The organism is Vreelandella hamiltonii (assembly GCF_014651795.1).
In the GTDB taxonomy this organism is placed as follows: Bacteria; Pseudomonadota; Gammaproteobacteria; order Pseudomonadales; family Halomonadaceae; genus Vreelandella; species Vreelandella hamiltonii.
In genome coordinates, this window is the sequence record NZ_BMXO01000007.1 from 113,971 (window position 1) to 169,366 (window position 55,396).

Below are 55,396 nucleotides of genomic sequence, written 5' to 3' on the forward strand. Positions count from 1 at the left end.
CACCTTCGGCGATCCGGTCTATTTCAGCTGGGCTGGGCGTAACGACGAAGAAAGCGCTTCGCTGAATGCGTTTATGGATGAGCAAATTCAACGCCTCAATGAAGACGGCACACTCAATGAGCTACAGGAAAAATGGTTCGGTGGCCCGATGGATCTGCCTTTGGAACTGCCAGCGACCGAGTAAGACGGCACGCAGTTCGTATAGCCGATTCGTTTCTCTTTAAGGGTGCACCATGTTTGAGATTCTACTCAACCACTACCCTGTGCTGCTCAAAGGCTTGACCACCACTCTGGTGGTCTCGCTTTCCGCCATCGCGCTGGGGTTGGTACTTGGCGTTTTGCTGGCCTTTGGCTTGACCAGCCGTTACCGCTTGGTACGTTGGCCTTGCGGGCTTTACCGCAGTTTTTGGCGTGGCACCCCCATTTTGTTGCAACTGTTGTTGGTCTATTACTTGCTGCCCGACATCGGTATTGAGATCGCACCCATTTCAGCCGCTATTTTGACGTTAACGCTCAATACAACGGCCTTTCAGGCGGAAATCTTCCGCAGTGGTATCAGCCATATTCCCATAGGGCAGATAGAAGCGGCACGTATGGCAGGCATCTCCATTTGGCAAATACGGCGGCGCATCATCATGCCCCAGGTGTTTCGCCTGACCTTGCCGCCCTTGACCAACGAGATCATCACGATTCTCAAAAACTCGTCGCTGATTTCAGTGATTGCGGTGACGGAGCTCATGCGTGTCAGCGAACAGATCGTGTCGCGTACTTTTCAGCCGCTAGAGACCTACCTTGCTGCGGCCATGCTGTATCTCGCCGTCAATCTTGTACTGGCACGCATCAGTGCTTACCTGGAACGCCGTATGAACGGCGGCCTAGCCACCGAATAGGGGAGTGTCCGTCATGTTCGATATTGCCCTGCTTTGGGAAATGCGCGGCCTGATTCTGCAAGGACTGTGGAATACGCTATGGATATGTTTTTTAGGCTGCTTACTCGCCCTTTCTTGGGGGCTGGTATTAGCGGCGCTACGGCTGGCTAACCCACGCCTTTTCGGATATCCAGTAGCTTGCTACGTGGAGATATGCCGTGGCACACCGTTACTTATTCTGCTGTTTTTGCTCTATTACGGCGGCCCCAGTGTTGGTCTGAGGCTTGATGCCGAAGTTGCCGGTGTCTTCGGTATTGGGCTGTATGGCGCAGGCTACTTCGCGGAAATTTACCGTGGTGGCTTCAAATCCATTCCCAAAGGCCAACTGGAGGCAGCGCGAATGCTCGGCATCTCCCCTTGGCACGCGCTAATACGCATTCAGATTCCTCAAATGGCCCGCCTGATCGTACCGCCAAGCACCAACCAGCTGATCATCCTGGTGAAAGAGTCTGCTCTGATTTCGATCATTTCAGTGGATGATCTGACCAAAAACGCTACCACGATCGTCAATCAGACGTTCCAGGTCATCGAACCCTACTTGGCGGTTGCATTGCTTTACTGGCTAATGATTGAACTGGTCGCCCGAGGTGGCTATGCGCTGGAAAAACGCTTGGCCAATCGTCGACCACGCCACACCTTTCACAAGAGCTCTCACAAGAACGCCCACAAGGACCCTGCCCATGCCAACGGCTGAGACCCTCTCGATACCTTCGCCTAGCCCTCGCAAAGCTATTGTCGAGGCTCACGGTATCAGTAAGCAGTTTGGCGAGCTGGAAGTGCTGTCCAACATCGACTTCAGCCTTGCGCCTTCCGAAGTGGTCTGTGTGATAGGCCCTTCCGGTTCTGGTAAATCCACCCTGCTGCGCTGTCTGGCTTTTTTGGAGCCCTACGATCACGGCAGCGTCTATATCGACGGCCAATTATTGGGCTATGAGGATCGTAGCGGCAAGCGTGTGCGCACCAGCGAAAGGCGCGTGGACGAAGTGCGCGCCCCAGTGGGCATGGTGTTCCAGCACTTTCATCTATGGCCCCACCGCACGGCACTTGAGAACGTCACCGAAGCGTTGCGTCTGGTCAATGGGCTGTCTCGCAGCGATGCTGATGTAGCTGGCATGACCATGCTCGAACAGGTGGGCCTTGCTGACCGCGCAGGGCACTTTCCAGAAAGTCTCTCCGGTGGCCAGAAGCAGCGCGTGGCCATTGCCCGAGCCCTGGCCATGAAGCCCCGCGTCATGTTCTTCGATGAACCCACGTCGGCGCTTGACCCTGAATTGGTCGGCGAAGTGCTGGATGTCATGAAAGCGCTTGCCGCAGACGGCATGACCATGGTGATTGTTACCCACGAAATGGGCTTTGCCGCCAAAGTTGCTGATCGCGTGATTTTTATGGATCAAGGTCGCGTAGTAGAGAGCGGCCCTCCCAACACGCTATTCCGTCAACCCAAAAGCGAACGCCTTCAACAGTTTCTCAACACCTGGCGCGAGCGCCATATCGACTGATTCTGCCACCGAAACATCGTTCACTCCCCTGGAGCATCACATGAACTCTGATACACGCTTTGACCACGCCCGCATCGAGCAACTGCCGCGCAGTAACAGCGAACCTTGCGGCCATAACCACAGCCTTGAAAACCCCATCTCCCCTGATGGTACGCCAGTGTTAGGCAAACGTTACGAAGTCGCCGCCCGTGGCGGGCGAGCGGTACGTTTAAAGGCTGGGCAAACCATCCGTATCATCAATACGCACGGCACCCAAGTGTGTGATACCTGGGCGTTCAGCACCGATAACATCAACGAGTTCATGTCCTGGGAGCACGGCCGTGCCTGGCTGAGCGCGCTTATTCCCCAGGTAGGCGACCCACTGATCAGCAATCGTCGCCGTCCGATCATGACCCTTACCGCCGACACCTCACCAGGCATTCACGATACGCTGATGGCCGCCTGCGACCTGTTCCGCTATATGACTCTGGGTGTCGAGGGCTATCACGACAGCTGCGCCGATAACCTGAGGTTAGCCATGAAAGCCATCGGCGTAGATGTCCCCGAGGTGCCCCAGCCGCTCAATTTATGGATGAACATTCCCGTGAATGCGCAGATGAAGGTCGACTGGTGCCCACCCGTTTCAAAAGCTGGCGACTATGTCGAGCTGCGCGCTGAGATGGACTGTATTGTCGCAATGTCCGCCTGCCCGCAAGACATCATTCCCATCAACGGTGCAGACTGTGTGCCTGTCGAGGTACATTTCGAAGTCTACGAATAACAAATCCGTCAGGAGAGCCCCATGCAAAGCCATACCCCGTATCCAGCTGACCGCGCATTGGTCGACATCAAGGCGATAGCAGGCGCAGTCGACCCAGAGCGTTTAGCCAATGACTTGGCAACGGTGGCCAAATTTGGTGCTCGTTCAGATGGTGGTGTGGCGCGCCTTGCGCTCGACGATAACGATACCAGGGCCAGGCTTTGGCTCATTGAGCAGGCCAGTGCACTGGGGGCAACGGCAAGCGTGGACGCCATCGGCAACGTGTTTCTCGACGTACCCGGTAGCGACCCTACGCTCGATCCCGTCGTCACGGGAAGTCACTTGGACAGCCAGCCGACCGGCGGCAAGTACGATGGGGCGCTGGGCGTGCTGTCCGGGCTGGAGGCGCTTCGCGCGCTAAAACGAGCGGGGTTTGCTCCACGCCGCCCGCTATCACTGGTGAGCTGGACCAATGAAGAAGGCGCGCGCTTCTCACCAGGCACCTCCGGTTCCGCAGTCTTTTGTGGTGTACGTAGCCTGGAGGAAACGCGCTCAGTCAAAGACAGTGAAGGCGTAAGCCTTGGGCATGCTTTGGATACTTGCCTGGCAGAACTGGACGCCGCCGGTGTACCGCGCCGCCCTTTGGCAACGCCCATGCACTCCTTTCTGGAATTGCATATTGAGCAAGGCCCCATTCTGGAGCGCAGCGGTGCTGCAGTGGGCGTTGTCGAAGGTATTCAAGGCGTCAGTTGGTTTGAAGTCACGGTCATTGGAAACGCTAACCACGCAGGCACCACCCCGCGTGCCATGCGCCGCGATGCGCTAGAGGGCGCCTGCGCACTGGCCACGGCATTACGAGAAAGCGCGAAAGACAGCGAAGACCGAGTACGCTTTACCATTGGCAAGTTCGCCGTTGGCCCTGGTTCGGTGAATACCATTCCCGACCAAGTGACCTTCAGTATCGACTTACGCCACCCAGAAGCGGCCACGCTAAAAGCACTGGAAGCCGAATTCAATCAGCTCGCTCAGCAAACCTGGGCGGGTTGCCAAGCCACTCTGACACCGATATCGCGCGTCGAGCCCGTCGCCTTTCCCACGACACTCACCGCCTTGCTTGATAACACAGCAAACGCACTGGGCATGGCTGCGCCACGTTTGGTATCAGGAGCCTTTCACGACGCCATTCATCTCGCCAGGCACTGCCAGACGGCCATGCTGTTTGTACCCTGCCGCGATGGCCTGAGCCATCACCCCGATGAGCACACCAACCTCGACGACGCTGTCGCAGGCACTCAGTTACTGGCCGCCAGCCTGGCGAGCTTGAGCCAATAAGGAGAGCGACATGGCAAAAGGCACCCGTGGCACTCGCCGCAATGCCGCCACCGGCGAAAGCTACCTACCACACCAGGAGCCACGCTATCGTGAAATAGCCAGCTTCTTACGTGCGCCGCTAGCCGACTCATTGGCTGAACTTGATATTGCACTGGTAGGCATTCCTTTTGATGGCGGCGTCAGCAATCGTCCCGGCACCCGCCATGGACCTCGTGAAATTCGCAATCAATCAAGCATGATGCGAAGCTTGCACCATATTACCCGCCAGGATCCCATGGCTCAGGCGCGAATTGCTGACATCGGCGACGTTCGCTTTTCATCGATTTACGACCTTGAGCAGGTCTCTAACGATATTGCCGATCATTATTCCGCTATTCGTCGTGCGGGCGTTATGCCGCTCAGTATTGGTGGCGACCACTCGATCACCTATCCCATTCTGCGGGGCTTAGCGGCCGATGGCCCAGTAGGACTGATCCATATCGATGCCCATACCGACACCTGGGATGAATTTCAGGGCTCCAAATTTCACCACGGAGGCCCCTTCCGGCTCGCCTGTGAGCACGGTTTGATTGACCCTAAACGCACGGTGCAGATCGGTATTCGCGGCGCACAAAACACCACCCAAGGCTGGGACTACTCCGATGCAACTGGCATGCGGGTGATGTTTATGGAGGAAGTGGATGCACTGGGTATTGAAGCGGTTATCAGCGAGGCTAAGCGCGTGGTGGGAGGTGGCCCGGTCTACCTCTCCTTCGATATCGACAGCATCGACCCCGCGTTCGCGCCTGGCACCGGTACACCAGAAGTCGGCGGACTTACCAGCCTGCAGGCACTCAAACTGGTGCGAGGTTTTCGCGGCCTACCACTGATCGGTGCCGATGTGGTGGAAGTCTCTCCACCGTTTGATCACACGGGAAATACAGCACTGCTGGGAGCGACCATCATGTATGAGCTGCTGTGCTTGATGGCTGAGCAGGTGGCAACTGGTGAAGGGCACACACGATGACGCTTTAGCCATCGGCAACTTGGCGAAGCGTCATTACGCGGGTGCTACAAACAAGGTGGATTACCACCATTAATCGCCGGCACAATCTCAAGAACGCCTAATAAGTCGCTGCCTTCCACCCCGCGCGGCGCCAACACCATCACGCCCGCTTCCGGCAGGCTGGTGCCGGAGAGGACACTTCCGAAAATCATTTGAGCCGGAGTACGGTGGCCCACGAGTACACGATTTTTTCCCGGCGCCATTGGCTCACTAAACAGACGCCGATGTTCAGACAGAACCCAGTCAAGACGACCGCGGGAATAATCATCCGCGAGCAGGCTATCGGTCACGCTCACTCTCTCGACACCGAACGCCAGTTCAGCGGTATCACGCGCACGGTACACCGGGCCAGACAGAATAGGTTCCTCGACCGGAATGCCCAGCTCCTCGATCCGTTTACCTAGCTCAACCGCCTGTTCGCGGCCCATTGATGAGATATTGCGCTGCCCCTCTCGCCCGGCGCTATCGTTATAGGTATCGCACTGCTGACCAGAGGTATCGGCATGGCGGATATACATCACCAGCCCGCCTTCACGAAGGCGTTCCAACAGTGCTGTGCCCTCGTCGGATTCAATGCTGAATGCCCGAACGGCTGGCTGAGCATAAGCACCTTGAGCACCGACACTGCTCACAGCCAGTATCGCGAGAAGCCCAAGCAGAATTCTTGCCATTGGAACATGCCCCCTTGTTTTGGGATCACGGTACGTCACACCCGAACATCGTGACGTACTCCTCAAGCCGTCAGCCCAATTCCTCTCAAAATCACCGAGGTCACCGACTGCACGGCTTTTTCGAACTGCAGGTCGTCCAGCGGTTTATCGTCGTTGAGCAGGTAGATCTGGTAGTCGAAGTCGGCGTAGTGCTGGGTAGAGGCCCAGATCATGTAGAGCAGGTACGAAGGCTCGACGGGGTTTATTTGGCCGGAGTCGATCCACTCGCGGATTTTCGACTCTTTCAGCTTGGCCCATTCATAGAGGTTGTCGCGCAGCCGCTCCTTGAGAATTGGGGCGCCCTGCATCACTTCGGCCGCCCATATCTTGGAACCGTGGGCGCGGTAGCGGGAATGATTCATTTTGGCGCGAATGTAGGTGGAGAGAACCACCCGTGGGTCGTCGTACAGCTCGAAGCAGAGCGCGTCCTGCTTCCACACCTCCAGCAGCGCCAGCAGCACCTCCTGGTAGAGCGCCTTCTTGGTCGAGAAATAGTAGTGCACGTTGGACTTTGGCAGGTCGGCCAACTGGGCAATGTCGCCCATGGAGGCACCGGCGTAGCCTTTTTCGGCAAACAGCTGCTCCGCCGCTTGAAGGATTTTCTTGACGTTGGTTTGCCGTATTTCGTCCTGTGTTCTCGCCACGCTGATGTCCCTTTGCAACCGTCCGCTCAGAGAGTGTTTACAAACTACTGCGCTAGGCCATGCGGCGTTGAAACCAACCTCAAAATGCTCATTTACACCTCGTAAACTGCGCTTTTTCGGCTGATTTCGCCTTGCCTGGCCGTCCCTCGTGACATTTGTAAACACCCTCTCACAATACGCACCAAAAACTGCACCACCGCCCCACGAGGATGCAAGGCGGTGGTGCAGAGAAGATGGCGTAGTTAGCGCATCGCGTCAACGCTGGTTGGTGGGAAACGAGAACTCCGCCCGAGTGGCTTCGCTGACGGAGGGCCAGCGTTGGGAAACCGCTTTGCGGCGGGTGTAGAAGCGCACCGAGTCTGGGCCGTAGGCGTGGAGGTCGCCAAACAGAGAGCGCTTCCAGCCGCCAAAGCTGTGGTAGGCCACCGGCACGGGCAGCGGTACGTTGACCCCTACCATGCCCACTTCGATACCGTCGGTGAAGCGGCGGGCGGCTTCGCCATCGCGGGTGAACAGGCAGGTGCCGTTGCCGTATTCGTGGTCGTTGATCAGCTGCATGGCGTCGTCCAGGCTGCCGACCCGCACCACGCAGAGTACCGGCCCGAAGATCTCTTCCTGGTAAATGCGCATCTCCGCAGTGACGTGATCGAACAGACAGCCACCGACGAAATAGCCCTCCTCATGGCCAGCCACGCTCAGGCCGCGCCCATCCGCCACGAGCGAAGCGCCAGCGTTAACGCCGTCTTCGATAAACCCAAGCACTTTATCGCGATGTTCAGCGGTGACCAGCGGGCCCATATCGAGGCCTTTATCGGTACCGGGGCCCACCTTCAACTGGGCGATCTTGGGCAGCATGGTGTCGACCAGACGGTCGGCGGTTTCATCCCCCACGCACACCGCCACCGAAATCGCCATGCAGCGCTCGCCGCAGCTGCCGTAGGCGGCACCCATCAGTGTGTTGGCGGCGTTTTCCAGGTCGGCGTCCGGCAGAATCACCGCGTGGTTTTTAGCGCCACCCAGCGCCTGAACGCGCTTACCTGCCGCCGAGCCACGGGAGTAGATCGCCTCTGCCACGGGGGTAGAGCCCACGAACGAAATGGCTTTCACGGCCTTGGCATCCAGCAGGGTTTCCACCGCTTCGCGACCGCCATGCACCACGTTCATCACGCCTTTGGGCAGCCCGGCCTCCTGCAACAGCTCGGCCACGGCCATGGCGGCCGACGGGTCTTTTTCGGAGGGCTTGAGGATAAAGGTATTACCGCAGGCAATCGCCATGGGGTACATCCACAGCGGCACCATGGCGGGAAAGTTGAACGGCGTAATGCCCGCCACCACGCCCAGCGGCTGGAAGTTGGACCAGGCATCGATTCCCGGCCCCACGTTGTGGGAGTACTCGCCTTTCAGCAGCTCCGGCACGCCACAGGCGTATTCGACGTTTTCAATGCCACGCTTCAACTCGCCCATGGCATCTTCCACCGTCTTGCCATGCTCTTCGCTGACCAGCTGCACCAGGCGGTCGGCGTGCTCTTCCAGCAGTTGCTTGAAGCGGTACATGACCTGGGCACGCTTGGCGGGCGGCGTATCACGCCAGGCAGGAAACGCCGCCTGAGCCGCAGCAATGGCTCGCTCCACATCCGCTGCGCTGGCATCCGCCACTTGGCGAACCACCTTGCCCGTGGAAGGGTTGGTCACGTCCAGCGTACGCTGGCTTTCCACCAGCTCACCATTAATCAGGTGGGAAACAACACTCATCATGAAACTCCGAAACAGGGTGGGCCTGGGTTATGCCAGGGAATCCAGGGTACTGGCGACGGCATCGAACAAACGCTCAAGCTCGGCTTCCGTGGTGCCAAAGGGAGGGCCGAACTGCAGGGTGTCGCCGCCGTAGCGCACGTAAAAACCGGCTTCCCACAACGCCATATGGGCATCGCGGGGGCGAATCGTCGGGTCGCCGTTACGCGGCGCAAGCTGCAGGGCACCGGCCAGGCCGTAGTTGCGAATATCGACGATATGTTGGCGGCCTTTCAGGGCGTGCAACTTCTGCTCGAACACCGGGGCAATCGCACTGACCTGCGCGGGGAAGTCCTCACGCTCGAACAGTTCCAGCGCCGCCAGGCCAGCGGCACAGGCCACGGGGTGAGCGCTGTAGGTGTAACCATGGGGAAACTCGATGGCATGCTGCGGGCCACCGGCGTGCATGAAGGTGTCGAAAATCTCCCGAGAGGCGATCACGGCCCCCATGGGCACCGCCCCATTGGTGATCTGTTTGGCCACGTTCATGATATCCGGCGTGACGCCAAACGCTTCGGCACCGGTGGTGGCGCCGCTGCGGCCAAAGGCGGTAATGACTTCATCGAAAATCAGCAGAATATCGTGGGCGGTGCAGATTTCCCGCAGCCGGTTCAAGTAGCCCTTGGGCGGCACGATCACCCCCGCCGAGCCCGACATGGGCTCCACGATCACCGCCGCAATGGTAGAAGCATCGTGCAGGGCGATTTGATCCAGCAGCGCATCGGCCAGCTCAGCGCCGGTTTCCGCTTGGCCACGGGTATAGGCATGGCCCGCTTGCAGCGTATGGGGCAGGTGCGTCACGTCCATCAACTGGCCGTAGTGCTTGCGGTTACCGCCAATGCCCCCCAGGCTGGTGCCGCCGATATTCACCCCGTGGTAGCCCTTGGCGCGGCCGATCATGCGGGTTTTTTCCGGCTTACCTTTTAACCGCCAATACGCCTTGGCCATCTTGACCGAGGTATCGGCGGCTTCTGAGCCGGAGTTGGTGAAAAACACGTGATCCAGCCCAGCAGGCGTTAAGCTGGCGACCTTTTCCGCTAATTTGAACGCCAGCGGATGGCCTATCTGAAAGCCGGGGGCAAAATCCAGCGTGCCCAACTGCGCCGCTACCGCTTTTTGAATCTCTTCCCGGTTATGGCCCGCCCCGCAGGTCCACAGGCCAGAAAGCGAATCGAACAGCTTGCGCCCCTGGTCATCGATGTAATAACGCCCTTCGGCGCCCGCAATCATGCGCGGGTTGGCGCGGAAATCGCGGTTCGCGCTGAACGGCATCCAGAAATGCTGGTTGAGGGCGGTGCCTGATCCAGGCTGCTCAGCCGTCTTTTCCGCTGACTGGGCGGTTGTTTTACTTTTTAAACCAAACATAGTGTCCAGCTCCGTCGCTATGAGACATGCCCTCAGCATGCGCCACCCACTACGTTTATAAAATCATGCTTTTCTTTCGCTCACGTTAGAAAACTCATACGTAATAGAGTATCAAACAGCGCCTACCCATCTTGACGGGACGATTCAAAGCGCCTAATTCTTATATTTATACGAATAAATACAACAAATCAGTGGAACACGCCTCAGTTGCACTCACTTAGCGAATGCGCTCACTAGCGCTGTCGCTGGCTGCGTGCACTGCCATCAATGCTCACAATTTCAATATAAACAAAGGGCTACCTTGCTATGAAATACTTAACTCCCTTAAAGCTGTCTCTATATGGCGGCATGCTCTTCAGCTTTATCATGCTGGAAAGCCCCCTCATTATGCTGGCCAACCGTATAGAGCCCACGGTGATGGGTCTCCCCTTTCTGCTGGTGTGGAACTTGTTCTGGTGGTTCGTATTAACGGCGCTGTTTTTGGTGGCTTATTTCACCAACTGGGGCAGCCCCGAGCCTTCCACTATCCACGCCACTCAGCAGCGGTAAGAAAAGGGGGTCACCATGACCGGCAGCTTAATCATCATTGCAGCGTTTATGATCATTCCCTTGATGGTGGGGGTTTTATCCGCTCGTCAATCACAAGAAACCAGCGAGGATTTTTTCGTTCAGGGCCGTGCCATGGGCAGTATCGCGGTCTTCTTCACCGTCGCGGCCACCTGGTGGAGCGCGTTTGCGTTCCTCGGCTCTAATGCCACCTTCTATACCAACGGGCCGGTATTTCTGACGGCATTAGCCTGGAACCTCCTATTTGGTTTCATGTATTACTGGATAGGCAAACGGGTGTGGTTTTTAGGCAAACGATTCAACTATTTAACGCCTTCAGACTTGATCGGTGATTTTTATAACAGCGAAGCGCTGCGTATTACCGTGGCGGCGATTACGCTGATTTTCACCGTACCTTATTTGCAGATCCAGCTAACCGGCGGCGCATACTTAATCGAAGTCGCCTCCGGCGGGCTGATTCCTTTCTGGCTAGCGGCCCTGCTTTTCTACTTCATCATCATTATCTATGTGTGGATTGGCGGCATTCGCGCCATTGCCTGGACCGACGTGATCTATGGCGCGCTGCTGTTCTTCGGCATGCTCTATGCAGGCTATTACATCTCGACCCAGGTGGGTGGCCCAACGGCGCTGTTCGGCCAGCTTCAACAAAGCTCCCCCGAGCATCTCACCATGCCAGGGCCGAACGGCACGATGGGCTACCCCATGTGGTTCTCTCTGTTTGCCATTACCGCTATCGGGGCCTTCATGGGCCCACAAATCTGGCTGCGCATGTACTCGGTCAAACACGGCAAGCTGTTCAACTTGATGCCGTTCTTGCTGGGATTGGCGGCCTTTGCCTATGTCGGCTCGGTTCTCTCCGGCTATTCGGGCGTACTGCTCGAGCCCAACATCGCCAATCCTGACCAGATTCTGCCCATCATGCTCATGGAGTATGCGCCTTACCTGCTCGCGTCGCTGATCATGGCGGCGGGCGCTTCGGCAGCCATGTCCACGGCCAACTCGCAGATTCACGCGGTATCCACCGTGGTAACGATGGATATCTACAAACGCTACGTGAACCGCGATGCCACCCAGGCACACATCGTCTACATCGGCCGTCTCTCGTTGGTGGGCTTCTCTTTGGCCGCTTACGTCATGGCGCTGACCGTGCCGGGCGTACTGGTCACCATTGGCATTGCAGCACTGGCGGGCACAGCCCAGTTGATCATTCCCACCCTCGGTGCCATCACCTGGAAAAAAGCCCATCCCACGGCCGCACTGGTGGGCTTGTGGGCGGGGGTGGCGTGTGTCCTGCTCATGACCTTTGGCCCGCTAAGCGCCCCCTTTGGCTACCACGCCGGGGTCTGGGGCTTGCTGCTGAATGCAGCGCTGTTCGTAGGGCTCAGCCACGTGCTGAACCGCCGCGATACCGCCGTCGTGGAACGCTTTACCCAAGCACGCCATGACTACGATGCCGAGTATCACCCAGAGCGCTTGCCCGCCTACACCCAGGCAGTATCTACCAGCGCTCATCGCAAATAAGGAGTGGGTCGATGACTCAAGCCCCTGCTGCCGCGCCGCGCAGACCCAAGCTCGCCGAGCTGATCAGTGACGACATCAAGCGCTGGATAGCCGCAGAGTCGCTGGGGGAAGGCGACCGGCTACCCAACGAAAAAGCGCTGATGGAGCTTTACGGAAGCGCCAAGGGCACCGTGCGCGAAGCGCTCAAGATTCTCGAAGTCGAGGGGCTCATCACGTTGAAGACCGGGCCCAAAGGGGGCGCGGTCATCAATCAGCCGAGCATGGAGCCTGCCAGCCGCATGCTGCGTAACTTCCTGCACTTCCAGCAGTTGGATGGCAAGCAGGTGTACCAGCTACGCAAACTGCTGGAAGTCGAGCTGGCCGCTTCGGTCGTGGGACGACTCACCGAACATGACTTCCAGCAGCTGGAAGCCAACATGGCGGCCTGCGCCTGCTGCGCCAGTGATGAAGACGACCACCGGCACCAGCGTTTTCTGGAGCTGGAGTTTCATCAACGGTTGGCCCATGCCTGCCCAAACCCCCTGCTCGCCTTCATGTGCCAGTTTCTGAACGACATGTTGCGCGATCTCGTGGTGATCAAAAAAGCCTACGTGCCCGAACGCAAGCAGTTCGATCACGCCAACCAGGATTACCACCGCCAACTGGTGGACGCCTACCGCGCGGAAGATACCCCGCGTGTGCGACGCATCATGGCCGAGCACATGGCCGATGCCGAGCACCACATGAGCGCACTGGAAACGGAAATGGCCGCCCAGATGCTGGTCAGCACCGCACTAACGAATAACTCGCACCATCGATCCAAGCTGCACGATCTGCCAACGGAATATACCGCCGTTTGATTCGGCGAGGAGACATGAGATGAACACCTACGTTACCCCCAACCACCGCACCGACCTACGTACCGACAGCGACCGCCTTTGGGCGTCGCTCATGGAGATGGCCAAACTAGGGGCCACGCCCAAGGGCGGCGTGAACCGTCAGGCGTTGACCGACCTGGAGCGCCAGGGCCGCGACCTGTTCATTCAGTGGTGCCGTGCCGAGGGCTGCACGATCCGCATTGATAATATCGGCAACATCTTTGCCCGCCGGGAAGGCAGCGACCCCAGTGCCAAGACAGTCATGGCGGGCAGCCATCTGGATACCCAACCCACCGGCGGCAAATACGACGGCTGCTTCGGTGTCATGTCGGGCCTTGAAGTCATTCGCACGCTCAACCAGCACAACATCACCACGCGCTCGCCCATCGAAGTGGTCGCCTGGACCAATGAAGAGGGCTGCCGCTTTCCTCCCTGCATGATGGGCTCTGGCGTCTTTACCGGCGAGCTGGCGTTCGATGCCATGATGGCGCGCACCGACGCCGAAGGCATCACGGTGAGCGACGCTCTGGATGCCATTCACTATCGTGGCCAGGATGAGGTGTCGCCGGACGAGATCAAGGCGTATTTCGAGCCTCATATCGAACAAGGCCCCATTCTCGAAGATACCGAGACCACCATTGGCGTGGTCATCGGCGGGCTTGGGCAGAAGTGGTTCGACTTGACCCTGACCGGGCTCGAAGCCCATGCAGGCCCCACGCCCATGAACCTGCGCCGGGATGCCATGATGGGCGCGGCAGAAGTCACCCAGGCACTCAACCGGATTGCCCATGAGCATCAACCCCACGGGCGCGGCACGGTGGGCTGCATGACGCTGCACCCGGGCTCACGCAACGTGATTCCCGGCCAGGTCAAGATGACCCTGGACATGCGCCACTGGGAACCCGAGGCCCTCATTACCATGGGGCAGGCCGTGGCCAGCGCCGTGGAAGAGATCTGCCAACGTCACGGGCTGGAGTACGAACTGACCCCGACGGCCGATTTTGCCCCTGAGCATTTCGATCAGGCATGCGTGAATAGCGTACGCCAGGCCGCTGAAAAGCTGCAGCTATCACACATGGATATCATCAGCGGCGCAGGCCACGACGCGATGTTCATTGGCCGTGTTGCCCCCGCCGCGATGATCTTCATTCCCTGCAAGGATGGCATCAGCCACAACGAGATCGAAAGCGCCACGCCCGAACACGTTCACGCAGGCTGTAACGTGCTGCTGCACGCCATGCTGGAAGCGGCAGGTATTGAGGATGGCGAATAGCATGGCAGACACCTTAGCAACCCTGACGGCCGTGGACGCTCTGGCGCGCTTCAGAGAGGGATCGCTCTCGCCGGAGACGCTGGTGGAGGACTGCCTGGCCCGCATCGAACGAGATAACCCCAGGGTCAATGCCTTCAGCTGTGTCAATAGAGAACAGGCCCGCCAATTAGCCGCCGAGTCCACTCGGCGCTGGCAGGCCGGGGCGCCCTGCGGGCCGCTGGACGGGATTCCCGTGACCATCAAGGACCTGACCTTGACCAAAGGGCTGCCGACTCGGCTGGGGTCGACGACCACGGCACCGGATGGCCCCTGGGAGATAGACGCGCCCATCAGCCGCCACCTGCGCAATGCCGGGGCCATCGTGATCGGCAAAACCACCTCGCCCGAGTTTGGCTGGAAAGGCGTCACCGACAACCCGCTGCACGGTATTACCCGCAACCCATGGAACACTGATCTCACACCCGGCGGGTCATCCGGCGGTGCGGGGGCGGCCGCGGCGCTGAACCTGGGCCTGCTTCATCAGGGCAGCGACGCAGGCGGCTCCATTCGTATTCCCTGCAGCTTTACCGGCACCTTTGGCATCAAGCCCACCTTTGGCTGGGTCCCCCAGTGGCCCGCCAGCGCCATGAGCACCCTGTCGCATCTGGGCCCCATGACGCGCACAGCAAGGGACAGCGCCCTGATGCTGAGCGTGATGGCCCAGCCGGATGCTCGGGATGGCTACGCTGGCAACCCCAGCGGGCCCGACTGGCTTACGCCCCCTCCGGCCAGCCTGCAGGGTTGGCGCATCGCCTTTAGCGCCAATCTCGGCTACGTAGACGTCGCGCCGGATATCGCCCAGCGCGTTGAAGAAGCCGTCGGTTACCTGGAAGCATTGGGCGCCACCGTCGACCGCATCGACCCTGGCTTTAGCGATCCGCTCAGGACGTTCAACACGCTATGGTTTGCAGGCGCCACCCAGGCCGTCGAAAAGCTCGATACACGGCAGCAAGCCGCGCTCGATCCTGGCTTTCTGGAGATTGCACGGCGCGGGCAGGACGTCCCACTTTCCGCCTACCTTGCCGCCCGCCGTAAGCGCAGCGAATTGACCGCTCAGATGGCCGCCTTTCATGAGCAGTACGATCTGCTGGTCACGCCCACCATGCCCATCGCGCCTTTCGCGGCAGGCCACAACGTGCCGCCGGGCGGGCGCTACCGCGACTGGATGGACTGGACGCCGTTTAGCTACCCGTTCAACCTGACCCAGCAACCCGCCGCTTCCCTTCCCTGCGGGCTGGATCAGCAAGGGCTGCCGGTTGGCCTGCATTTGGTGGCCGGAAAATACCAGGACCTCAAGGTGCTGCACGCTGCACAGTTGCTTGAGCGCTATTTGCCGCCATTGACGCCACCTGAATACGCGCCCCCAGAACATGCCTGACGCAGAGGCTAAACGTCAGCCAACTGCCTGCGTGCCAACTCGGCGAACTGTTTGCGCGAGGGTTTGAGCGCCACCTGCGGTGGCCAGGGTAGCCAGGCATCGGGGACCATGAAGCCCGGCAGCGCCTCGCGTACCCAGGCGGCCAGGGCCTTGTGGCAGAGCGCATCGGTTTGCGGTTCGATGAAGGCCACCGGGCGCTCGCCCCACTCCGGGTGGGGCACGGCCACCACCAGCGCCTGGGCCACGCCCGGGTAGTCGACCAGCCGCTGCTCGATGCTCTCTGGCTGTATGTTTTCACCGCCGGAAATGAACACGTTATCGAGCCGCCCTTCGACGACGAGCGCCTGCTGGTCGTCGAAGTAGCCCCGGTCGCGGGTGGCGAACCAGCCCTCGTCGTTGACGGCGGGGTCCAGCGCGCCATCGGCCAGATAGCCGCTGAACAGCGTGTCGCCCTTGACCTGAATTTCACCATCCACCACCCGCACCTGACGCCCCGGCAAGGGCTGCCCCACCACGCCAGGGGCGGAGGGCAAGCCGGTACACACTTGGCTGGCCATTTCCGACAGCCCGTAGCTGACCTTGGGCGTCAGCCCCAGGCGCTGCAAGCGTTCGACCAGCGGCGCGGGAATGGCCGCGCCCCCCAACAACAGCTCGCGGAGCTGGGTGTGTCGAGGGTCGAAGCCTTCCCTCAGTAGCCGCCAAAGCTGCGTCGGCACCAATGAAAGGTGGGTGATAGGCTGCTGCATCAGGCGCTCGGCCAGCGGGCGAGTCGCATCGTCCAGCACCAGCCGCCCCCCGGCCAGAAAGACCCGAAACGCAATGGCATAGCCTCCCACATGAAACAGCGGCAGCGAAAGCAGCCAGCCGCTATCCGGGTCCACAGGCATCAGCGATGCCGAACCCCGCGCCGAGGCCAGATGATTGCCCACCCGGTGCAGCACCGCCTTGGGCGGGCCGCTGGAGCCGGAGGTGAGGATGGTGTTGCTGCGCTGGCTCGCGTACAAGACCGGTGGCTCGCCGGAGTCGGCCTCCGCGCGGTAGTCGAGGGAGATCGGCGGCAGCTCGGAAGAGTAGGCAAAGTCGCTTTCCGGCTGGCACACCCGGGTGACCTGCATCCGCCGCGCCAGCGCCTGCTGCTGAGCCACGGGAAACGCCGGATTCAGCGGGCAGAACACCACCCCTGCCCGCAGGCAGGCCCAGGCCAGCAGCACGCCCTGCAACGACCCTCGGGTGGGTACCAAAAGGGGCATGCCCGGCATCAGGCCCTGCCTGGCCAACTGCTGGGCCAGGGATGCCACGCGCCGGTTCAACGTGCGATAGCTCAGGCGCACCGCGCCCGCCTCCACCGCGATATGCTCCGGCGTCTGCTGCGCCCAGTAGTGAATGGGGCATGTCTCGGTCACGGGGAAAGCTCCTTGCAGTCGTCGCCAGCGGCGGCGTGGTAGAGGCTGTGCAGCCGCGCGTGCCGCAACTCACCGGCTGGCGAGAGAAGTGATTCGCTGAACGCCTGGGCAGTATCCAGCCCCGCAGACTCCTCGGGAGCCCACTGCCGGGCCAGGCAGCTCAACTGCCCCAACCCCCACTGAGATTCGAAACTGGATGAGATCACCACCCGCAAGCGGTGGGCCCTGGCGCGCTGAACCAACGCCTGGCAGGCCGCGAACCCGCCAATCAGCGTCGGCTTGATGACCAGCGCCGCCAGCCGGGGGTGCGGCGCCCAGGCAGTGCCGCGCTGCAGGGTTTCATCCAGGGCGATGTCGATGCCCGTGGCGTCCGCCACGGCGATGCTGTCTGCCAGCGTAGCACAGGGCTCCTCCAGGTAATCGATTTGGGCAGGCGAGAGCTGCTGGCAAAAGCGCAGTGCCTGCTCGCGCTGCCAGCCACCGTTGGCATCGAGGATCAGTCGCGTGTTGGGTAGCCACTTGGCAAGGCTTGCGATCAAGGCCAGCTCCGCATCGCTCGGGTAGCGGGCCACCTTCAGCTTGATGCGCTCTGGTGGGGCGGCCTGCCATTGGGCCGCGCGCTCCGGCAGTGCACTCATCAGCGCTTGCGGGGAGCCCTGCAGCAATGGGTAGGGCGGCAGAGGAGCAGGCAGGAAAGCAGGCCAGCGGTGCCGGGCGCAGTCGAAACCAAACTGTACTGAAGGTAACGTTGGTTTGGCTGTCTCACCGCGCTCTATAGCCGCCAGGCAGGCCAGGCTCTCGGCGGTGGCGTCAGCGAGGCTCTCACGGGAAAAGCCAGGCAGCGGGGCTATCTCGCCCCACTGGCCGTTGATCGTGACTAACAGCCCTTCTCTGCTCGCCAACCGCTGACCTTTGAACATCAGCGGCTGGCGAAACGGTAGCGAGTAGCGGTAAAGCGCCAGCGCCATCAGGGGTTGCGCGGGTAGCGCGAGAAGTCCGGGCGGCGCTTTTCATTGAAGGCGTTGCGCCCTTCCTGCCCCTCGTCGGTCATGTAGAAGAGCATGGTGGCATTGCCCGCCAGCTCCTGCAGCCCGGCCTGGCCGTCGCAGTCAGCGTTCAGCGCCGCTTTCAGGCAGCGCAGCGCCATGGGGCTATGCTGCAGCATTTCACGGCACCAGCGCACGCTCTCTAGCTCCAGCTCGGCCACCGGCACCACGTGGTTAACCAGCCCCATCTCCAACGCCTGGGCGGCGCTGTACTGTCGGCACAGGAACCATATTTCACGGGCTTTTTTCTGGCCGACGATTCTCGCCATGTAGGAAGCCCCGTAGCCCCCGTCAAACGACCCCACCTTGGGGCCCGTTTGCCCGAAAACGGCGTTGTCGGCGGCGATGGTCAGGTCACACATCATGTGCAGCACGTGGCCACCGCCAATGGCGTAGCCCGCCACCATGGCGATGATCGGCTTGGGGCAGGTGCGAATGTCACGCTGGAAATCCAGTACGTTGAGGTGATGGGTGCCCGCCTCGTCGCGGTAGCCGCCGTAGTCGCCGCGAATGCGCTGGTCGCCCCCGGAGCAGAAGGCCTGTTCGCCCGCCCCGGTCAGCAGAATCGCGCCAATGGCGCTGTCGTGGCGCGCGCGGCCCAGGGCATGGATCATCTCGCTCACCGTTTGCGGGCGAAACGCATTGCGCACCTCAGGGCGATTGATGGTGATCCGGGCAATCCCCTCCTCAGCGGTGTGATAGAGGATGTCCTGGTACTCCTGCGAGGCGTCCTGCCACTTGATGGGGGCATACAGCGCCTGTTCCGTGAGTCCTTCGATCATGCTGACCTCGTGCTTTATCAGGGGTGTGCGTTCTTTTTGATACGGACGTGTTCGCGGGCGGGCCTCAGCGCAGCCAGCCCACGACCACCAGAGCCAGCGCCAACAGGCTCAGCAGGGCCGCCAGGCCGTACATCAGCCATTTGTTGCGAGTGTCCTGGCCCAGGCTCAGGTCGAATAGGCCATGGCGCAGCCGGTGGGCGGCATGAAACAGCGGCAAGCACACGGCGGCGCCGATGAACAGCACGCCGGGCAGGCTGAACAGCAGGCGGGAGGCCCGCTCGTGGCCAAGCGCCTCGGCGGGCAGCAGGCCCAACGGCAGCAATAGCCCGATGAACAGAATCACCGCAGGCAAGACCACGGCAAAACAGACGCCCCCGGCACTGAACAGCCCCCACCACAGGGGTTCGTCATAGGCTTGCCGAGGCTGACCCAGGGGTGCTTTTTGATGTGAGGTTTTCATGCGCCGCCCCTCCCCAAGAGCCAGAACAACACGACCGCCACTGCCACGACCCCCGCCCACTGGCCAGCAACGATGGCACCAGCGGGCACGCTGCGCCCCGCCACGCGCAGCGGCATGACCCGAGGAAACAGCACGAAGAAGGTGGCCGCGTGATAGAGGCTGGCCACCAGCGCCAGCGCATTCAGCAGCAGCACCAGCGGCGAGCCCATGAAGGCCACCCAGCCCTGCCAGCTCGCCGGGCCCTGCAACAGCGCGAACACCCCTGCCAACAGGCAGAGAATGAAAAACACCAGCGGCACCACCGTGGCTTCGCGCAGCATATAGCGCTTGAAGAAACCGTGCTTCAGCCACCAGTTGCGCTTCAAGGGCGGCAGCCGTTGTGATGATGCTTTTTCCATGAGGCACTCTCCCGACGGTTCGTTCTGGCCAATCAGCCCTTGAACAGCGCGATCAGCGTATGTTTGGCGGCCTCGACCTTGCCCTGATTGACCGCAGCGGCCGGGTCGACGTGCTTGGGGCATACCTGCGAGCAGAAGCCCACGAAGGTACAGCTCCAGACACCATCATGGCGGTTGAGCTGCGCCATGCGTTGGCGTTTGCCCTGGTCCCGGCTGTCCAGGTTGTAACGGTGTGCCAGGGTCAGCGCCGCAGGCCCCAGAAACTCCGGGTTCAAGCCAAACTGCGGGCACGCCGAATAGCACAGGCCACAGTTGATGCAGTTGGCAAACTGCCGATAGCGCGCCAGCTGTTCAGGCGTTTGCACATGGGGCTGAGCCTGGCCGGGGTCGAAGGTCTGCACCGGGTCCTGTTCGATCAGGTAAGGCTTCACCGCCGCCAGATGCTCCAGGAACAGCGCCATGTCCACGACCAGGTCCCGCTGCACGGGGAAGTGCGCCAGCGGTTCGATACGAATCTCGTCAGGGTAGTCGCGCAGGAAGGTTTTACAGCCCAGCCTGGGAATGCCGTTGACCATGACACCGCAGGAGCCACAAATCGCCATTCGGCAAGACCAGCGGTAGCTCAGCGTGCTGTCCTGCTGCTCCTTGATATGGTTCAACGCGTCGAGAAGCGAGGTGCTGTCCTCCACCGCAACGTCGTAGGTTTGCCAGTAGGGTTCCGCTGCACTGTCGGGCAGGTAACGCTTGATGCTGATGTGCTTGTTCATGCCTTGCCTCCCTTGGCCGCATCCCCGTAAACCCGCGCGGCCGGGGCCGAAAAGCGGGTATCCACCGCCTGCCAGCGCAGCTCGGCGGGCGCATCACCCTGGTAAAACACCTGGCTATGCTTGAGATAGCCCACGTCGTCACGGGCCTGCAGGCCCTCGTCCAGACGCTGGTGGGCTCCCCGGGATTCGCGACGCTCCAACGCGGCCAGGCACGACGCCTCGGCAATCTCCAGCCCGTAGCCAAACTCCAGGCACTCCAGCAGCTCGGTATTGAAGATCTTGCTGGTGTCACTGACCCGCACTTGGGCATAGCGCTGGCGCAGCTGGCGAAGGGTGTCCAACGCCTGCTGCATGCCTGCTTCGGTGCGGTAAATGCCGCAGCCGCTCTCCATGGCCTGCACCATGGCGTGCTTGAGCGTCACCCAGGATTCACCGCTGCCCTGGCCATCGCAGAGCGTGGCCAGCCGCGCCTGCTGCCGCTGGGCCTGCGCCTGCAAGACCGGCAGCGCCACCCAGTCGGTGCGAACGGCCCGCTGGCTGGCCTGCTCCCCGGCCAAGCGGCCAAAGACCAGCAGCTCGGTCAGCGAGTTGGAGCCCAGCCGGTTGGCCCCATGCAGGCCTACCGATGCACACTCCCCGGCGGCGTACAGGCCCGCAATGGTCGTCTCGCACTGGGGATCGGTTTCGATGCCGCCCATGGTGTAGTGCACCGCAGGCCGAATCGGGATCGGCTCCTTGACGGGGTCGACATTGATATAGGATTTGGCCAGCTCGCAGATGAACGGCAGGCGCTCATGCAGATAGTCGGCGCCCAGGTGGCGAAGGTCGAGATAGACCACGTCGCTGTCGCCAAACTTGCCGGTGCGCCCGGCCTGCTGCTCCTGCCAGAACGCCTGGGAAAGCTTGTCTCGAGGGCCCAGCTCCATGTACTTGTTTTCCGGCTTGCCCAGGGGTGTTTCCGGCCCTAGGCCGTAGTCCTGGAGGTAGCGGTACCCCTCCTTGTTGAGCAGAATACCGCCTTCCCCCCGGCATGCTTCGGTGATCAGGATGCCCGAGCCGGGCAGGCCGGTGGGGTGGTACTGCACGAACTCCATGTCGCGCAGCGCCACGCCGTGGCGGTAGGCCATGGCCATGCCGTCACCGGTGACGATGCCCGCATTGGTGTTGAAGCGAAACAGCCGCCCGGCCCCGCCGGTGGCCAACACCACTGCCTTGGCACGCAACAGCAGCAGCTCGCCCGTGGCGACCTGCAGAGCAATGACGCCCACCACGGCCCCTTCGTGCACGGCCAGGTCCAGTACGAAGTACTCGTCGAAGCGTTCGATCTCGGGGTATTTCAGCGAGGTCTGAAACAGCGTGTGCAGCATATGGAAGCCGGTCTTGTCGGCAGCAAACCAGGTGCGCGCCGTTTTCATGCCACCAAAGCGGCGCACCTGTATGCGGCCATCGGGCTGGCGGCTCCAGGGGCATCCCCAGCGCTCCATCTGCACCAGTTCCTGGTAGGCGTGGCGCACGAAGTAGTCCACCACGCCCTGCTCCACCAGCCAGTCGCCCCCGGAAACCGTGTCGTCGAAGTGCGCCTGAAACGAGTCCTCGTCGCTGGTCACCGCGGCTGCGCCCCCCTCGGCGGCCACTGTGTGGGAACGCATGGGATACACCTTGGACACCAGCGCAATGCGCTGCGCGTGACCGCCCTGTTTGGCCTGCTCGGCGGCCGCGATGGCGGCCCGCAGGCCCGCGCCCCCACCGCCGACGATGACGATATCCACATCCTGCTGCTGCATGGCACCCCCTTGTGCGGCTGCACTTCTCATGACGCGATTCCGGCCTGCGCACGGCCTGCCGCCCTGCTGATGAAGCGACGTTATCACAGCCCGGCAGGCCCTCGGCCTTGATCTAAAGCATGATTGATATAGATCAAATAAACCGCGACTTGCCTTGCCTATGCTTTCCCTGACACCCGTGAAACACCACGCTGAACCTCATCTCTGCTGTGCTCACTCAGGCAAGGCGCTACGGCTTGCCGATAACTTATCGAGAGGTCGCCATGAACCTCAGCGCTTCGCTCCGCTCTCGCTGGCCGCTGCTCGCGCCACTGGCCACCACGCTGGTGATCGCCCTGCTGCCTACCCCGACCGGGCTACCACCCCATGCTTGGTACTTCTTTGCCATCTTTTTAGGCTGCGTGGTCGGCCTGATTCTGGAACCCCTGCCCGGCGCGGTCATCGGGCTGGTCGGCGTTACCCTGGTGGCGCTGCTTTCCCGCTGGGTGCTGTTTTCCCCGGAGCAGCTGGCCAACGACGGCTTCAACGCCGCCAACCAGGCCTTCGCCTGGGCGGTCTCGGGGTTCACCAACGCCACCGTCTGGCTGATTTTCGGTGCCTTCATGTTTGCCCTGGGGTATGAAAAGACCGGGCTGGGGCGGCGGATCTCGCTGTGGCTGGTGCACGCCATGGGCAAGCGCACGCTGACCCTGGGCTACGCGGTGATGATCGCCGATGGCATTCTGGCCCCCTTTACGCCCTCCAATACGGCGCGCAGCGCAGGCACCATCTATCCGGTCATTCGTAACCTGCCGCCGCTGTACGACTCACACCCCAACGACCCCAGCATGAAGCGTATGGGCAGCTTCCTGATGTGGACCGCCATTGCGGCCACCTGCGTGACCAGCTCGATGTTTCTCACCGCCCTGGCGCCGAACCTACTGGCCATCGCGCTCACCGAAAGCGCCACGGGCATCCATATCAGTTGGGGGCAGTGGTTCATGGCGGTGGTGCCGGTGGGAGTCCTTCTGCTGCTGTTGGTGCCGCTGCTGTGCTACTGGCTGTGCGCCCCGGAGGTAAAGGCCGGGCATGAAATCTCCGACTGGGCGAAAGGGGAACTGCAGAACCTGGGCCCGCTGACCCGCCACGAAATCGTGCTGGTCATCATGGTGGTCACCGCGCTACTGCTGTGGATCTTCGCTGGTGACCGGGTATCGGCGTCGCTGGTGGGACTGGTGGTCATCTGCGGCATGCTGCTGACCGGCATGGTGAGCTGGAACGACATTCTCGACAACCGCGCCGCCTGGAACACCTTCGTGTGGTTTGCCACCCTGGTGGCTCTGGCGGGTGGCTTGAGCCAGGTGGGCTTCGTGGGCTGGTTCGGTAACGTGGTGGGTGGGCAAATCAGTCACTTCGACCCGCTGCTGGCCATGGTCGCCCTGGTGGTCATCTTCTATGTTCTGCACTACTTCTTCGCCAGCGTCACCGCCCACGTAACCGCCCTGCTGCCGGTCATGCTGGCGGCAGCTTCAGGCATTGCCGGGCTGGACATGCAGCTGTTCATTCTGCTGTTACTGCCCACCCTGGGCTTCATGGGCATCCTGACCCCTTATGGCACCGGCCCCAGCCCGGTGTATTACGGTAGCGGCTACTTGCCCAGCGCGCTGTACTGGCGCCTGGGGGCCATCTTCGGGCTGCTGTTCCTGGTGGCCTGGCTGGCCATTGGTCTGCCCTGGCTACTGCTGATTCAGTGAGCCATGTACTGACTCAGTGCACCATACGCTTGCCGCGCCTCAGCGCGGCAGCATTTGTGCCAAGTGCTGTGCCAGTTGCTGTGACAAGTGCCCTGCCATGGCCTTGGGGTGTTCCACGTGCAGGTTATGGCCGCCCGGCAGCGCCCAGTGGCGCAGGCGCGGCGCGTGCTGCGTCAGGCGATTGGCCAGGGTGTTGAACTTATGGTCCCGCAGGCCGGAGAAATAGCCCACCGGCAGGTCGGTCTCGGCCAGCCACTGCCAGAGAGAGGGCTGCCGACCCAGCGAGGTGGCCCGCAGCATGTGCGCCACGGCGGGGCCATGGTTGGCCAACCGGCGCTGAATCTGACGCTGGCGCTGTGCTGGCGTCAAATCGGCAAACACCGGCTGCTGGTACCATGCTGTCAGCACGTCGGCCAGCGGCGACTGTTCAAAACGCTGCGCCCAGTGCTCATCGTGGGCGCGGCGCGCTTCCCGCTCTGGCGCAGCCAGCCCGGGGTGCGCGCTCTCCAGCCACAGCGCCTCCAGACCGGCGGGCCGTTGGCTGGCATGATAGAGCGCCAGCCGGCCACCCAGGGAGTAGCCCAGCAGGCCATAACGCCCCACGCCCGCCTCGGCCAGCGTGCCACTGAGCCAGTCATGAAAATCCGCAAAAGAGCCCACCTCAGGCGTGGTGGGCTGCCCATGCCCCGGCAGGTTCAGCGCCAGGCAGCGCACGCCCGGCAGCGCGTGTTCCAGCGCCTCGCCAAGCGCCTGCCAATCGTCCCTATCGCCCAGCAGGCCGTGCAGCATCACCAGCGTAAAGGGCAGCGAAGGGTCAGGATGCATGGGCTGCCTCCCGGAGCCACGCGCCCAAGGCCTGCAGCGCATCGGTGGCCTGCTGATGGGGCACCGTGACCTCGATCAGCGTCACCCCGGCTTCCAGCGCCTGGGTGTAGGCCTCGTAAAACGCCGCCAGCGTGGTCGGTGCGGCATAGTTCAGGTGAAACATGCGCGCCGCATGCTCGAACGCGAGCCCGTGGGGTTGGCGATAGTAGCGCTCCAGCAGGTCGCCTTCGTCCGGCACTGGCAGCATGTGGAAAATGCTGCCGCCATCGTTATTCAGCACCACCACGACCAGCGGCGCTTTGGCCCTGGCCAGCAGCGCCAGGCTGTTGAGGTCGTGAAGCGCGCTGGTGTCGCCCAGAATCACCGTGGTGGGCTCATCGGTCGTGCAGGCCAGCCCGTACGCGGTGGCCAGCAGCCCATCGATGCCCGAAGCCCCGCGATTGGCCATCACCCGCAGCGGCATCGAACGGATCGAGCCCAGCATGTTCATCAGCCGGGCGGGCAGGCTGTTGCCCACGAACAGCGCCCCTCTGGCCAGTTGGGCCAGCTGATGACACACCCCCAGCTCGGAAAACTCCGCCGTATAGCGCTCGATGCCCTGGCGGGTGCGCTGCTGAAGGCGCGCCAGGGTATGCCAGGGGGGCTGGGCAGGCCCGGCGGGCAGCGTGGCGATGGCCTCGGCGGGCGTGCACACCAGCCGCTGAGTAAGGGTGAAGTCCGGGTCCAGGCGCTGGGGTAACGGGTCGACCAGCCACGCCTGCTGCCAGGGGTGGCTTGCAATCATCTGGGTCAGGCGCTTGGAAATCAGCCTGCCGCCAAACTGCAGCAGCACGTTGGCGCGGCCCAGCTCGGCGCTGACCTGCGGGTCCTGAAGGGCCAGGTCCATATGCACCAGATGGCGCGGGTCGCCGTACAGCTGGCTTTGCAGGTCGGCCAGCAGCGGCCAGCCCAACTGCTCGGCCAGGGCCGCAATGGGGGCCGCCTGCTGGGGGTCATCGATTCGCCCCACCACGATTACCCCGCGCTGCCGGGTGAAGGCGGCGGGCCATGCCACCGGCAGGGCGGCGGGGGCAGTTTGCCAGGCGCTCCAGGGGGCATGGCTGTGCTGCCAGCGCGAAAGCGACGCCAGGTAGTCGCTGGCCTCCACGGGCGGGCCGGAGGGGTAGAGCGGTTCGCGGTAGCGGCAGTTGAAGTGCACCGGGCCCGGCAGGCGGTGCTGCCGCGCCATGGTCTGGTCGATCGTGCTGAGCAAATAGGCGGCGGGAATCTCGCGGCTGGGGGTCGGCAAGTCGTGGTGCGCCACCGTGTGGCGGGCGAAGATATCCCGCTGGTCGATGGCCTGGTTACTGCCGTTATCCAGCAGCTCGATGGGCCGGTCGGCAGACAGAATCACCAGCGGCACGCCCAGCAGCGCGGCTTCCACCACGGCCGGATAAAGGTTGGCCACCGCCGTGCCGGACGTGGTGATCACCGCCACCGGCTGCTGGGCGCCTCGGGCCAGGCCCAGCGCCATGAACCCCAGCCCGCGCTCGTCGAAGTGAGTATGGCAGCGCAGCCCGGCGTGCTCGCTGGCCGCCATGGTCAGCGGGGTGGAGCGCGAGCCCGGCGCCACGACTACCTCGCGCAGCCCCCAACGGTACAGCTCTTCCAACAGCAGCGACGCCCAAACGTGGTTAAAGGTGGCGTAATGCATCGGCTTATCCCATTCCCAGCAGCGAGAGAATATCGGCAATCTTGGCATCCAGCTCGTGCCACTCGTCGTCGGCCTGCGACCCCGCCACGATACCCGCCCCCGCGTACAGGCGGATCGCCGTATCGCTGACCTGGGCACAGCGAATCGACACCGCCAGCTCGCTGGAGCCATGCCCCACGCGGCCAAAGGCACCTGCGTACCAGCCCCTGGCGTGGCGCTCCAGCTCACGGATTCTGGCCAGCGCCGCCGACCGCGGGGTGCCGCCGACGGCAGGCGTGGGCGGCAGCACGCTGAGCAGCTGCTGGTCGGTGATGAAGGGGTGCAGCTCGGCGTGAATTTCGCGGCGAATATGCTGCACGGACCGCAGCGGCACCACGTGGGCCTCCCCCATCTCCAGGCGCTGGGCCAGCGGCTCCAGCTGGGTCAACAGCTGCTGGTACACGCACTGGTTTTCCAGGCCGTTCTTTTTATCGGCCAGCAGCGCCCCGGCGAGCGCTTCGTCCTGCACCGTGTCACGCCCCCGCCGGGCCGTACCGGCCAGTGCCTCCGTGATCAGCTGCTGGCCCTGGCGGCGGTAGAGCCGTTCGGGGGAGCAGCCAATCAGCGCCGTACCGGGCGCCCACTGCACCCCGAAATGGAAGCAGTGCCGCGCCTCGGCCTGCCAGCGCCCCAGCAAGGCCCAGGGGCTGAGCACGCGCTCGGCGGTCAGGCAGGTTTCTCGGGAAAGCACCACTTTTGGAAGCTGCTGCAGCCGTTCGGGCTGGGTCACCTGCGACACCCAGCGGCCCCACTCCGGCCGAGTGGGCGTATCACACCGCTGGTAGCTGCCATGGGCTACCGGGGGCAGCGACTGTTCCGGGGCGATGGCCGCCAGGCACGCCTGGGCGGCGGCCAGCTCTTCGGCGGGAGGGCGGTCATCGAAGCGCAGGTTCACGGAAAGCGTGCACCGTCCCTGCTGACGCTTGAGCAACACCCGGGGCAGTATGAAGCGGCAGTCACCAAACCCGGGCCAACCCGCCGCCTGAGCATCGAAGGCCACCCCGCCGAAATAGTCGGGCGAGCCGCTGGCGGGCTGGGCCTGAGCTTGAGCCTGCATATCGACCTGCAGCGCCACCAGAGAGTCAAACGCCCGCGCCTCGCCCAGTACGGCATAGCCCGCCGCCGAGGCCTCACGCGGCTGCCAATAAAGGCGGGGCGTCACGCGCTGTGCGTTCAACCACCCCACCAAATCCTCCACCTCGCAGGGCACGCTCAGGCTCTGCGTACCCCGGCATGCCAAAAGGTCCAGCGCCGACAGCTGTGCTGCCAGCGCCTTTGCGGCCTGGATCACCTGCATAGTGCGTTACTTCCCTGACAACCGATGCCTGATATAGGGTAGCACCCAGCGGTCGCCACCATAGCGCCCGGCGTTGGCACCGGCCACCAGCAGGAAAAAGCTCAGGGCGATCATCCAGGGGTTGGTGGACACCGTGCCCGCCATCAAGAACGACATGTTCATGACGATGGCAAAAAAAGCGGCATAGCAGGTCAACACGCCCACGATCAGCCCCAGCCCCACCAGCACTTCCCCCAGCGGGATTATCACGTTGATCACATCCGCATACGGCAGCGCGACATGCTCCAGAAACGCCACGTAGTTGGGGTAGACCACGCTGCCTTCGCGCATGACCGGGTTGGCCACGGCATTGCTCAAAAACCCTTCGGCATTGAAGCCGCCGGTCATCTTGCCGATGCCCAGGGTCAGCCAGGTAATGCCCAGGTACAGCCTCAGCAGTAGCCAAACCAGGGCAGCATATTTGTTTTGTCTGAAAAACTCGCCGATCATCGCGTAGACTCCTGCCACGTTCACTTTCAGGGGGAAGCCCCAATGTGCATCAGGACGGATACCTCTTTTTTGACCCAGGTCGTGGTTTTTGCCATTAATGGTACAGAGTTGAATGTTTACTCTGCCCGATGGCTATACCGACCGGCCACGCTGACCAGTTCAGCGACTGCAACAGGAATGCTCACCATGGAACACACCACCCCACACCGCCCACTCCATGCCTGGTTGCTCGCCGCACGGCTGCGCACCCTGCCGCTGGCCTGCGCCTCGATCCTGCTGGGTTCGGGCATGGCGGCGCAGGCGGGTGGCTTTCAGGGTGGGGTGCTGCTGCTGTCGCTGCTCACGGCCATTCTGCTGCAGGTGCTTTCCAACCTGGCCAACGATTATGGCGATGCCCAATCGGGGGTGGACGATGCTAGCCGCACCGGCCCCGTGCGGGCGGTGGCCAGCGGGCTACTGACCCCAGACGCCATGCGCCGGGGCATGCTGCTCACCGGGCTGGCGGCGGCCATATCGGGGTTGTCGCTGCTGTTCGTCGCTTTTGGCAGCGACCTGCGCAGCTGGCTGGTGTTCGTGCTGCTGGGGGCCGCGTCCTTGCTGGCGGCCATCACTTACACCGTGGGGCTGGGCGGCAAGCCGTATGGCTATCGTGGGCTGGGGGATGTGGCGGTGTTCGTGTTTTTTGGGCTGCTGGGCGTGCTGGGCACCCTCTATTTGCATACCCAGAGCCTGAGCGGGCTGGCCATACTGCCCGCCGCCGTGTGCGGCTTGCTGGCCACCGCCGTGCTCAACGTCAACAACGTGCGCGACATCCACAGCGATGCCCGCCACGGCAAGATGACGCTGGCCGTGAGGCTGGGCAAACGGCGGGCCGTTCTCTACCACTGGGCGCTACTGGGCACCGCCCTGCTGCTGACGCTGGGGTATCTGCTGTGGCTGCCCGTGCCCTGGGTGGGCTGGAGCTGCCTGGTGGTGGCCAAGCCGCTCTACGACGCCGGGCGCACGCTCAGCCGCACCGAGGACGGCGAGCAGCTAACGGGCATGCTCAAGAAAACCGCGCTTTCCACGCTGGTTTACAGCCTGCTGCTCGCGGTGGGGCTGGCGCTGGCCTGACGGCGGCTTGGAGCCAAGGGCCTGGGGCCTTACAGCACTACCTCATAGCCTTCGAACTTGGGCGGGCCGAGGTAGATGCCTTCCGGCGATTTGGCATTGGCGTGGGCCTTGCGGAAAGCCTCTGACTTGGTCCAGGCGCGGAAGGCCTCTTCGGATTCCCACACGCTGTGGGAGATGAACACGGTGTGCTCTTCCTGGCTTTCGCCCTGCAGCATGTGAAACTCCTTGAAGCCCGGCACTTCCTCCAGGTGGGAATCGCGGTTGCGCCATACCTCCAGAAAATCCTCTTCGCGGCCTGGGGCAATCCGAAAACGGTTCATGGCAATGTACATCGAGACTCTCCTGTTGAGCGGGAGTAGATAGAGTGATTACGCCAACGCTGGCTTGATGGTAACGTCTTCCGTTCATCACGAATAGATTGCGACGAACAGGCGTTACGGCTCATGGCTCAGGCACCCCTTCAGGTCGTTTGGTTCAAACGCGATTTGCGCATTCACGATCACGCACCGCTGGCCAACGCCGCAGCGGCAGGCCCAGTGCTGCCGCTGTTTGCCATCGAGCCTGAGCAGTGGCAAGCGCCCGACAGCGCCCTGCGCCACTGGCAGTTTGCCGCCGATTCGCTAGTTGACCTGGCCCAGGCGCTCGACACCCTGGGCCTGCCGCTCTGCCTGTGGCAAGGCGATATGCTGGAGTGCCTGGCCGCCCTCAAAGCCCACTACGGCGAACTGGTGCTGCACTCCCACCAGGAGACCGGCAACGCCTGGAGCTTCGCGCGGGACCAGCGCGTTCAGGCCTGGTGCCAGGCCCACCAGGTGCCCTGGCAGGAAGCCCGCCAGCAGGGCGTGATTCGCGGGCTGAGCAGCCGCGCCGGGCACCAATCCCGCTGGGAAAGCCACTGGGAAACGCTGATGGCCGCCCCCACCTGCCCCGCGCCACAAGCAGCGGTGGCCGCACCCGGTTGGGAAGCCTTTCATCACGTAGACGTAGCGCAACTGCCCTCGCTTACCTTGGGGTTCGATACCACGCCCTGCCCCCAACGCCAGCGCGGCGGGCGCAGTGAAGGCCGCACGCTGTGGCTGAGCTTTATTACCCAGCGCGGGCGGCGCTATCGCGGCTCGCTCTCTAAACCGTTACTGGCCTGGGAGTTTGGATCGCGGCTCTCCCCGCACCTGGCCTGGGGCACGCTCTCGATGCGCGAAGTGGTGCAATCCCTGCGCCGCCAGCGGCAAAAACACGCCGACGACACCGCCTGGGCCCACTCGCTGCGCGCCTTTACCTCGCGGCTCTACTGGCACTGCCACTTCATTCAAAAACTGGAAAGCGAACCCAGCATCGAGCAGCAAACCCTGCACCCCGCGCTGCGCGGCCTGCGGGAGCGCGACCCGGAACACCCGCACCTGATCGCCTGGAAGCGCGGCCAAACCGGCGTGCCGTTGGTGGATGCCTGCATGCGCAGCCTGACCGCCACCGGCTGGATCAACTTTCGCATGCGCGCCATGCTGATCTCCCACGCCACCTTCGGCCTAGGGCTGCACTGGGTTGAGCCAGCCTTACATTTGGCGCGACTATTCACCGACTTCGAACCCGGCATTCACTACCCCCAGGTGCAGATGCAGGCAGGCGCCACCGGCACCAACGCCCTGCGGGTCTACAACCCCATCAAGCAAGCAGAAGATAACGACCCCACCGGCGAGTTCATCGCCCGCTGGGTGCCCGAGCTTGCGCCCCTACCTCTGGAATGGCGCACCAAACCCTGGGCCCTACCGGAAAGCCTGCAAAAACGCTTCGGCTTTCAGCCAGGCGTTGTCTACCCCATTCCGAACGATTTCGAAGCTGAAGCGCGCCATTGGAAGAAGCTGCTCTACGAACTGCGCCGGACGCCGGAGGCTAGAGATGCCAGTCAAGCGATTGTGGATAAGCTGGCGAGTCAGCGGCGGCCTGGTGCTCGGCGTACAAGAAAAGCAAAGGCAGCTGATCAGCAGCAGCTATCCTTGTTTGATGTGGGTGGGTTGGATTAGTTGGCCAGCAGCTGCCAAAGTGTGTAGCACACAAGACAGACTGTAGCTGAATCCTAAACAGTGCAAGATTTTGCAAGTCGCTTATCACTTTCTATAAAGATTCACTTTTATTTCGTTTGCGAAGTAAGCTCCCTCGCTCCATGATGAAATAATTTTTCTTGACTCAAGCCATCTGACCAAGTCCTGATTCTCAGGAGTATTCTTTAGCCTCGGTGAAAAGTACCCGGTTCTTATATGAGAAAACGGAGGCGGTAGATTAGCCAAGACTTGACGTACTTCTTCTACACCCATAAGAGAATGATATTTGTTAAAGAGCGAAATTTTAGTCGCTATGGGCCTAGAGTTCGTTATCAGTGGCCGAACACTAACTCCATTCATTTTGGATATTTTTGCGTCTGCACTATTAACAATTGGACCAATAAGTGCTGCACGCTCTGGAAAATCCATGAGCCCCTCTAGATCCATTAACTCAACTATTCCGAGCTTGGACACATTATCAATTTCAGATCGAAGAAGCTCTTCTCGGAAGTCATCGTCTACTGCAAAGTTATCTGGATCCTCAAGATACTTATCAATATTGATCTTGACGAATCGTATCTGCAAATCCAAGTTGCCAGCGAGCGCATCATAATTCTCCGGAGAAAATACAATTTTTTCTTCTTCGATGAGGATTCTAAACTTAGCTGGTTCAAGCTCTTCGGGTAGCTTCTTAAACGGCTTCGGCAGGACGTGAACATATTCTCTATAGGCGTCATCGGACAGAGAGCGCGCTCCGATGAGGAACTGACGTAACTGCAGTGAACCCGAGTCGCTTTGTATGGGGTATCGGAGGATAGTGGCACGGACAGCATCTTGACCTAGGTAGTCGACCAAGCTATCTGCGTTGAATCCGTCTCCTTCCATAAAAGCAAGACAATTCATCCAAGTTGGTTCGACCATATTTAGCGTGAAAAGCACTGCGTGCAACCTTTCGGGCACGCCCTCTAAAGTTGGCAGCAAAGTGGTCTGCATTTCTAGAAACTTCTGCAGATCATCTTGGCCGAGTTCATCGCGTCGAATCAAGTCGAGAATAGCCGACGCATCCTCTCTTGAATTGCCTTGAAGTTTTAAAAGAATATCATGTAGGTAGTGGCTGAATTCGCGTTCTACTCGCTCAATCAAGCTTGCGTTATTTGTCGAACGTATGGTGGTGAAATTTCTATAACGCATCGGACCGAGATCGCTCTTTCCTAAAATCGCTTGGTATATGTATTCCAGATTCGAGATCGTTAGCTCGAAAAGCCCCTCCTCGAACATGAGGTGCACAATTTCAGAGTGTTCTTTAATTGCAGCCAGATCTTTGACCTCAAAATCGAGGCAGGTAAGTTTTTCCGGTGGTAATTCTGGTGAATTAACTAGAACCTCTGGAAGTTTCTCCGAAACCAATTCCGGGAGTTCCTCAAAATTCTTTGCGAGCTTTTCGAGCAAAACTTTCGGCAGGTTAGAGACCAATTGGGTTACGTGGGAGATATTTTTAGGGCTTGCAATAACAGTTGGGACGAGATCCTTCCAAGCGCTGGCTAGCCCCGAAAGAAGACCTTCAATCTCACGACCACTGGTATAATAAGCATCGAAAAAATCCTCGCAGCTCTCGAATTCAGACGCGATAAACTCGAAAAGCTTTTGCGTTTGGACGAGATAACGGCTCCGGTCACTTAGAAGACTATCGACAAGCTTAACGTTCAAAACATAACTTTGCCGGAAGTCTTCATCTCGCATTGCGGCGATGACCTCTTTTGGATTGTCGATCGAAAAACCCGGTTCAGGTGTGACGAATGCCCTTATCTGGATTAGAAACTTATTGTCGTTAGGCGACAAACGTCCTGAATGAAAGAGTGAAGTATATTGGTAGTAGGTATCGTCGAGATGGCCTTCCAGAATCAGAAAACGGGCAAGCTCCCCTTTTTCCCCGAAGTTCTCGAAAAGATCCTGCACGCGGTCGGCGTTCAAACGCAACAGCTCGTTGAGCTTAGTTGTGCGCAGTGCTGCGATCTTTGATTTTAGGTCGCGTATTTGGAGCAAGCTCTTGTTCTTATTATCCTCCTTCTTACTTTCGAGCTCTTCCTTACGTTGCTGATAGGATTTCTGGGAGCAAACCTCGCTTTGCAATTGGGGAATATCGACCGATTGTTGTTGATTCTGGGCATTGCGGTGGAATAGACGCGGAGCCTCAATCAGTTGCTCGAACGCATTGTGGCTGACCAGTTGGGGAAGTGTGACCCATTTTTGCCGATCATGAGTGAGACTCACAGCATTCGCTGGGAGCTTCTCGATCAGAGCCATAGCGTAGATTTGCCGCAATTCTTTCAGGTCTGAAGGCATCTGTTGCTCGGCAGCTTCAATACGCTTTTCGATTTCCGCAATCTCGTTCCTATACTTGGCCGCACCATCCCGAATGAGAAGGTCTTGGCGGTTCAATATTTCAGCGAGATTACCCGCGCCTCGGTGCAATTGCTCAAAGTCACTGGGATAGACGTTTTTATAGATTAGAATCGCGAGAAGCTTGTTGGCATCGAACAGCTTCTCTCCATCAGTTTCTAAGTTAGCCATATAAACGACGTACTCATTAAAGATATTCTGAATCAATCTCAGGTCGTTCAGATATCGTGAGACCTCTCCTAGAAACTGTCGGTCAAGACGACCGTCGAGTTTAAGCCTCTTTCCCTGCTGCAACACCATATCGATAGAATTCGATGTATTAATAATCGGTATGACAGGAATAATGAACTCGAAGAACTTGGTGCGATCGGTATTGACAAACATGTCATCGCGTAAGGCGTAGAGGAATCTGATATTGCGATTCACGCCTGCATTATCGTTGACGAGGCTATTAATTTCACGCAGTGTGACGAATATCTCGGCATCGTTAAATCGATCTATATCCTCAATGATTACGAGATCGTAATCAGTTGATTGGAAGAAATAGACTATTTCGTCTAAGTGACGGTTCAATATAGACGTCTGGTCATCAACTGCAGGCCGTATCTCGACGTCCTTCAACGAAATACTCTTGAGTGACAGGCCAAAGCTTGCGACATAAAAGTGATGCAACGTTACCCAAAAAAATATTAACGCGAACGAGAATATACCCAGATTGAGCCAATTGCTAAGTGCGAACGGAACTAGAAAAGTACCGCTAATGATCTCATCTCGCTGATGAAATACGTACCAGAATGCAATAATTCCAAGCATTATTAAAAGAGACTTAGAAACCGACCTAATAAGACCGGGCGACTGAATTCTTTTGAATCTCGATAGAGGAAGTTTGTTTGCGTCGGCACCATACAGCATTTGCTGTAGAATACTTCTCTCAATCTCTTGCCGACTTACCTTCTCACCCTCTGAGTCACCCTCGGGAACGAACGCAGCGAGAGAGATATGAAGCGCGGGACGCCGATATTTTTTCAAAAAGGTTTTGATGATACTGCTTTCCCCCGATCCATAAGGACCAGTTAAAGCAATATTGAAAATCTTCTTATTATTTGTCGCAAAAAAAATAGCTTCAGAATATACGCCGACTTTGTCTGCCTCATCAGTTGGTGCCAAATCCACAAACTTGGATTTTTCTTCGGCTGAGGCGGATCTTTTTTCTAACCAAGACGCGAGGCTATTGAGGCGGATAGAAATTTTTCGTGTGAAGGAGACAATTTTTTTTATCATAAGATACCGAGTACACACATAACCGTCAAGAAACAGAAGGACACTAAGGCCGAGTGAGCTACCCCCTCTTTACACCAAGTACTTTTGCAGATTTTTCGCCACTTGTCTAATTAATGCTTATATTTCATATTAAGCTGTTCTAGCTACTGATTTCATTGCCTGTTTGACCATGCCTGAATAAGGCTCAATTTATCAGCAAAAAATCAGCGACCACAAAAAACCCACCCACCGTCAACAGCTTACGCTACCTGACGATGGGCGAGTTTAGTGCGGCTTAGAAGGCTACTAGCTAAGCGCTTCCAACGATTCCTCGATAATGCTTAACCCTTCCTCCAACACCGCAGACGATACCGTCAGCGGCACCAGGATGCGGATGCTGTTGCCGTAGAAACCACACGACAGCAGGATCAGGCCTTTTTCGCGGGCTTTGGCGCAGAGCGCGCCGGTCATCTGCGGTTCCGGCTTGCCATCGCGGTTGAGCAGTTCGAACGCGGCCATGGCGCCGAGTTGGCGGCCGTGGGCGACGGCGGGGAAGCGTTCTTCCCATACCGCGAAGCGTTCGGCCAGCATTTTGCCCATCTGCTCGCTGCGGGCCAGGATGTTCTCTTCTTCGATGGCGTCGATCACCGCCAGGGCCGCCGCGCAGGAGAGCGGGTTGCCGCTGTAGGTGCCGCCCAGCGAGTTGGGGCCGGAGGCGTCCATGACCTTGGCGGTGCCGACCACCGCAGAGAGCGGCATGCCGTTGGCGAGGCTCTTGGCGGTGGTGAGAATGTCCGCTTCGATGCCGCTGTGTTCCAACGCAAACAGCTTGCCGGTACGGGCGAAGCCGGACTGCACGGCAGTGGTCAATTTTCATATGGATCTGCCCCTTTCGCTCTCCAACTCAAGAAAGGGCAGATTCTAAATTTTAGCACTGCTCAACCAAGAGGCTATGTTGACGTTGGCAGGTGGCTTCAACACAACAAAAAATGGTCGACCAATAAAGAGAAGCCAGAAAAAAACAAAACCTTCTCAACAATTTTGCAAACCTTCCAAAAAACTTAGAAAGCTCACAACTCATTGTTAAATAACAATTTTTATAAAAATAAACACCGAAAAATAAATGAAAAAAAGCTAATGCAAAAAAATATACAAAGGTATTATATCATTTGAGCTAATCTAAACCTATCTTCAATTGGTCAACCAATTGGAGGTGACTTGAATGAGTCAAATCGCTACCGCACCGAAGTCCGATGCTATCAAGGCGCTTCATCAGCGAGCTTACAGTATTCGGCGTCATGCCCTACGCATGGGTGAGGTGCAAGGCCAAGGCTATGTGGGCCAAGCTTTGGGAATCGCAGATGTCCTAGCTGTCGCCTACTTTCACGCATTAAAAATTGATCCGAAAAACCCCGATTGGGAAGATCGGGACCGTTTTCTGCTCTCTATTGGCCACTACGCTATCGCTCTTTACGCTGCCTTAATTGAGGCTGGAGTTATCAGCGAAGACGAAATTGAGGATTACGGTAGCGACGACAGTATCCTGCCAATGTCAGGCATGGCCGCATATACGCCAGGTATGGAAATCACAGGTGGTTCGCTTGGTCATGGTCTAGGTATCGGCGTCGGGATGGCGTTAGGACTGAAGCGCAAACAGAGTACATCTCGGATTTTTAATCTGCTGTCTGATGGCGAGCTCAACGAAGGTTCTACTTGGGAAGCCGTAGCCTCCGCCTCTCACTTCAAGCTGGATAACCTGATTGCCATCGTCGACGTCAATGACCAGCAGGCCGACGATAAGTCCTCTATGGTGCTCAACTATGAGCCAATCGCTGATAAGTGGACAGCATTTGGTTGGGAAACCTACCGCGTTGACGGTAACGACCTGGAAGCAGTACTGGAAGCATTTGATAGCGTTATGGCAAGTAGCTCCGATAAGCCTCGCGTTATTATCTGCGATACCTTGATGGGCCGCGGAGTGCCATTCCTCGAGAAACGGGACAAAACACACTTTATTCGTGTCGACGAGAACGAGTGGAGCGTGGCGCTCAGAGAACTCGATGAAGTCTACGGCATCCAGTCAGGGGAGAAATGAGATGAGCGCCAAGAAAAAGCTTAAAACATCGGCTATGATCGCCTCCATCGCGGGTGAGGATCAGCCAACCACCTCGGCACCATTTGGACACGCTCTAATCGAAGCTGCTAGTAAAAACGACAAGATCATCGGCATGACAGCGGATCTGGGCAAGTATACCGATCTGCATATTTTCGCTCAGGCCTACCCCGAACGTTATTACCAGATGGGTATGGCTGAACAGTTACTCATGATGGCCAGCGCGGGCATGGCTCGCGAAGGCTTCGTTCCATTCGTGACTACTTATAGCGTATTTGCCTCACGTCGTGCCTACGATTTTATTTGCTTAGCGATTGCCGAAGAAAACCTCAACGTCAAGATTGTCAGTGCTTTGCCCGGCCTTACTACCGGCTACGGTCCAAGCCACCAAGCCACTGAAGATGTAGCCATTTTCCGCGGCATGCCAAATCTGACCATTGTTGACCCTTGCGATGCAGTCGATATAGAACAGTCTGTTCAAGCAATGGTTGATTTCAACGGCCCTGTATATTTACGCCTACTGAGAGGCAAAGTTCCACGCGTACTCGATCGTTTTGAAGGCTATCGGTTTGAGATTGGCAAAGCTAAAAAACTGATCGATGGTAAAGATGCTTTGATAATTTCTTCAGGCCTGATGACAATGCGTGCCATTGAAGCATCCGATGAACTCAAAGAAAAAGGCAAAGATGTCAGCGTACTTCACTGCGCCACCATCAAACCATTAGATACTAAAACCATTTTAGAAGAAGTACGTCGTTACCCAGACCGCCCGGTATTTGTGGCAGAAAATCACTCTGTGGTTGGCGGCTTAGGTGAAAGCATAGCTTCATTATTAATAAAAGAAGGTATCTCTGTTAAGTTTTACCAGATCGCTCTGCCAGACGAGTTTTTAGATGCCGGTGCCTTGCCTACTCTGCATGACCGCTACGGCATTTCCACCAAGGAGGTAGTTAAGACCATCAAACATCAAATCATGTAATAACTTAACTTTGACATAAAAAACAATACTCACAACAACTAATACAAATGAGATAAATATCATGAAAAAAACTGCACTTGCTACTGCCATTTTCGGCGCTATTTTCTTTTCGGGTAACACCTCTGCCCAGCAGGTCCTTCAGCTGACACACAACGCAGCGGCAGGCAACCCCAAGGCGGAAGCCTCGGAGCTTTTTGCAGAGCTGGTCGAGGAAAAAACCGGCGGCGCATTGAGGGTCGATGTAGGCGGTAATTCGCAGTACGGCGACGATATGGAAGCCCTGACGTTGATGCGCATGGGGACTCTGGCATTCAGTACTAACAGCCAAGGAGCAACTTCCAGCGTCGTGCCGCAGTTCTCTGTGCTGGGCTTGCCTTTCCTATTCGACTCACTGCCCGCAGCTTGGGAAGTGATGGATGGTGAAGTAGGTGAAGAGCTCAAACGCCTTGCCGAAGAGCAGAACTTGGTAGTCCTCGGACTGTGGGACAACGGTATTCGTCACGTAAGCAATAGCGTACGCCCAATTGAGACTCCGGCAGACCTTCAGGGTCTGAAGATCCGTACTCCGCCGGATGAAATGACGGTGAATATCTTCGAAGCGTTGGGCGCCAACCCCACTCCAATGAACTTCTCCGAACTTTACATCGCGCTTGAACAAGGTGTAGTGGATGGTCAGGAGAACCCATTAATGAATATCTATTCCTCACGACTTTACGAAGTTCAGGATTATATCACGCTGACCGGACACAAATATGAGTCTACGCCACTGCTGATGAGCAAGATCATGTGGGATATGCTCACACCAGAACAACAACAAGCGGTGCAGGAAGCTGCAGATGAAGCAGGTCAGTTCAACCGTCAAGCATCTCTTGAGGCAGATGCAAAACTACGCATACAGCTTGAAGACGCAGGCGTTGTTATCAACGAAGTAGATACTGCCCCTTTCATCGAAGCTACCGCATCAGTTTACGGCCTGTGGAGTGAAGAGTACCCCGAGCTTGTAGACATGGTGGTGAACGCTGCTCATAGCGAGCATCAGTAACAAGCCGGAGGGGTATTTCATGACGCTCTCAGTCGAGAGTCGAAAAAGCGAAGCCAGTTGGTCGGCTTCGCTTCTAATCGGCTCGAAGAACGTGATTTATCAGATATCAAAGTGGGCGGCGATCATCTCAATTATAACGATCTTCGTTTCCTTACTTATGGGGGTAGCTACTCGCTATCTCTTCTCGACAAACATTGGCTGGGTGGCAGAGATTCCCAATCTGTTTTTTCCCTGGCTAACCATGGGTGCCATTGTGGCGGCGGCAGCCAAGAACGAACATATTGGCATCGACCTGATGGTCGAAAAGCTCCCCAAATTCCCCAAAAAAATCGTGATACTCAGTGTTAACGTGATTGCACTGGTGGCGTTCAGCACTATGGCTTATCACGGCCTTAATGTAGTGGATATCGCTGGCGGCCAACGCTTCCCCATTACTCGACTTGGTATGTCATGGGCGTATTGGTCGGTAGTAGTCGGGTTTGCAGGGCTGGCTCTAATCGCACTAGTCAATATCGCGCTAATTCTGATGGGCGTTGAAGAGCAGTCGGCCCCACAGATCTCACGCGGGGAGGAAGGAATATGACGGTTCAAATGCTCGCGGCCTTTGTTCTTTTCTTACTGATGGCTATGCCAGTCGGTTATTCTCTTGTCATCAGCGGCTGGGCAGCGCTCTCGGTCTTCGGACCTCTGCCCTCTAGCATGGCGATCATGAAAATTTTTCAGCCAACGCAGAGCTTTCCGTTGCTGGCAATTCCCTTCTTCATTTTGTCCGGTAGTCTGATGATGTCGGGCAAACTCGGCCAGAAGCTTGTCGGGCTGGCCTCAATGCTAGTAGGTAAGTATCACGGTGGGCTCGGGCAAGTCAGCGTGGTGGGTTCAACGGTCTTCGGCGGCGTGTCCGGTTCATCGGTAGCAGAAGCCTCGGCGCTGGGATCGATGCTCATTCCTTGGCAGAAGCGAGAAGGCTACCCTGGTGCATTCAGTGCGGCCGTCACTTCGGCGTCCTCGGTTATCGCAGGGCTTATGCCGCCGTCGATTCCGTTGATTCTATTCGCCACTGTATCCAACAGCTCGATTGCATCGCTGTTTATCGCCGCAGTCATTCCCGCACTGATGCTGGCGGCGGGCATGATGCTGGCCTGTTACTTCGTGGGTAAGCACCGCGGCTTTCCACGCCTTCAGCTCAACCATACCCGCACGGAGATGTTAAGCACACTGTTCACCGCGCTGCCAGCTCTGTTAATGCCAGTGTTCATCGTGGTACTGCTGAGAGTAGGCATTGCTACGCCTACTGAAGTTAGCATTATCGCCGTGGCTTATGCGCTACTGGTCAGCGGTATCATCTATCGCGATTTGACCGGAGAGCGAGTGATGGCAGCACTGGTTAACACTGTTATCACCACAGGGATCGTGATGTTGATCATCGCAGCAGCCAATATCATTGCCTATATCCTGACCTCCGGCGGCGTACCGCAAGCCGTGGCTCAGTGGGCCGTGGAGTACCTCAAACACCCGCTTTTGATCATTCTGGCTATCAACCTACTTTTGCTTTTGATCGGCATGTTCTTGGACCTACCCGCCGCCATTCTGCTTCTGGGGCCAACGCTTGTCTCAATCGCCAATGCGATAGGGTTAGATCTAATTCAACTTGGCATCATGATGTGCGTGAATCTAAGTATCGGTCTATTTACACCTCCTATCGGCACAACACTGTTTGTCTCTGCGGCAATCGCACGTGAGCGCATTGGTGCGGTTGTCAAGGAACTCGCCCCCTTCTACTTGGTAGCCATTATTGTGCTGTTGCTGGTCTCTTACGTACCGGCACTTATCATCTACTGAGGTTCACCATGCATAACACAGCTTTTGCTGGACTCGGCGCCATGGGCCGCCCCATGGCAATGTGCTTGAAAAACGCAGGCTTCGATGTCTTGGGGATCGACGCATTCAAGCAAGTAGAAACCGTCTTTAACGGCCAATCCACTTCTAGTGAGGCTAAGCGCCTTTACCTCAATAAGTGCGAAATACTTTTCATAATGGTGGTAAGTGCCGATCAGGTGCGCGACTTGTTGTTCGGTAGCGCGACCTCTGGCGGTGCCGAGCCAAACGTAGTGCAGTCACTGAAGGAGGGTGCCTGTATCGTACAGATGTCTACCATCGCTCCAAACGATGCTGCCAGTATTGCAAGCGAAGTAGCAGAGATGCGCTCTGATCTTCACTACATTGATGCCCCTGTGTCCGGTGGGGTTGTTGGTGCTCAGGCTGGCGAACTTACTATCATGGCTGCTGGTTGCAATGAAGCACTTAGTCGTTGTTCGAAAGCATTCGAGGTTATGGGAAAAGCGGTATTCGTGGCTGGTCCTAAGCCAGGCCAAGGCTCAGCCATGAAAGCCGTCAACCAGTTGCTGTGCGGCGTGCATATTGCAGCCGCAGCCGAAGCTCTGTCTCTGGCGGAAAAGAGCGGAATTGAGGCATCGGTCATGCTCTCCATGGTGCAGGGCTCAGCTGCCTCAAGCTGGATGCTCAAGGATCGCGGGCCGCGCATGATTGCAGAACCTGATGATGTCACTAGCGTAATCGATATCTTCTGCAAGGATATGGGCATCGTCTGCGACTCTGCTAAAGCATATAGAGCGTTCACTCCACTAGCGGAAACCGCCCGGCAAATGTTCGTGGCAAGCTCCGAGCGGGGCGAGGGAAAGCTTGATGACAGCCAGCTCATCCGCACCTACCGTTTGCTCAATGGCAAGGGCTAAGAAAACTCATGGCTAAAAGTTTCATTTCCGTCAGCACCGCCGCCTTTGATGGCTATGGGTTTGACGCCATTCTGCCCTCGCTTGCGCGATGTGGCGTAAAAAACGTGGAGTTAGCGTTCATTGATGGTTACGTCGAAGCGTTTACTGACAGCGACTTTTCTCAGGACTTCGCTCATGACTTGAGTAAAGAAATGCGCCGCTATGGTCAACAGTGCCGCTACTTTTCAGGCCACATTGACCTAGGCCTGGAGAATGCCGCCTCCCGCCTTGAAGCGCGTTGCCGTTTTGCGGCGTGGTTGGGAGCCGAGTTCATTATTACCAACGCGGCCGTGCGCGAAAACATGAATACATGTTTTTCAGACAAGCCGATACCCTTGCCGCAATCGCTCGTGATCACGGCATGCGTATTCTGCTGGAAAACCCTGGCAACAGTGTTCCCAACGTATTTGATAGCGCAAGTGATGCTCAGACGTTGCTCAAACGGCTGAATGAGGACGTATTCGGCATCAACTATGACATGGGCAACTTGTTGTCACACGCTACACATAAAAACGCGCTTGAAGATGCCTGGATGGCCTTACCGCTTGCCGATCACGTCCATATCAAGCCCTGCGTACGTCACCGCAACGGCTTCGATTTCGTATCCTTCGGCGATGGCGATACGAACGACAGAGCCCTTGCATTGGCTTTGCTTGACCAGGGTAAGCCGTTCTCGTTGGAGCTACCGTTTCGTCTGCATCGCGACACGAGCGCTCAGCCTTGGCGCGATGAACAACCCGTAGCACTCGATAGAATAGAGTCATTAATTTTACGCTCCCTTAAGGAGCTGGCTTTACTGAACCAAGACCAATAAGAGGAAAGCGTCATGCTGCTTAAAGACAAGGTATGTATCGTAACCGGCGCTGCTGGAAAGAAAGGCATTGGTTTTAGAACCGCGCGCCTTTTCTACGAGCACGGTGCGTCCATCGTGATTTCCGATATCAACGATCAGGCCTGCGAGGCAATACGCAGTGAGTTCGACGCTGATCGCTCAATAGTCGTCACAGGAAACGTGGTCAGCCGCGATGACTGTTTCAATTTGGCCCTCGCCGCGATGGAAAAATTCGGTAGAATCGATGTGCTGGTCAACAACGCAGGCATTACTCAGCCGGTCAAATTCGAACAGATCGAACCAGAGGATTACGACCGCATAATGGACGTCAACCTTCGCGGCATGATGTACATGTCCCAAGCCGTAGTTCCGTACATGAAGCAGAGCGGGAAGGGGTCGATCATCAATACTTCGTCGGTATCTGCCCAGCGCGGAGGCGGAATCTTTGGTGGCCCCCACTACAGTGCGGCCAAAGCCGGTATGCTAGGCCTTGGGAAGGCAATGGCACGCGAGCTGGGAGCAGCGGGTATTCGTGTCAATTCGGTAACTCCTGGCCTTATCGCAACCGATATAACAGCAGGCAAGCTAGATGATCAAATGAAAGCCAAAATTCTGGAAGGAATACCTTTAGCCCGCTTGGGCGAGCCAGAAGATATCGCCAACGCTTTCCTATTCCTGGCGAGCGATCTTTCCAGCTATATTACGGGTGCTACGCTTGATGTGAACGGTGGTATGCATATTCACTGACTATGATAAGCTGCCCCTGTATTTACATCAGAATATGGGGGCAGCACTTGGATGACACTATGAGCCAAATTGATCCAAACTTATTGGACAGACTTAAGGAGTTTGTATCTATCTCCGAGCTCTCCAAAGATGGACGATTGAAACTTCCACCTGAAAGAGCATTATGCGATTATTTTGACATGCACCGTTCATCAGTGAGAAATGTTCTTTCTGTTTTACACAGCCTTGGATTTATCGAAAGAAAGCAAGGTAGCGGCACTTTCCTTAAAATGCCGGAACCTGTTTTTATCCAACTATATTTCGAGCTAGCCCTTAAACTAAACTACATCTCTGTGGATCATTTAGAAACTGCCAGAGAAATGTTCGAAAAAGAGATTGTTCAGTCTGCTGCAGTTAACCACCAACACCATGAGCTGATTAGGCTTGAAAAGCTTTGTACAAAAATAGTACATTCTACCGATGTTCTAGAAGGTATTCAGGCTGATTATGAATTTCATGAGCAGCTAGCCATCATGGCAAAAAACCCAGCTATTTTGATTATTTTTCAAGGGCTTTCATCAGTATTAAAAAAAGTGCTTCATCAACGCCGCATCCTAGCACGACAATCGCGTGAAGCGCAGAAAAAAACAAATGAAACCCATTTTGCCATAGTCGATGCGATTAAAAGCCGTGATCGTGAGAAAGCACGTCAAGCTATGCAAGACCACTTCGAGACATGGAACCAGCAAACAATGAGAAAATTCTCTCACGAAGAAAACAAAACTTTAACTACCGAATGAATTTTACCCAAGCTCCCAATAGCATGGGTAAAATTATGATCAGCACGGCCGTGTTTGCTAAGAAACTCTTATCCTTTCGGGAGTATCATGAATCAACTCATGGTCACTCCCCAGAGCTACGGTGATATATCACCAGCGTTATCCATAAAAGCTGGGGCAGTAATATCATATGACTATTGCGATGACCATCTCTTAGCAGTAGCTTAAAAATACCCATCGTCAACAGCTTGCGCTACCTGACGATGGGCGGGCTCAGTCCTACCTAAAGCTACTAGCTAAGCGCTTCCAACGATTCCTCGATAATGCTCAGCCCCTCCTCCAGCACCGCAGACGATACCGTCAGCGGTACCAGGATGCGGATGCTGTTGCCGTAGAAGCCGCAGGAAAGCAGGATCAGGCCTTTTTCGCGGGCTTTGGCGCAGAGCGCGCCGGTCATCTGCGGGTCCGGCTTGCCGTCGCTATCAAGCAGTTCGAACGCGGCCATGGCGCCGAGTTGGCGGCCGTGGGCGACGGCGGGGAAGCGCTCTTCCCATACCGCGAAGCGTTCGGCCAGCATGTTGCCCATCTGCTCGCTGCGGGCCAGGATGTTCTCTTCTTCGATGGCGTCGATCACCGCCAGGGCCGCCGCGCAGGAGAGCGGGTTGCCGCTGTAGGTGCCGCCCAGCGAGTTGGGACCGGAGGCGTCCATGACCTTGGCGGTACCGACCACCGCAGAGAGCGGCATGCCGTTGGCGAGGCTCTTGGCGGTGGTGAGGATGTCCGCCTCGATGCCGCTGTGTTCCAGCGCAAACAGCTTGCCGGTACGGGCAAAGCCGGACTGCACTTCGTCGGCGATCAGCAGAATGCCGTGCTCGTCGCACAGGGCGCGCAGGGCTTTCAGGTAGTCCGGTGAGGCGATGTAGAAACCGCCTTCGCCCTGGACCGGCTCGATGACGATGGCCGCCGTGCGGTGCGGGGCGATATCGGTCTTGAACAGCGTGCGAATGGCGTTCAGCGAAGCTTCTTCGCTGATGCCGTGCAGCGGGTTGGGGAACGGGGCGCGGAACACATCGCCCGGCATGGGGCCGAAGTCGTTCTTGTAGGGCAGCACCTTGCCGGTCATCGCCAGGGTCATCATGGTGCGGCCGTGAAAGGCACCATCGAAGGTGATGATGCCGGTGCGGCCAGTGGCGGCGCGGGCGATCTTCACGGCGTTTTCCAGCGCTTCTGCGCCGGTGTTCACCAGCATGGCTTTGCGCTCGGGGCCGCGTACCGGGGTGAGTTCGCAGAGTTTCTGGCACAGCTGCACGTAGGGCGCGTAGGAGATCACCGCCGCGCTGGTGTGCATGACTTTCTTGAGCTGCGCTTCCACGGCGGCCACGATTTTCGGGTGGCGGTGGCCCAGGTTGAGCACGCCGATGCCACCCGCGAAGTCGATCCAGCGGTTGCCGTCGGCGTCCCACAGTTCGGCGTTTTCGGCGCGCTCGGCAAACTGGGTGGTGGGCGTGGCGGCACCGTTGGCCACGAAGCGGTTTTTCAGGTCGTTCAATTCTTGGTTAGTCATCATCGTTCTCTTTACAGGCCGCCAACGCAGACGTATTTCAGTTCGGTAAATTCATCGAGGCCGTGGTGAGAGCCTTCGCGTCCCAGCCCGGACTCTTTCACGCCGCCAAAGGGCGCCAGCTCGGTGGAGATCAAGCCTTCGTTGACGCCGACCATGCCGTATTCAAGCGCTTCCATGGTGCGCCAGATGCGGCGGTAATCCGTGGCGTAGAAGTAGGCGGCCAGACCAAACGGAGTGTCGTTGGCCATGGCGATGGCTTCTTCGTCCTGCTTGAAGCGGAACACCGGGGCCACCGGGCCGAAAGTCTCTTCATCGGCCACGGCCATTTGGGTGGTCACATCCGCCAGCACCGTGGGGGTGAAGAAGCGCTCGCCCGCCGCGTGGGGCTGGCCGCCGCACAGCAGCCGTGCGCCTTTATTTATCGCGTCATCGACGTGGCGCTGCACTTTATCCACCGCTGCCTGGTTGATCAGTGGGCCGATGATGCTGCCGTCGGCCAGGCCGTCGCCTACCTTCAGCGCGTTCACGCGTTCGGTGAGCTTGGCGACGAAGGCATCGTAAATGCCGTCCTGCACCAGGAAGCGGTTGGTGCATACGCAGGTTTGCCCGGCGTTGCGGAATTTGGAGGCGATGGCTCCGTTCACGGCGGCGTCCACGTCGGCGTCATCGAAGACGATGAACGGGGCGTTGCCGCCCAGCTCCATGGCGGTCTTCTTCACCGTGCTGGCGCACTGGGCAAGTAAGTGCTTACCCACCGGGGTAGAGCCGGTAAACGACACTTTGCGCACCCGCGCATCGGTGGTGAGCACTTCGCCCACGGCGGCAGGTTTGGAGGCCGTCACCACGTTGATGGTACCGGCGGGCAGGCCCGCTTCCAGCGCTAAATAGGCGGCGGCCAGCGCGGTGAGCGGGGTGGCTTCGGCGGGTTTGATGACCACGGTGCAACCCGCGGCCAGGGCCGGGGCGCACTTGCGGGTAATCATCGCCAGCGGGAAGTTCCACGGGGTGATCGCGGCCACCACGCCTACCGGCTCGCGCAGTACCAGCAGGCGCTTGTCGGCACCGTGGCTGGGCAGGGTTTCCCCGGCCATGCGCTTGGCTTCTTCAGCGAAGAACTCGATGAACGAGGCGCCGTAGGTCACTTCGCCTTTGGCTTCCGCCAGCGGCTTGCCCTGCTCCAGAGTCATCAGGCGAGCCAGGTCGTCGGCGTGCTCATTGACCAGCTCAAACCAGCGGCGCAGCAGGGCCGAGCGCTGTTTCACCGGGGTGGCGCGCCACGCGGCACCGGCTTCATAAGCGGCGGCCACGGCGTCGCGGGTATCGTCGGCGCTCAAGTCCGCTACATGGGCGATGGTCTCGCCGGTGGCGGGGTTGTCCACCGCAAAGGTCTGCTGGCCCTTGCGCCATTCACCGCCCACCAGGGCCGGTACGGCATCGTGCAACCACTGTTCGATAAAGCTCATGGCGTGCTCCTACTATTAGGGTGTTGGAAGGGGTTTATAGATCCGCCAGCATGTGGCGGTCGCTGTAGACGCGGCCGTAGGTACGCAGGGCGTGGATGTACAGCCCCACACCGAGCAAAGACCAGCCCGCGAAGACCGACCACTCCGCACCGCTCAGGGCCGCCGGGCTACCGGGCAGGTAGAGGCAGGCCATGCCGAAGGAGAGCACCACGGCCAGGGTGCCGCACAGCTTGCCGTGGCGAATGCGGAACGGGCGCTCCATCTCCGGCTCGCGAACCCGCAGCACCACGAAGGAGATGGCCACGAACAGGTAGGCGATCACGATGCCCAGGCCACCGGCATTGACGATCCACACCAGCGCCGGGCGGCCGAAGAACGGCGCGATACAGGAGAGAAAGCCCATCAGGAAAATGGCGTTGGTGGGCGTTTTATAGCGCGGGTGCAGCTTGGCAAAGGGCGCAGGCAGCATGCCCGCTTTGGCCAGGGCGTAAATGGCCCGTGAACCGCCGATGTAGAAGGCGTTCCAGCTGGTGATGATGCCCGCAATACCGGCCAATACCATCAGGTTGCTGGCCCAGGGGGCGTTGAACAGGCTGCCCATGGCATCCGGCACGCTCAGGGAGCTGGCGGCCAGTTCGGTGCTGTTCAGGGCCAGGCTGGTGGCCAGAATGATCAGCGCGTACCACACCACCGCCAGGATCACCGACATCATCAGCACCTTGCCGATGGCCTTGTACGGCAGGTTGATCTCTTCAGCGGCCTGGGGAATCACGTCAAACCCCACGAACAGGAACGGCACCATGACCAGCACCGCGACGATGCCCGCCACCACGCCGGTATCGGCCTGGGTGAACAGCGGCATCATGTTGATGGTTTCGCCTTCGAACAGCGCCCCCGTGACAAACATGACGCCCACCAGCAGAATCATGCCCGTGACGACTTTCTGGATCAGCGCCGCGGTGGTCACGCCGAAGTAGTTGATGATCATCATGGCCAGCGAACCGCCCACGCCCACGGCGACCCAGGTGGCTTTCACTTCCCAGCCGGCGATGGTCCACAGGTGGCCCACGGCGTAGTTGGGGGCCAAGTGCTCGATGACCGTGGGCAGCGCCACGGCTTCGAATGCCACCACGCTCAAGTAGCCCAGGATGATGGCCCAGGTGCACAGGAACGAGGGCAAGTGGCCCAGGGCGCGGTAGCTGTAGACGTGCTCGCCGCCCACCCTGGGCATGGCCGAGGCCAGCTCGGCGTAGGTGAGGCCGACCATCACGATCGCCAGACCGCCGACGATAAAGGCTAAAATAGCGCCCAGGCTACCGGCGGATTGAATGGCGGTGCCGGTCAGTACAATCCAGCCCCAGCCGATCATGGCGCCAAAGGCCAGGGCCAACACGTCACCCCGGGCCAGCACCCGGACGAGCTTGTCCTGTTCAGAAGAGGGAGTCGTCATTATCGTTTTCCTGCACGTTTTTGGAGATTATGGTTGGCGCTCTGGGCGCAGTGTCCTGATTCCGACAAGGGAATAACGTCACGCTAGCAGGTGGCTGCCAAACCGCGTAATGGACCACTTTGGCGTTCAACTAGACCACTTTTTGAATGCACCAAAGCGGTGCGATTTCCGCATGATGCTTTCGTCCAGGAGGCTGATCATGCGCGGCTTGGCAGAAGAAAAGAGGCAATTTCATGGATCGCGAGCGGGTGTTGCACCAATGCGTACAACTTTATGCACTGCAGCCTGAACGGCTCAGCAAGCAGGTACGAATAGAGCAGGCGCTGCGCCAGGCCATCATTCAGCAGTGGCCTGGCGGGCTGCGGCTGCCTTCGCACCGCGCCCTGGCAGAGGCCTTCGGCGTGGCCCGCCAAACGCTGGCCCTGGCCATGGCCACCCTGCAGGAGGAGCGCCTGCTGACCACCGGCCACGGCCAGGGCACCTGGACCTGCAAGCCCAGCGCGCCAGCGCACGAGCCACCGCTGCCGCCTCGGCTTTCGCGTCGCGCTCAGCGCGTCTTGCAGGGGCCTGGGGCCAGCATGATTCAAAGCGGCGCCTTCGTGCCGGGCATCCCGGACATTGCCCAGTTTCCGATGCGCAAGTGGCGCCAGCTCTATGCCAGCGTCACGGTGCCGCAAAACGCCCTGCTGCTCTCCTACTCCACCGGCGGCTACGGGCCGCTGAAGCGGGCCATCCGCGAATTTCTGGCCCGCTGGCGCAATATTCACTGCGATACCGAGCAGATCATCATTACCGACGGCACCCACAACGGCATCGAGCTGTGCGCCGTGGCCCTGGCGGATGTGGGCGACACGGTGGCCATGGAGTCGCCCTGTTACTGGGGCGCGCGCAACGTCTTCACGGCGGCGGGGTTGAACATCGACATGCTGCCCTGGCAGCCGGACACGGGCCATACGCTGCCCACCGCTTCCGGCCCGGTCACGCTGGCTTACCTCACCGGCTCGCACCACTACCCGCTCAGCGTGCCGACCCATGCTGCCCACAAGCAGCGCTTGTGCGAGGCGCTTGCCCCCCGCTACGTGGTCGAGGATGACTACGAGTTCAACCGGGACGATCATGCCAATCTACTTTTTGATACCACCTCTGAGCGCCATTTGCTGGTAGGCTCGTTCTCCAAGATGATGTTTCCCGGCCTGCGGCTGGGCTATCTGGTGGTGCCGCGCCACTTGGCGGGGCCGATGAACCGCCTGCGCAGCGAGCTGTTTCGTGAGGGCCGCATGCTGGACCAGGCGGTGCTGGCCCAGTTCATCTTCGACGGCGACCTGGATGCCTGGTGTCGGCGTATTCAACGGGATTATCTAGGCCGCCAGCAGGTGCTGCACGACCAGTTGTGCTCGCTGCCCCAGGTGCGCTCGGTCTCGCCGCCCAGCAGTGCCATCAGCCTGTGCGTGGAGTTCGCGCCGGGCGTCAACGACGTGGCCATCGCCCAGGCGCTGCTGAAAGAGCACTTGATCGTGCGGCCTTTGAGCCCGGTGTGCGCCGCCTCTGATCCTCGCGTGGGCCTGGTGATGGGGGTGGGTATGCTGTCGGGGGAAACCCTGGCACGCGAAGCGCAGCGCCTGCGCCGCTGCCTGGAACCACTGCTGCGCCAGGGGCACTGACCCCGTATAACCACTTATTCACAAGGAACGTCCTATGCATCGCCCTGTTGATAACTCTCTGGCCTGGCGCCTATGGTTGAGCATCGCGGCGCTGTTGCTGCTGTCGGGGTGTGCCTCATTGGCGCCCAGCCCGCCACAGGACCAGAGCAACATCTGCGAAATCTTCCGCGAGCAGCCCAGCTGGTACGACTATGCGCGGGAGTCTCAGGAGCAGTGGGGCACGCCGATTGCCACCCAGATGTCGTTCATTCAGCAGGAGTCTTCGTTCCGTAGCCATGTGCGCCCCGACCGCAAGCGCTACCTGGGCTTCATTCCCGGCCCGCGCCCTTCATCGGCCAGGGGCTATGCCCAGGCACAGGACCCGGTGTGGGGCGAATACCGCGACCAGGCGGGCAGCATGTTTGCGCGGCGCACTCACATGAAGCACGCCACTGACTTCATCGGCTGGTACAACGCCCGCACCCGCGCGCAAACCGGCATTTCCCTGAGCAACCCCGAACACCTTTATTACGCCTACCATGAAGGCGCGGGCGGCTATCAGCGCGGCACCTACCGCAATAAACCCCACGTGCTCAGCGCGGGCCGCCAGGTCGCCCAGCGAGCCGGGCGTTATCAAGCCCAGTTGAACAGCTGCGAAGCCGAGTTTCAGTGTCGACGCTTCTATCAGGTCGGGCCCTTTTGCCGTAGCTGAGGGCACGCATCATGACCCTGTGGGTAGGTAGCCTGTTCGTTGGCGTGGTGTTTTTCACTTCCCTGCTGTCTGGCGTGTTTGGCATGGCGGGCGGGCTAGTGTTGCTGTGGTTTCTGCTGGTGATCTTCCCGGCGAGCACCGCCATGGCCGTACATGGGGTCATTCAGCTGACCGCCAATGGGTCGCGGGCGTGGCTATCGCGACACTTCATCGTCTGGCGAATCGTGGCGCTCATGACGCTGGGGGTTACGAGCGCCGCCGGGTTACTGCTGCTCTTCAACTACGCGCCCAACGCGGCGACGGTGTCGCTGCTGATCGGCCTGATGCCACTGCTGGTCTGGATGCCCAAACACTGGTTTCAACTGGACGCCAAACGCCCCAGCCATGCCGTGTGCTGCGGCCTGGCCTCCGGCGGCCTGACCATCGCCGCCGGAGTGTCTGGCCCGCTGATCGACATCTTCTTCGTGCGCTCCCACATGGACCGCCGCCAGGTGGTGGCCACCAAGGCGATGATTCAGGTCGTCGCTCACTCCATCAAGATCATCTTTTACCTGGGGGCAGCGCTGGCACTCAGCGCTGGCGAGTGGGCCATGGTGTTGCTGGCCGCGCCCTTTGCCATGCTGGGCACCCAAACCGGCACGCGGATCCTGCACCGCCTGACCGATGCCAACTTCCGCACCTGGACCCGCTGGATCGTCACCGGCATTGGGGTGTTCTACTTCCTGCAGGGGGTTTACCTGCTGACACGCTAAGCGTTGAGAACCCGCAGAACACCCGTGAGATGGCGACCTATACTGACCTTACCCAACGCTGGAGGTCGCCATGGATTATCACCACTACCGCGAAGCCCTTGCCTCATCGCTTGCTCAACGCGAGCTGCCGTTTCCCCCCGCTGAGTATCAAGCGCGCCTTGAAAACGTGCGCCACGCCATGGCGCAGCGCGAGCTGGACGCGCTGCTGCTCACCGACCCCGCCGATATCAATTATTTGACCGGTTACCACACCTTTGAAGTGTCGGTGCATGCCTGCCTGGTCTGTACCCACGAAACGCTTGTCCTGCAGGTGGCCTCCATTGAAACCGGCGCCGCGGTGGTGACTGCGCGGGTCGATGACATCATCGGCTACCGGTGGGAAAACCTGGATGAAGTCATCGCCCCGCTGGTCGACCTGTTGCGCCCTTGCCCACGCGTGGGTATCGATGGCTGGAGCAGCGGGCTGCGAGTCGGCGTGATGAACGCCCTAGCCCAGGCCATCGGCCAGGAGCGCTTCCAGGAAGCGGGCGACCTGCTCGATGGCATTCGGATCGTCAAAAGCAGTGCCGAGCTTGAGATGCTGGCCGAAAGCGCCCGCATCACTACCGCCGGGCTGGACACGGCGATAGCCGCCATTCGCCCCGGCATGACCGATAACGACATTGCCGCCATCGGCGCGCAAGCGCTCCTCGCACACGGCAGCGAGTTCATGAGCCTGCAGCCTATCGTCACTAGCGGGCAGCGTATCGGGGTGATTCACGTCAACCACAAGCGCCACGTGATCCAGGCCAATGAGCCGGTCTTTTTAGAGTTTGGCGCAGCTTACCAGCGCTACACCGCACCGATGATGCGCACCGCCGTCACCGGCTCCCCAAACGCTGCGCTTATCGCCACTCAGGACCTCTGCCGAGCCATCTTCGAGACACTCTGCGAGGCCATGCGCCCCGGCCACACCTTCGATGCGGCGGCCCAGGCGGCCGATGCGCTGCTGGCCCCTCAACGCGACCAGCTGTTTTTCTCCGGGGTGTTTGGCTACGCCGTGGGGGCGCAATTTCCGCCCAGTTGGGTCGAAGGCACGGGCTATATTGCCAAAGGCCAGCAGCGTACCTTCGAACCCAACATGGTGTTTCATTTACCGCTCTGCTTGCGGGTGCCAGGCCAATGGGGCGTTGGCTTGAGCGATACAGTCGTGGTGACGGAGCACGGGGCGATCCCCTTGACCCACAATGATTGGCAGCTCTATCAGGCAAGCGATACGCCTGGCCTCTCATAGCCTGTGATTGACACTGCGATTGAAGGAGGCTATCTTCACCAAAAGATGCAAATGAGAAACACTCTCTTTTTAGCCATCCCCCTGGCAGAGAAAGAGCCGTTGAGGTGAAGGAACGTCCCATGACCAGTGAACAGCGCCAGCTTCGTCAAACCCTGCTGTTTTTACGCACGTCGTTTGAAGCCGTTCAGCACTCGATTGCAGGAAGGCTGGAAGACCCGCTGCCCTGCTGGCTGGATAGCAGCATGCTCTCCCTGCTCTCCCGCGAGCTGACCCGCTGCTGCCAGCAAGCCAAGCCGCTGTTCGCTCCGGCGGTGGTCGAGCAGCTGTTCATCGCCTCGCAGCAGTGCGACCTGCTGCTCAAGCAGTGCCCCGGCGTGCTCAGCAGCGCCGTCTGCCACCGCCAGCTCAGCGCCATCATGCTGCCGCTCGCCAGCGCCATCGGGCAGATCGACACGCCCGCCAAGCGCCGCTGGCCTTGGTCAAAGAGCCGTCTCTAACCGTTTGCTTTCATTTTTTGCCCCCATGGGCAATTATTTGTTTGCCCTCAGCACTTAACCGATATTTTTGCGTTGGGCTGCGCGGCGACTCAGGTTGAGTCATTTCAATCAACCCTGCATCGAGCAGTGGATTCAGCAGCCCAGTGCGAAATTTGGTTCGGTTAGCGCGACCCATGATGCTCATTAGAAAGGTGATCGGTACTTCTTCCACGCAGGCCTGGAGAAGTTCTACTTGCTCCTTACTTAGTCCCTGCTTAGGCCCTGCTGGATCCATGATATCCAAGGCAGGCTCTTCAGCAGCAGCTTCAATGAGGAAGCCTGTATGCACAGGCAGCCGAATGAGAAAGTAGCTGCGTTCATCGTCAGTTTCGAATATCGGTTCTGGGGAGCCATTTGCCTTCATCACGCGGAGGATTTTGGGCACTCCCGTTGAACGACCTTCCGTCAAATCCAGCTCTTTTAAAAACTCACCGATGCGTCGATTCCGGTAGCGACGGCTGACAGCTTTACCGGCTTGTAAGTCCTGTAAACGGATAGAGCGGTCAGGACCCGGGAAGCTCAGCACCACCAGTTCTTGACCATCGAGACGTATTTCAATGGGTTCACGAATTTCATAGGAACGATGGTACACCGCGTTCACGACCGCTTCTTCAATGGCAGCCAATGGGTAGTTCCAGAAACGTTCAGCCTGAGGGCGATCAGCGTGTTTTGTCACGCCCTCTTTGAGGTAGTTTCGATTGATGTAGTCCAGAGCATCGCGAGTGATGCGACCAAGCGGCCCCTTGAACACTTTTTCTTCAAAATGGTCACCGCCTGCACCGTCAGGGAAGTACACCACATCGATCTGAGTCGCGGGGAAGAATTGCTCGGGTTGCTCATTAAAAAACAGGAGGCCAACATTCTTGGGAAAGGCCATTTCACTTGGCCCACCCACTACGTTCATACGGCGCCCCAAGGTTTCAATATCCAGCGCACGAGCTTCAGCCAACAATTCACTGCCAATCTCGTGCAAGAAATCACGCAGCAAATAAGGTGACAGATCATTCAAGGTGGCCATTTGGCGGTAGCGATCATCAAAAGGCACGGTAGCCGCCAAACTGAGCAGCTCACGTTCATTCTGTCCCGAGGCCTTCACGGTGCTGGTGTGTTTACGCAGGTAATAAGCCCAATCGCTCTTGTTGCTCAAGCTGGCCTTGGCTTTGTAAGGGCGAGTCTCTCCGCCAGGCGCCCATAGTACAAGGATCGTTTTGCCCTGGATCTCATAGGTAGCCGTTAACGGATGATAATGTGGCGCGATGGCTGAATGCCCCAGATTCAACAGCTCTTTCTGGATGGCATCGATTTGTTCGGGTAACAAACCAGCCGGTGGTAGCTGTGGCTGACCATTTTCCTCTGCAACACCAACAAGCACATAACCACCACCCAGATTGTGAAAGTCGTTGGCGAAGGCGCACAAGGTGTGCATGTAGTGGTCAACTAATTCCGGACAGTAATTTAAGGTTTTCCTCAGCCACCACGGGAGGCAGGCCGTCGTTAAACGAGTGAGGGCGCTGCTGGTTGTAGTACCC

At 59.0% G+C, this 55,396-nt stretch carries 51 protein-coding genes and 1 pseudogene (1 of these 52 cut by a window edge); 30 read left to right on the forward strand and 22 right to left on the reverse strand.

The features are described from left to right. The 7 genes in view from IE061_RS09180 to speB are tightly spaced (at most 49 nt apart) and all read left to right on the forward strand, a layout consistent with a single transcriptional unit that may run on beyond the window. Window positions 1-184, forward strand: the 3' end of a protein-coding gene (locus IE061_RS09180; RefSeq protein ID WP_193461465.1) for a transporter substrate-binding domain-containing protein. 644 nt of this gene lie to the left of the window's left edge; 184 of the gene's 828 nt are visible here — the last part of the coding sequence; the start codon falls outside the window, past its left edge; its stop codon occupies window positions 182-184. A gap of 49 nt (window positions 185-233) precedes the next feature. Further along, entirely contained in the window at window positions 234-890 is a 657-nt protein-coding gene (locus tag IE061_RS09185; protein ID WP_144980790.1) for an amino acid ABC transporter permease, read from the forward strand. A gap of 13 nt (window positions 891-903) precedes the next feature. Continuing rightward, window positions 904-1,623 (forward strand): amino acid ABC transporter permease, encoded by a 720-nt coding sequence (locus tag IE061_RS09190; protein ID WP_193461466.1) that lies wholly within the window; start codon window positions 904-906, stop codon window positions 1,621-1,623. Continuing rightward, complete coding sequence (locus IE061_RS09195) at window positions 1,610-2,428, forward strand: amino acid ABC transporter ATP-binding protein (protein ID WP_308429524.1); 819 nt, start codon at window positions 1,610-1,612, stop codon at window positions 2,426-2,428. The genes IE061_RS09190 and IE061_RS09195 overlap by 14 nt, the downstream gene beginning before the upstream one ends. Window positions 2,429-2,468: 40 nt before the next feature. Next, window positions 2,469-3,188, forward strand: a complete 720-nt coding sequence (locus tag IE061_RS09200; protein ID WP_230478424.1) for a DUF1989 domain-containing protein — start codon at window positions 2,469-2,471, stop codon at window positions 3,186-3,188. Between the two features lie 21 nt (window positions 3,189-3,209). Beyond that, window positions 3,210-4,499: a M20 family metallo-hydrolase gene (locus IE061_RS09205; protein ID WP_193461467.1), complete on the forward strand. Its 1,290-nt coding sequence runs from the start codon at window positions 3,210-3,212 to the stop codon at window positions 4,497-4,499. 10 nt (window positions 4,500-4,509) lie between these two features. Then, on the forward strand, window positions 4,510-5,505 hold the full coding sequence (gene speB / locus IE061_RS09210; RefSeq protein WP_193461468.1) for an agmatinase: 996 nt from the start codon (window positions 4,510-4,512) through the stop codon (window positions 5,503-5,505). Between the two features lie 44 nt (window positions 5,506-5,549). On the opposite strand, the gene IE061_RS09215 is transcribed toward speB, so the two are convergent. The 4 genes from IE061_RS09215 to aptA form a co-directional block, all read right to left on the reverse strand. Then, on the reverse strand, window positions 5,550-6,215 hold the full coding sequence (locus IE061_RS09215) for a histidine phosphatase family protein (RefSeq protein WP_193461469.1): 666 nt from the start codon (window positions 6,213-6,215) through the stop codon (window positions 5,550-5,552). A 62-nt stretch (window positions 6,216-6,277) separates the two neighbouring features. Further along, window positions 6,278-6,898, reverse strand: a complete 621-nt coding sequence (locus IE061_RS09220) for a TetR/AcrR family transcriptional regulator (RefSeq protein ID WP_016915179.1) — start codon at window positions 6,896-6,898, stop codon at window positions 6,278-6,280. Between the two features lie 255 nt (window positions 6,899-7,153). After that, window positions 7,154-8,650 (reverse strand): CoA-acylating methylmalonate-semialdehyde dehydrogenase, encoded by a 1,497-nt coding sequence (locus IE061_RS09225; RefSeq protein ID WP_039175116.1) that lies wholly within the window; start codon window positions 8,648-8,650, stop codon window positions 7,154-7,156. Window positions 8,651-8,680: 30 nt separating this feature from the next. Then, window positions 8,681-10,054, reverse strand: coding sequence for an omega-aminotransferase AptA (gene aptA, locus IE061_RS09230; RefSeq protein ID WP_193461470.1), 1,374 nt, complete (start codon window positions 10,052-10,054; stop codon window positions 8,681-8,683). Window positions 10,055-10,360: 306 nt separating this feature from the next. Between aptA and IE061_RS09235 the strand changes: the two genes are divergently transcribed. The 5 genes from IE061_RS09235 to IE061_RS09255 are packed head-to-tail and all read left to right on the forward strand — an operon-like array spanning window position 10,361 to window position 15,689. Beyond that, the gene (locus IE061_RS09235) at window positions 10,361-10,603 is read left to right on the forward strand and encodes a hypothetical protein (RefSeq protein WP_193461471.1); all 243 of its coding nucleotides are present in this window, start codon (window positions 10,361-10,363) and stop codon (window positions 10,601-10,603) included. 15 nt (window positions 10,604-10,618) lie between these two features. Beyond that, a complete protein-coding gene (locus IE061_RS09240; RefSeq protein WP_096922003.1) occupies window positions 10,619-12,142 on the forward strand; it encodes a sodium:solute symporter family protein in 1,524 nt (507 codons plus the stop codon). An 11-nt stretch (window positions 12,143-12,153) separates the two neighbouring features. Next, a complete protein-coding gene (locus IE061_RS09245; RefSeq protein ID WP_096922002.1) occupies window positions 12,154-12,981 on the forward strand; it encodes a FadR/GntR family transcriptional regulator in 828 nt (275 codons plus the stop codon). Window positions 12,982-13,000: 19 nt separating this feature from the next. Beyond that, entirely contained in the window at window positions 13,001-14,272 is a 1,272-nt protein-coding gene (locus tag IE061_RS09250) for a Zn-dependent hydrolase (RefSeq protein ID WP_193461472.1), read from the forward strand. Between the two features lies 1 nt (window position 14,273). Next, window positions 14,274-15,689, forward strand: a complete 1,416-nt coding sequence (locus tag IE061_RS09255) for an amidase (protein WP_193461473.1) — start codon at window positions 14,274-14,276, stop codon at window positions 15,687-15,689. Window positions 15,690-15,697: 8 nt separating this feature from the next. Here the strand turns inward: IE061_RS09255 and IE061_RS09260 are convergent, their stop codons facing one another. The 7 genes from IE061_RS09260 to frdA form a co-directional block, all read right to left on the reverse strand. Beyond that, complete coding sequence (locus IE061_RS09260) at window positions 15,698-17,092, reverse strand: AMP-binding protein (protein WP_193461474.1); 1,395 nt, start codon at window positions 17,090-17,092, stop codon at window positions 15,698-15,700. Continuing rightward, window positions 17,089-18,060 (reverse strand): o-succinylbenzoate synthase, encoded by a 972-nt coding sequence (gene menC, locus IE061_RS09265; protein ID WP_193461475.1) that lies wholly within the window; start codon window positions 18,058-18,060, stop codon window positions 17,089-17,091. The genes IE061_RS09260 and menC overlap by 4 nt, the downstream gene beginning before the upstream one ends. After that, the gene (menB, locus tag IE061_RS09270; protein ID WP_193461476.1) at window positions 18,060-18,920 is read right to left on the reverse strand and encodes a 1,4-dihydroxy-2-naphthoyl-CoA synthase; all 861 of its coding nucleotides are present in this window, start codon (window positions 18,918-18,920) and stop codon (window positions 18,060-18,062) included. The genes menC and menB overlap by 1 nt, the downstream gene beginning before the upstream one ends. Before the next feature lie 64 nt (window positions 18,921-18,984). Beyond that, a complete protein-coding gene (gene frdD / locus IE061_RS09275) occupies window positions 18,985-19,380 on the reverse strand; it encodes a fumarate reductase subunit FrdD (protein WP_153842996.1) in 396 nt (131 codons plus the stop codon). Continuing rightward, a complete protein-coding gene (locus IE061_RS09280; RefSeq protein ID WP_193461477.1) occupies window positions 19,377-19,778 on the reverse strand; it encodes a fumarate reductase subunit C in 402 nt (133 codons plus the stop codon). The genes frdD and IE061_RS09280 overlap by 4 nt, the downstream gene beginning before the upstream one ends. Window positions 19,779-19,810: 32 nt before the next feature. Next, entirely contained in the window at window positions 19,811-20,545 is a 735-nt protein-coding gene (locus IE061_RS09285) for a succinate dehydrogenase/fumarate reductase iron-sulfur subunit (protein ID WP_193461478.1), read from the reverse strand. Further along, window positions 20,542-22,329, reverse strand: coding sequence for a fumarate reductase (quinol) flavoprotein subunit (frdA, locus tag IE061_RS09290; protein ID WP_137093093.1), 1,788 nt, complete (start codon window positions 22,327-22,329; stop codon window positions 20,542-20,544). Before frdA ends, IE061_RS09285 begins: the two co-directional genes overlap by 4 nt. A 263-nt stretch (window positions 22,330-22,592) precedes the next feature. On the opposite strand from frdA, the gene IE061_RS09295 reads away from it, so the two are divergent. Next, window positions 22,593-24,062: an anion permease gene (locus IE061_RS09295; RefSeq protein WP_193461479.1), complete on the forward strand. Its 1,470-nt coding sequence runs from the start codon at window positions 22,593-22,595 to the stop codon at window positions 24,060-24,062. A gap of 39 nt (window positions 24,063-24,101) precedes the next feature. On the opposite strand, the gene menH is transcribed toward IE061_RS09295, so the two are convergent. From menH to IE061_RS09315, 4 genes are read right to left on the reverse strand one after another with little or no spacing between them, the layout of a single operon-like run. Beyond that, window positions 24,102-24,887 carry a 2-succinyl-6-hydroxy-2,4-cyclohexadiene-1-carboxylate synthase gene (gene menH / locus IE061_RS09300; RefSeq protein WP_193461480.1) on the reverse strand — a complete coding sequence of 262 codons (786 nt, stop codon included), beginning with the start codon at window positions 24,885-24,887 and terminating at the stop codon, window positions 24,102-24,104. Continuing rightward, window positions 24,877-26,580 (reverse strand): 2-succinyl-5-enolpyruvyl-6-hydroxy-3-cyclohexene-1-carboxylic-acid synthase, encoded by a 1,704-nt coding sequence (gene menD / locus IE061_RS09305; protein WP_193461481.1) that lies wholly within the window; start codon window positions 26,578-26,580, stop codon window positions 24,877-24,879. Before menD ends, menH begins: the two co-directional genes overlap by 11 nt. A 4-nt stretch (window positions 26,581-26,584) precedes the next feature. Beyond that, on the reverse strand, window positions 26,585-27,916 hold the full coding sequence (locus IE061_RS09310) for an isochorismate synthase (protein ID WP_193461482.1): 1,332 nt from the start codon (window positions 27,914-27,916) through the stop codon (window positions 26,585-26,587). 6 nt (window positions 27,917-27,922) lie between these two features. Continuing rightward, a complete protein-coding gene (locus IE061_RS09315; protein ID WP_054641826.1) occupies window positions 27,923-28,405 on the reverse strand; it encodes a DoxX family membrane protein in 483 nt (160 codons plus the stop codon). A gap of 186 nt (window positions 28,406-28,591) precedes the next feature. Here IE061_RS09315 and menA point away from each other — a divergent pair, with 186 nt between their 5' ends. Continuing rightward, window positions 28,592-29,518, forward strand: coding sequence for a 1,4-dihydroxy-2-naphthoate octaprenyltransferase (gene menA / locus IE061_RS09320; RefSeq protein WP_193461483.1), 927 nt, complete (start codon window positions 28,592-28,594; stop codon window positions 29,516-29,518). A gap of 29 nt (window positions 29,519-29,547) precedes the next feature. Here the strand turns inward: menA and IE061_RS09325 are convergent, their stop codons facing one another. Further along, window positions 29,548-29,850: an antibiotic biosynthesis monooxygenase family protein gene (locus IE061_RS09325; protein ID WP_016915196.1), complete on the reverse strand. Its 303-nt coding sequence runs from the start codon at window positions 29,848-29,850 to the stop codon at window positions 29,548-29,550. Between the two features lie 111 nt (window positions 29,851-29,961). On the opposite strand from IE061_RS09325, the gene IE061_RS09330 reads away from it, so the two are divergent. Further along, window positions 29,962-31,536 carry a cryptochrome/deoxyribodipyrimidine photo-lyase family protein gene (locus IE061_RS09330; protein WP_193461484.1) on the forward strand — a complete coding sequence of 525 codons (1,575 nt, stop codon included), beginning with the start codon at window positions 29,962-29,964 and terminating at the stop codon, window positions 31,534-31,536. 84 nt (window positions 31,537-31,620) lie between these two features. Here the strand turns inward: IE061_RS09330 and IE061_RS09335 are convergent, their stop codons facing one another. Both IE061_RS09335 and IE061_RS09340 read right to left on the reverse strand, forming a co-directional pair. Next, entirely contained in the window at window positions 31,621-35,235 is a 3,615-nt protein-coding gene (locus IE061_RS09335; RefSeq protein WP_193461485.1) for a YobI family P-loop NTPase, read from the reverse strand. A gap of 285 nt (window positions 35,236-35,520) precedes the next feature. Continuing rightward, a pseudogene (locus IE061_RS09340) lies at window positions 35,521-36,072 on the reverse strand (aminotransferase class III-fold pyridoxal phosphate-dependent enzyme); the annotation flags it as partial. 364 nt (window positions 36,073-36,436) lie between these two features. Between IE061_RS09340 and IE061_RS09345 the strand changes: the two are divergent. The 10 genes from IE061_RS09345 to IE061_RS09385 all read left to right on the forward strand — a co-directional run bounded on the left by IE061_RS09345 (window position 36,437) and on the right by IE061_RS09385 (window position 44,498). Beyond that, complete coding sequence (locus IE061_RS09345) at window positions 36,437-37,309, forward strand: transketolase (RefSeq protein WP_193461486.1); 873 nt, start codon at window positions 36,437-36,439, stop codon at window positions 37,307-37,309. Between the two features lies 1 nt (window position 37,310). Further along, window positions 37,311-38,306 (forward strand): transketolase family protein, encoded by a 996-nt coding sequence (locus IE061_RS09350; RefSeq protein ID WP_193461487.1) that lies wholly within the window; start codon window positions 37,311-37,313, stop codon window positions 38,304-38,306. Between the two features lie 61 nt (window positions 38,307-38,367). Then, window positions 38,368-39,348 (forward strand): TRAP transporter substrate-binding protein, encoded by a 981-nt coding sequence (locus tag IE061_RS09355; RefSeq protein ID WP_193461488.1) that lies wholly within the window; start codon window positions 38,368-38,370, stop codon window positions 39,346-39,348. 19 nt (window positions 39,349-39,367) lie between these two features. Continuing rightward, window positions 39,368-39,931 carry a TRAP transporter small permease gene (locus IE061_RS09360; protein WP_193461489.1) on the forward strand — a complete coding sequence of 188 codons (564 nt, stop codon included), beginning with the start codon at window positions 39,368-39,370 and terminating at the stop codon, window positions 39,929-39,931. Then, window positions 39,928-41,187, forward strand: coding sequence for a TRAP transporter large permease (locus tag IE061_RS09365; protein WP_193461490.1), 1,260 nt, complete (start codon window positions 39,928-39,930; stop codon window positions 41,185-41,187). The genes IE061_RS09360 and IE061_RS09365 overlap by 4 nt, the downstream gene beginning before the upstream one ends. A gap of 8 nt (window positions 41,188-41,195) precedes the next feature. After that, window positions 41,196-42,101, forward strand: a complete 906-nt coding sequence (locus IE061_RS09370; RefSeq protein WP_193461491.1) for an NAD(P)-dependent oxidoreductase — start codon at window positions 41,196-41,198, stop codon at window positions 42,099-42,101. An 8-nt stretch (window positions 42,102-42,109) separates the two neighbouring features. After that, window positions 42,110-42,589: a hypothetical protein gene (locus IE061_RS18070; protein ID WP_230478425.1), complete on the forward strand. Its 480-nt coding sequence runs from the start codon at window positions 42,110-42,112 to the stop codon at window positions 42,587-42,589. Further along, on the forward strand, window positions 42,502-42,954 hold the full coding sequence (locus IE061_RS09375; RefSeq protein WP_230478426.1) for a TIM barrel protein: 453 nt from the start codon (window positions 42,502-42,504) through the stop codon (window positions 42,952-42,954). The genes IE061_RS18070 and IE061_RS09375 overlap by 88 nt, the downstream gene beginning before the upstream one ends. 12 nt (window positions 42,955-42,966) lie before the next feature. Then, on the forward strand, window positions 42,967-43,719 hold the full coding sequence (locus IE061_RS09380; protein ID WP_193461493.1) for an SDR family NAD(P)-dependent oxidoreductase: 753 nt from the start codon (window positions 42,967-42,969) through the stop codon (window positions 43,717-43,719). 59 nt (window positions 43,720-43,778) lie between these two features. Beyond that, the gene (locus IE061_RS09385) at window positions 43,779-44,498 is read left to right on the forward strand and encodes a FadR/GntR family transcriptional regulator (protein WP_193461494.1); all 720 of its coding nucleotides are present in this window, start codon (window positions 43,779-43,781) and stop codon (window positions 44,496-44,498) included. Between the two features lie 271 nt (window positions 44,499-44,769). Here IE061_RS09385 and gabT read toward each other — a convergent pair whose 3' ends face one another. From gabT to IE061_RS09400, 3 genes are read right to left on the reverse strand one after another with little or no spacing between them, the layout of a single operon-like run. Further along, entirely contained in the window at window positions 44,770-46,041 is a 1,272-nt protein-coding gene (gene gabT, locus IE061_RS09390; protein ID WP_193461495.1) for a 4-aminobutyrate--2-oxoglutarate transaminase, read from the reverse strand. A gap of 11 nt (window positions 46,042-46,052) precedes the next feature. Next, a complete protein-coding gene (locus tag IE061_RS09395) occupies window positions 46,053-47,504 on the reverse strand; it encodes an NAD-dependent succinate-semialdehyde dehydrogenase (RefSeq protein ID WP_193461496.1) in 1,452 nt (483 codons plus the stop codon). Between the two features lie 34 nt (window positions 47,505-47,538). Further along, a complete protein-coding gene (locus IE061_RS09400) occupies window positions 47,539-48,954 on the reverse strand; it encodes an APC family permease (RefSeq protein ID WP_016915204.1) in 1,416 nt (471 codons plus the stop codon). A 233-nt stretch (window positions 48,955-49,187) separates the two neighbouring features. On the opposite strand from IE061_RS09400, the gene IE061_RS09405 reads away from it, so the two are divergent. The 5 genes from IE061_RS09405 (at window position 49,188) to IE061_RS09425 (ending at window position 53,828) form a co-directional block, all read left to right on the forward strand. Next, window positions 49,188-50,615, forward strand: coding sequence for an aminotransferase-like domain-containing protein (locus IE061_RS09405; RefSeq protein ID WP_193461497.1), 1,428 nt, complete (start codon window positions 49,188-49,190; stop codon window positions 50,613-50,615). A gap of 34 nt (window positions 50,616-50,649) precedes the next feature. Then, on the forward strand, window positions 50,650-51,306 hold the full coding sequence (locus IE061_RS09410) for a transglycosylase SLT domain-containing protein (protein ID WP_016915206.1): 657 nt from the start codon (window positions 50,650-50,652) through the stop codon (window positions 51,304-51,306). An 11-nt stretch (window positions 51,307-51,317) separates the two neighbouring features. Further along, entirely contained in the window at window positions 51,318-52,058 is a 741-nt protein-coding gene (locus tag IE061_RS09415) for a sulfite exporter TauE/SafE family protein (RefSeq protein WP_193461498.1), read from the forward strand. A 70-nt stretch (window positions 52,059-52,128) separates the two neighbouring features. Next, window positions 52,129-53,331 (forward strand): M24 family metallopeptidase, encoded by a 1,203-nt coding sequence (locus tag IE061_RS09420; protein WP_193461499.1) that lies wholly within the window; start codon window positions 52,129-52,131, stop codon window positions 53,329-53,331. A gap of 119 nt (window positions 53,332-53,450) precedes the next feature. Then, complete coding sequence (locus IE061_RS09425) at window positions 53,451-53,828, forward strand: hypothetical protein (RefSeq protein ID WP_193461500.1); 378 nt, start codon at window positions 53,451-53,453, stop codon at window positions 53,826-53,828. A gap of 10 nt (window positions 53,829-53,838) precedes the next feature. Here IE061_RS09425 and IE061_RS09430 read toward each other — a convergent pair. Further along, window positions 53,839-55,396: Fic family protein (locus tag IE061_RS09430; RefSeq protein ID WP_373294961.1), on the reverse strand; the 1,558-nt coding region annotated here is incomplete at its 5' end.

Excerpts from the sequence above, each read along its gene's own strand:
- IE061_RS09410 (WP_016915206.1), top strand. The coding sequence starts at position 50,650 with ATGCATCGCCCTGTTGATAACTCTCTGGCCTGGCGCCTATGGTTGAGC.
- IE061_RS09245 (WP_096922002.1), top strand. The coding sequence starts at position 12,154 with ATGACTCAAGCCCCTGCTGCCGCGCCGCGCAGACCCAAGCTCGCCGAG.
- IE061_RS09360 (WP_193461489.1), top strand. The coding sequence starts at position 39,368 with ATGACGCTCTCAGTCGAGAGTCGAAAAAGCGAAGCCAGTTGGTCGGCT.
- gabT (WP_193461495.1), bottom strand. The coding sequence starts at position 46,041 with ATGACTAACCAAGAATTGAACGACCTGAAAAACCGCTTCGTGGCCAAC.
- IE061_RS09250 (WP_193461472.1), top strand. The coding sequence starts at position 13,001 with ATGAACACCTACGTTACCCCCAACCACCGCACCGACCTACGTACCGAC.
- IE061_RS09350 (WP_193461487.1), top strand. The coding sequence starts at position 37,311 with ATGAGCGCCAAGAAAAAGCTTAAAACATCGGCTATGATCGCCTCCATC.
- IE061_RS09295 (WP_193461479.1), top strand. The coding sequence starts at position 22,593 with ATGAACCTCAGCGCTTCGCTCCGCTCTCGCTGGCCGCTGCTCGCGCCA.
- menD (WP_193461481.1), bottom strand. The coding sequence starts at position 26,580 with ATGCATTACGCCACCTTTAACCACGTTTGGGCGTCGCTGCTGTTGGAA.
- IE061_RS18070 (WP_230478425.1), top strand. The coding sequence starts at position 42,110 with ATGGCTAAAAGTTTCATTTCCGTCAGCACCGCCGCCTTTGATGGCTAT.
- IE061_RS09240 (WP_096922003.1), top strand. The coding sequence starts at position 10,619 with ATGACCGGCAGCTTAATCATCATTGCAGCGTTTATGATCATTCCCTTG.
- IE061_RS09420 (WP_193461499.1), top strand. The coding sequence starts at position 52,129 with ATGGATTATCACCACTACCGCGAAGCCCTTGCCTCATCGCTTGCTCAA.
- IE061_RS09310 (WP_193461482.1), bottom strand. The coding sequence starts at position 27,916 with ATGCAGGTGATCCAGGCCGCAAAGGCGCTGGCAGCACAGCTGTCGGCG.
- menA (WP_193461483.1), top strand. The coding sequence starts at position 28,592 with ATGGAACACACCACCCCACACCGCCCACTCCATGCCTGGTTGCTCGCC.
- IE061_RS09280 (WP_193461477.1), bottom strand. The coding sequence starts at position 19,778 with ATGGAAAAAGCATCATCACAACGGCTGCCGCCCTTGAAGCGCAACTGG.
- IE061_RS09205 (WP_193461467.1), top strand. The coding sequence starts at position 3,210 with ATGCAAAGCCATACCCCGTATCCAGCTGACCGCGCATTGGTCGACATC.
- IE061_RS09190 (WP_193461466.1), top strand. The coding sequence starts at position 904 with ATGTTCGATATTGCCCTGCTTTGGGAAATGCGCGGCCTGATTCTGCAA.
- IE061_RS09365 (WP_193461490.1), top strand. The coding sequence starts at position 39,928 with ATGACGGTTCAAATGCTCGCGGCCTTTGTTCTTTTCTTACTGATGGCT.
- frdA (WP_137093093.1), bottom strand. The coding sequence starts at position 22,329 with ATGCAGCAGCAGGATGTGGATATCGTCATCGTCGGCGGTGGGGGCGCG.
- IE061_RS09425 (WP_193461500.1), top strand. The coding sequence starts at position 53,451 with ATGACCAGTGAACAGCGCCAGCTTCGTCAAACCCTGCTGTTTTTACGC.
- IE061_RS09225 (WP_039175116.1), bottom strand. The coding sequence starts at position 8,650 with ATGAGTGTTGTTTCCCACCTGATTAATGGTGAGCTGGTGGAAAGCCAG.
- menH (WP_193461480.1), bottom strand. The coding sequence starts at position 24,887 with ATGCATCCTGACCCTTCGCTGCCCTTTACGCTGGTGATGCTGCACGGC.
- IE061_RS09315 (WP_054641826.1), bottom strand. The coding sequence starts at position 28,405 with ATGATCGGCGAGTTTTTCAGACAAAACAAATATGCTGCCCTGGTTTGG.
- IE061_RS09325 (WP_016915196.1), bottom strand. The coding sequence starts at position 29,850 with ATGTACATTGCCATGAACCGTTTTCGGATTGCCCCAGGCCGCGAAGAG.
- aptA (WP_193461470.1), bottom strand. The coding sequence starts at position 10,054 with ATGTTTGGTTTAAAAAGTAAAACAACCGCCCAGTCAGCGGAAAAGACG.
- IE061_RS09375 (WP_230478426.1), top strand. The coding sequence starts at position 42,502 with ATGCGTATTCTGCTGGAAAACCCTGGCAACAGTGTTCCCAACGTATTT.
- IE061_RS09235 (WP_193461471.1), top strand. The coding sequence starts at position 10,361 with ATGAAATACTTAACTCCCTTAAAGCTGTCTCTATATGGCGGCATGCTC.
- IE061_RS09345 (WP_193461486.1), top strand. The coding sequence starts at position 36,437 with ATGAGTCAAATCGCTACCGCACCGAAGTCCGATGCTATCAAGGCGCTT.
- IE061_RS09215 (WP_193461469.1), bottom strand. The coding sequence starts at position 6,215 with ATGGCAAGAATTCTGCTTGGGCTTCTCGCGATACTGGCTGTGAGCAGT.
- menB (WP_193461476.1), bottom strand. The coding sequence starts at position 18,920 with ATGATCGAAGGACTCACGGAACAGGCGCTGTATGCCCCCATCAAGTGG.
- IE061_RS09370 (WP_193461491.1), top strand. The coding sequence starts at position 41,196 with ATGCATAACACAGCTTTTGCTGGACTCGGCGCCATGGGCCGCCCCATG.
- IE061_RS09355 (WP_193461488.1), top strand. The coding sequence starts at position 38,368 with ATGAAAAAAACTGCACTTGCTACTGCCATTTTCGGCGCTATTTTCTTT.
- IE061_RS09405 (WP_193461497.1), top strand. The coding sequence starts at position 49,188 with ATGGATCGCGAGCGGGTGTTGCACCAATGCGTACAACTTTATGCACTG.
- IE061_RS09335 (WP_193461485.1), bottom strand. The coding sequence starts at position 35,235 with ATGATAAAAAAAATTGTCTCCTTCACACGAAAAATTTCTATCCGCCTC.
- IE061_RS09330 (WP_193461484.1), top strand. The coding sequence starts at position 29,962 with ATGGCTCAGGCACCCCTTCAGGTCGTTTGGTTCAAACGCGATTTGCGC.
- IE061_RS09380 (WP_193461493.1), top strand. The coding sequence starts at position 42,967 with ATGCTGCTTAAAGACAAGGTATGTATCGTAACCGGCGCTGCTGGAAAG.
- menC (WP_193461475.1), bottom strand. The coding sequence starts at position 18,060 with ATGGCGCTGGCGCTTTACCGCTACTCGCTACCGTTTCGCCAGCCGCTG.
- IE061_RS09400 (WP_016915204.1), bottom strand. The coding sequence starts at position 48,954 with ATGACGACTCCCTCTTCTGAACAGGACAAGCTCGTCCGGGTGCTGGCC.
- IE061_RS09385 (WP_193461494.1), top strand. The coding sequence starts at position 43,779 with ATGAGCCAAATTGATCCAAACTTATTGGACAGACTTAAGGAGTTTGTA.
- speB (WP_193461468.1), top strand. The coding sequence starts at position 4,510 with ATGGCAAAAGGCACCCGTGGCACTCGCCGCAATGCCGCCACCGGCGAA.
- IE061_RS09255 (WP_193461473.1), top strand. The coding sequence starts at position 14,274 with ATGGCAGACACCTTAGCAACCCTGACGGCCGTGGACGCTCTGGCGCGC.
- frdD (WP_153842996.1), bottom strand. The coding sequence starts at position 19,380 with ATGAAAACCTCACATCAAAAAGCACCCCTGGGTCAGCCTCGGCAAGCC.
- IE061_RS09395 (WP_193461496.1), bottom strand. The coding sequence starts at position 47,504 with ATGAGCTTTATCGAACAGTGGTTGCACGATGCCGTACCGGCCCTGGTG.
- IE061_RS09415 (WP_193461498.1), top strand. The coding sequence starts at position 51,318 with ATGACCCTGTGGGTAGGTAGCCTGTTCGTTGGCGTGGTGTTTTTCACT.
- IE061_RS09285 (WP_193461478.1), bottom strand. The coding sequence starts at position 20,545 with ATGAACAAGCACATCAGCATCAAGCGTTACCTGCCCGACAGTGCAGCG.
- IE061_RS09195 (WP_308429524.1), top strand. The coding sequence starts at position 1,610 with ATGCCAACGGCTGAGACCCTCTCGATACCTTCGCCTAGCCCTCGCAAA.
- IE061_RS09200 (WP_230478424.1), top strand. The coding sequence starts at position 2,469 with ATGAACTCTGATACACGCTTTGACCACGCCCGCATCGAGCAACTGCCG.
- IE061_RS09185 (WP_144980790.1), top strand. The coding sequence starts at position 234 with ATGTTTGAGATTCTACTCAACCACTACCCTGTGCTGCTCAAAGGCTTG.